The organism is Streptomyces sp. NPDC025721 (assembly GCF_055558595.1).
Window position 1 is genome coordinate 114,115 of record NZ_JBVHMF010000002.1, and the last position, 48,666, is coordinate 162,780.

45 protein-coding genes and 3 pseudogenes (1 of these 48 only partly in view) are annotated in these 48,666 nt (G+C 71.8%); 28 read left to right on the forward strand and 20 right to left on the reverse strand.

The window, feature by feature from the left end; translation table 11 throughout:
- Positions 1-82, reverse strand: partial view of an MBL fold metallo-hydrolase gene (locus ACZ4EF_RS04465; RefSeq protein WP_391047523.1) — the 5' portion only. Its footprint begins 671 nt before the window's first position; 82 of the gene's 753 nt are visible here — the first part of the coding sequence; its start codon is at positions 80-82; the stop codon falls past the left edge of the window.
- A gap of 263 nt (positions 83-345) precedes the next feature.
- Between ACZ4EF_RS04465 and hrcA the strand changes: the two genes are divergently transcribed.
- The 7 genes and pseudogenes from hrcA to ACZ4EF_RS04500 all read left to right on the forward strand — a co-directional run bounded on the left by hrcA (position 346) and on the right by ACZ4EF_RS04500 (position 9,263).
- Positions 346-1,362 carry a heat-inducible transcriptional repressor HrcA gene (gene hrcA, locus ACZ4EF_RS04470; protein ID WP_355348857.1) on the forward strand — a complete coding sequence of 339 codons (1,017 nt, stop codon included), beginning with the start codon at positions 346-348 and terminating at the stop codon, positions 1,360-1,362.
- Positions 1,363-2,496, forward strand: a complete 1,134-nt coding sequence (dnaJ, locus tag ACZ4EF_RS04475; RefSeq protein WP_355348854.1) for a molecular chaperone DnaJ — start codon at positions 1,363-1,365, stop codon at positions 2,494-2,496. It abuts the gene before it with no gap.
- A gap of 271 nt (positions 2,497-2,767) precedes the next feature.
- Complete coding sequence (locus ACZ4EF_RS04480) at positions 2,768-3,841, forward strand: nitronate monooxygenase (protein WP_391047520.1); 1,074 nt, start codon at positions 2,768-2,770, stop codon at positions 3,839-3,841.
- Positions 3,838-4,572 (forward strand): 16S rRNA (uracil(1498)-N(3))-methyltransferase, encoded by a 735-nt coding sequence (locus ACZ4EF_RS04485; RefSeq protein ID WP_391047518.1) that lies wholly within the window; start codon positions 3,838-3,840, stop codon positions 4,570-4,572. The genes ACZ4EF_RS04480 and ACZ4EF_RS04485 overlap by 4 nt, the downstream gene beginning before the upstream one ends.
- Positions 4,573-4,709: 137 nt before the next feature.
- The gene (locus ACZ4EF_RS04490) at positions 4,710-5,054 is read left to right on the forward strand and encodes a hypothetical protein (RefSeq protein ID WP_401304461.1); all 345 of its coding nucleotides are present in this window, start codon (positions 4,710-4,712) and stop codon (positions 5,052-5,054) included.
- Between the two features lie 22 nt (positions 5,055-5,076).
- The gene (locus ACZ4EF_RS04495) at positions 5,077-8,415 is read left to right on the forward strand and encodes a S41 family peptidase (RefSeq protein WP_467502743.1); all 3,339 of its coding nucleotides are present in this window, start codon (positions 5,077-5,079) and stop codon (positions 8,413-8,415) included.
- A 327-nt stretch (positions 8,416-8,742) separates the two neighbouring features.
- Positions 8,743-9,263 (forward strand): annotated as a pseudogene (locus ACZ4EF_RS04500) (NUDIX domain-containing protein).
- 247 nt (positions 9,264-9,510) lie between these two features.
- Here ACZ4EF_RS04500 and ACZ4EF_RS04505 read toward each other — a convergent pair.
- Positions 9,511-10,256, reverse strand: a pseudogene (locus ACZ4EF_RS04505) (transposase); the annotation flags it as partial.
- Between the two features lie 116 nt (positions 10,257-10,372).
- On the reverse strand, positions 10,373-11,026 hold the full coding sequence (locus ACZ4EF_RS04510; RefSeq protein WP_467502745.1) for a hypothetical protein: 654 nt from the start codon (positions 11,024-11,026) through the stop codon (positions 10,373-10,375).
- 243 nt (positions 11,027-11,269) lie between these two features.
- Between ACZ4EF_RS04510 and ACZ4EF_RS04515 the strand changes: the two genes are divergently transcribed.
- Complete coding sequence (locus ACZ4EF_RS04515; RefSeq protein WP_391160286.1) at positions 11,270-11,545, forward strand: hypothetical protein; 276 nt, start codon at positions 11,270-11,272, stop codon at positions 11,543-11,545.
- Between the two features lie 14 nt (positions 11,546-11,559).
- Here the strand turns inward: ACZ4EF_RS04515 and ACZ4EF_RS04520 are convergent.
- The 3 genes and pseudogenes from ACZ4EF_RS04520 to ACZ4EF_RS04530 form a co-directional block, all read right to left on the reverse strand.
- Positions 11,560-12,039: pseudogene (locus ACZ4EF_RS04520) on the reverse strand (NF041680 family putative transposase); the annotation flags it as partial.
- A gap of 7 nt (positions 12,040-12,046) precedes the next feature.
- Complete coding sequence (locus ACZ4EF_RS04525) at positions 12,047-12,244, reverse strand: hypothetical protein (protein ID WP_467502747.1); 198 nt, start codon at positions 12,242-12,244, stop codon at positions 12,047-12,049.
- A gap of 517 nt (positions 12,245-12,761) precedes the next feature.
- Positions 12,762-13,787 carry a hypothetical protein gene (locus ACZ4EF_RS04530; protein ID WP_467502749.1) on the reverse strand — a complete coding sequence of 342 codons (1,026 nt, stop codon included), beginning with the start codon at positions 13,785-13,787 and terminating at the stop codon, positions 12,762-12,764.
- A gap of 612 nt (positions 13,788-14,399) precedes the next feature.
- Between ACZ4EF_RS04530 and ACZ4EF_RS04535 the strand changes: the two genes are divergently transcribed.
- The 3 genes from ACZ4EF_RS04535 to ACZ4EF_RS04545 are packed head-to-tail and all read left to right on the forward strand — an operon-like array spanning position 14,400 to position 16,715.
- A complete protein-coding gene (locus tag ACZ4EF_RS04535) occupies positions 14,400-14,756 on the forward strand; it encodes a histidine triad nucleotide-binding protein (RefSeq protein ID WP_355344491.1) in 357 nt (118 codons plus the stop codon).
- 10 nt (positions 14,757-14,766) lie between these two features.
- Entirely contained in the window at positions 14,767-15,672 is a 906-nt protein-coding gene (locus tag ACZ4EF_RS04540) for a ribonuclease Z (protein WP_391160282.1), read from the forward strand.
- Between the two features lie 29 nt (positions 15,673-15,701).
- Positions 15,702-16,715, forward strand: a complete 1,014-nt coding sequence (locus ACZ4EF_RS04545; RefSeq protein WP_355344496.1) for an adenosine deaminase — start codon at positions 15,702-15,704, stop codon at positions 16,713-16,715.
- A 14-nt stretch (positions 16,716-16,729) separates the two neighbouring features.
- Here the strand turns inward: ACZ4EF_RS04545 and ACZ4EF_RS04550 are convergent, their stop codons facing one another.
- Together ACZ4EF_RS04550 and ACZ4EF_RS04555 are read right to left on the reverse strand one after the other, a co-directional pair.
- Positions 16,730-17,530: an HAD family acid phosphatase gene (locus tag ACZ4EF_RS04550; RefSeq protein WP_401304435.1), complete on the reverse strand. Its 801-nt coding sequence runs from the start codon at positions 17,528-17,530 to the stop codon at positions 16,730-16,732.
- A 221-nt stretch (positions 17,531-17,751) separates the two neighbouring features.
- Positions 17,752-19,065: a family 4 glycosyl hydrolase gene (locus ACZ4EF_RS04555; RefSeq protein ID WP_467502753.1), complete on the reverse strand. Its 1,314-nt coding sequence runs from the start codon at positions 19,063-19,065 to the stop codon at positions 17,752-17,754.
- 153 nt (positions 19,066-19,218) lie between these two features.
- On the opposite strand from ACZ4EF_RS04555, the gene ACZ4EF_RS04560 reads away from it, so the two are divergent.
- The 4 genes from ACZ4EF_RS04560 (at position 19,219) to ACZ4EF_RS04575 (ending at position 23,440) form a co-directional block, all read left to right on the forward strand.
- Entirely contained in the window at positions 19,219-20,349 is a 1,131-nt protein-coding gene (locus tag ACZ4EF_RS04560; RefSeq protein WP_401304429.1) for a carbohydrate kinase family protein, read from the forward strand.
- 227 nt (positions 20,350-20,576) lie between these two features.
- The gene (locus ACZ4EF_RS04565) at positions 20,577-21,620 is read left to right on the forward strand and encodes a PhoH family protein (protein WP_188280805.1); all 1,044 of its coding nucleotides are present in this window, start codon (positions 20,577-20,579) and stop codon (positions 21,618-21,620) included.
- A 13-nt stretch (positions 21,621-21,633) separates the two neighbouring features.
- On the forward strand, positions 21,634-22,128 hold the full coding sequence (gene ybeY, locus ACZ4EF_RS04570) for an rRNA maturation RNase YbeY (protein ID WP_355344834.1): 495 nt from the start codon (positions 21,634-21,636) through the stop codon (positions 22,126-22,128).
- A gap of 19 nt (positions 22,129-22,147) precedes the next feature.
- Complete coding sequence (locus tag ACZ4EF_RS04575) at positions 22,148-23,440, forward strand: hemolysin family protein (protein WP_391047492.1); 1,293 nt, start codon at positions 22,148-22,150, stop codon at positions 23,438-23,440.
- An 82-nt stretch (positions 23,441-23,522) separates the two neighbouring features.
- Here the strand turns inward: ACZ4EF_RS04575 and ACZ4EF_RS04580 are convergent, their stop codons facing one another.
- The gene (locus tag ACZ4EF_RS04580) at positions 23,523-24,419 is read right to left on the reverse strand and encodes a LysR family transcriptional regulator (protein WP_355344509.1); all 897 of its coding nucleotides are present in this window, start codon (positions 24,417-24,419) and stop codon (positions 23,523-23,525) included.
- 107 nt (positions 24,420-24,526) lie between these two features.
- Between ACZ4EF_RS04580 and ACZ4EF_RS04585 the strand changes: the two genes are divergently transcribed.
- On the forward strand, positions 24,527-24,880 hold the full coding sequence (locus ACZ4EF_RS04585) for a YybH family protein (RefSeq protein ID WP_402712303.1): 354 nt from the start codon (positions 24,527-24,529) through the stop codon (positions 24,878-24,880).
- An 11-nt stretch (positions 24,881-24,891) separates the two neighbouring features.
- Here the strand turns inward: ACZ4EF_RS04585 and ACZ4EF_RS04590 are convergent, their stop codons facing one another.
- Positions 24,892-26,373 carry an MFS transporter gene (locus ACZ4EF_RS04590; RefSeq protein ID WP_467502756.1) on the reverse strand — a complete coding sequence of 494 codons (1,482 nt, stop codon included), beginning with the start codon at positions 26,371-26,373 and terminating at the stop codon, positions 24,892-24,894.
- A 163-nt stretch (positions 26,374-26,536) separates the two neighbouring features.
- On the opposite strand from ACZ4EF_RS04590, the gene ACZ4EF_RS04595 reads away from it, so the two are divergent.
- Positions 26,537-27,361 carry a helix-turn-helix transcriptional regulator gene (locus ACZ4EF_RS04595; protein ID WP_391047661.1) on the forward strand — a complete coding sequence of 275 codons (825 nt, stop codon included), beginning with the start codon at positions 26,537-26,539 and terminating at the stop codon, positions 27,359-27,361.
- Positions 27,362-27,535: 174 nt separating this feature from the next.
- Here the strand turns inward: ACZ4EF_RS04595 and ACZ4EF_RS04600 are convergent, their stop codons facing one another.
- A complete protein-coding gene (locus ACZ4EF_RS04600) occupies positions 27,536-27,730 on the reverse strand; it encodes a hypothetical protein (protein ID WP_355344517.1) in 195 nt (64 codons plus the stop codon).
- Between the two features lie 139 nt (positions 27,731-27,869).
- On the opposite strand from ACZ4EF_RS04600, the gene ACZ4EF_RS04605 reads away from it, so the two are divergent.
- On the forward strand, positions 27,870-28,220 hold the full coding sequence (locus tag ACZ4EF_RS04605) for a cytidine deaminase (RefSeq protein WP_355344520.1): 351 nt from the start codon (positions 27,870-27,872) through the stop codon (positions 28,218-28,220).
- A gap of 68 nt (positions 28,221-28,288) precedes the next feature.
- On the opposite strand, the gene ACZ4EF_RS04610 is transcribed toward ACZ4EF_RS04605, so the two are convergent.
- Positions 28,289-28,627 carry a P-II family nitrogen regulator gene (locus ACZ4EF_RS04610; RefSeq protein ID WP_355344523.1) on the reverse strand — a complete coding sequence of 113 codons (339 nt, stop codon included), beginning with the start codon at positions 28,625-28,627 and terminating at the stop codon, positions 28,289-28,291.
- On the reverse strand, positions 28,624-29,949 hold the full coding sequence (locus ACZ4EF_RS04615; protein WP_391047480.1) for an ammonium transporter: 1,326 nt from the start codon (positions 29,947-29,949) through the stop codon (positions 28,624-28,626). The genes ACZ4EF_RS04610 and ACZ4EF_RS04615 overlap by 4 nt, the downstream gene beginning before the upstream one ends.
- 212 nt (positions 29,950-30,161) lie before the next feature.
- On the opposite strand from ACZ4EF_RS04615, the gene era reads away from it, so the two are divergent.
- The gene (gene era, locus ACZ4EF_RS04620) at positions 30,162-31,103 is read left to right on the forward strand and encodes a GTPase Era (RefSeq protein WP_355344525.1); all 942 of its coding nucleotides are present in this window, start codon (positions 30,162-30,164) and stop codon (positions 31,101-31,103) included.
- Positions 31,104-31,150: 47 nt separating this feature from the next.
- On the opposite strand, the gene ACZ4EF_RS04625 is transcribed toward era, so the two are convergent.
- Entirely contained in the window at positions 31,151-32,194 is a 1,044-nt protein-coding gene (locus ACZ4EF_RS04625; RefSeq protein ID WP_467502759.1) for an Lrp/AsnC family transcriptional regulator, read from the reverse strand.
- A 177-nt stretch (positions 32,195-32,371) separates the two neighbouring features.
- Between ACZ4EF_RS04625 and ACZ4EF_RS04630 the strand changes: the two genes are divergently transcribed.
- A complete protein-coding gene (locus ACZ4EF_RS04630; RefSeq protein WP_391160267.1) occupies positions 32,372-33,847 on the forward strand; it encodes an MFS transporter in 1,476 nt (491 codons plus the stop codon).
- A gap of 300 nt (positions 33,848-34,147) precedes the next feature.
- Complete coding sequence (locus ACZ4EF_RS04635) at positions 34,148-34,963, forward strand: transglycosylase SLT domain-containing protein (RefSeq protein WP_355344534.1); 816 nt, start codon at positions 34,148-34,150, stop codon at positions 34,961-34,963.
- 176 nt (positions 34,964-35,139) lie between these two features.
- Here ACZ4EF_RS04635 and ACZ4EF_RS04640 read toward each other — a convergent pair whose 3' ends face one another.
- Complete coding sequence (locus tag ACZ4EF_RS04640) at positions 35,140-35,403, reverse strand: protealysin inhibitor emfourin (protein ID WP_401853658.1); 264 nt, start codon at positions 35,401-35,403, stop codon at positions 35,140-35,142.
- An 8-nt stretch (positions 35,404-35,411) separates the two neighbouring features.
- Positions 35,412-36,530 (reverse strand): M4 family metallopeptidase, encoded by a 1,119-nt coding sequence (locus ACZ4EF_RS04645; RefSeq protein ID WP_467502762.1) that lies wholly within the window; start codon positions 36,528-36,530, stop codon positions 35,412-35,414.
- Positions 36,531-36,833: 303 nt separating this feature from the next.
- Between ACZ4EF_RS04645 and leuA the strand changes: the two genes are divergently transcribed.
- From leuA to ACZ4EF_RS04675, 6 genes are all read left to right on the forward strand, one after another.
- Complete coding sequence (gene leuA / locus ACZ4EF_RS04650; protein WP_467502764.1) at positions 36,834-38,597, forward strand: 2-isopropylmalate synthase; 1,764 nt, start codon at positions 36,834-36,836, stop codon at positions 38,595-38,597.
- 173 nt (positions 38,598-38,770) lie between these two features.
- On the forward strand, positions 38,771-39,487 hold the full coding sequence (locus ACZ4EF_RS04655; RefSeq protein WP_467502766.1) for a TerB family tellurite resistance protein: 717 nt from the start codon (positions 38,771-38,773) through the stop codon (positions 39,485-39,487).
- A 342-nt stretch (positions 39,488-39,829) separates the two neighbouring features.
- Positions 39,830-41,053, forward strand: a complete 1,224-nt coding sequence (locus ACZ4EF_RS04660) for a sensor histidine kinase (protein WP_467503056.1) — start codon at positions 39,830-39,832, stop codon at positions 41,051-41,053.
- Positions 41,050-41,742 carry a response regulator transcription factor gene (locus ACZ4EF_RS04665; RefSeq protein ID WP_355344548.1) on the forward strand — a complete coding sequence of 231 codons (693 nt, stop codon included), beginning with the start codon at positions 41,050-41,052 and terminating at the stop codon, positions 41,740-41,742. Before ACZ4EF_RS04660 ends, ACZ4EF_RS04665 begins: the two co-directional genes overlap by 4 nt.
- Before the next feature lie 70 nt (positions 41,743-41,812).
- A complete protein-coding gene (gene recO, locus ACZ4EF_RS04670) occupies positions 41,813-42,562 on the forward strand; it encodes a DNA repair protein RecO (protein ID WP_355344550.1) in 750 nt (249 codons plus the stop codon).
- 29 nt (positions 42,563-42,591) lie between these two features.
- Positions 42,592-43,422: an isoprenyl transferase gene (locus ACZ4EF_RS04675; RefSeq protein ID WP_188280782.1), complete on the forward strand. Its 831-nt coding sequence runs from the start codon at positions 42,592-42,594 to the stop codon at positions 43,420-43,422.
- A 382-nt stretch (positions 43,423-43,804) separates the two neighbouring features.
- Here ACZ4EF_RS04675 and ACZ4EF_RS04680 read toward each other — a convergent pair whose 3' ends face one another.
- The 4 genes from ACZ4EF_RS04680 to ACZ4EF_RS04695 all read right to left on the reverse strand — a co-directional run bounded on the left by ACZ4EF_RS04680 (position 43,805) and on the right by ACZ4EF_RS04695 (position 46,996).
- Positions 43,805-44,218, reverse strand: a complete 414-nt coding sequence (locus tag ACZ4EF_RS04680) for a Fur family transcriptional regulator (RefSeq protein ID WP_355344554.1) — start codon at positions 44,216-44,218, stop codon at positions 43,805-43,807.
- Between the two features lie 65 nt (positions 44,219-44,283).
- The gene (locus ACZ4EF_RS04685) at positions 44,284-45,183 is read right to left on the reverse strand and encodes a metal ABC transporter permease (protein WP_355344557.1); all 900 of its coding nucleotides are present in this window, start codon (positions 45,181-45,183) and stop codon (positions 44,284-44,286) included.
- Positions 45,183-45,992 (reverse strand): metal ABC transporter ATP-binding protein, encoded by an 810-nt coding sequence (locus tag ACZ4EF_RS04690; protein WP_391160262.1) that lies wholly within the window; start codon positions 45,990-45,992, stop codon positions 45,183-45,185. Before ACZ4EF_RS04690 ends, ACZ4EF_RS04685 begins: the two co-directional genes overlap by 1 nt.
- Positions 45,993-46,006: 14 nt before the next feature.
- A complete protein-coding gene (locus tag ACZ4EF_RS04695) occupies positions 46,007-46,996 on the reverse strand; it encodes a metal ABC transporter substrate-binding protein (RefSeq protein ID WP_355344563.1) in 990 nt (329 codons plus the stop codon).
- A 172-nt stretch (positions 46,997-47,168) separates the two neighbouring features.
- Between ACZ4EF_RS04695 and ACZ4EF_RS04700 the strand changes: the two genes are divergently transcribed.
- Positions 47,169-48,551 carry a glycine--tRNA ligase gene (locus ACZ4EF_RS04700; RefSeq protein WP_355344566.1) on the forward strand — a complete coding sequence of 461 codons (1,383 nt, stop codon included), beginning with the start codon at positions 47,169-47,171 and terminating at the stop codon, positions 48,549-48,551.
- Positions 48,552-48,666 lie beyond the last annotated feature (115 nt).

A 48,666-nucleotide genomic window follows, 5' to 3' on the forward strand; every position in this document is an offset into this window, starting at 1 on the left:
GCAGCCGCCGCCGCGCGACACCGGGAGCCAGCTGCTCCCACCCCGTGCCCTCCACCGGCTCCGCCGGTTCCGCAGATCTCACGTGACCGACGCTATCGCCGCCGCGCCCGCGCCGCCCGTCGTCCGCCGCCGTCCCCTGCCGCCCGTCGCCGACCGCCGCTCCGTCGCCTCGTACCGCCGCCCATCCCGCCACACTTCGCCCACCCGTACGGTGCCCTTGCCTCGCCCTCGCTACCTCGCCGTACACTTGCTGCGGGGCGGCTGGCACTCGAAACGCAGGAGTGCCAGGCCAGGGCGGTTTTAAGGACCGGTAGACGGACGAGGCCATACGGCTGGAGGTGCGCGATGCTGAGCGAACGCAGGCTCGAAGTGCTGCGTGCCATCGTCCAGGACTATGTCGGGACCGAGGAGCCGGTCGGCTCCAAGGCGCTCACCGAACGGCACCGGCTGGGCGTCTCGCCCGCCACCGTGCGCAACGACATGGCGGTCCTGGAGGACGAGGGATACATCGCCCAGCCGCACACCAGCGCTGGCCGCATTCCCACCGACAAGGGCTACCGGCTCTTCGTCGACAAGCTCGCGGGCGTCAAACCGCTGTCGTCGGCCGAGCGCCGCGCGATCCAGAACTTCCTGGACGGCGCGGTCGACCTCGACGACGTCGTGGGCCGTACGGTACGGCTGCTCGCGCAGCTCACCCGGCAGGTCGCCGTCGTGCAGTACCCGTCGCTGACCCGCTCGTCGGTCCGGCACGTGGAACTGCTGCCGCTGGCGCCCGCCCGCGTGATGCTCGTGCTGATCACCGACACCGGCCGCGTCGAACAGCGGCTCATCGACTGCTCCGCGCCGATCGGCGAGACCGTGCTCGGCGACCTGCGCGCCCGGCTCAACAGCCGGGTCGTCGGCCGCCGCTTCGCGGACGTGCCCCCGCTGGTCCAGGACCTGCCGGACGGCTTCGACCCGGACGACCGCCCCGCGGTCACCGCCGTGCTCGCCACGCTCCTCGAAACGCTCGTCGAGGAGACCGAGGAGCGGATCATGCTCGGCGGCGCGGCGAATCTCACCCGGTTCAACCACGACTTCCCGCTGACGATCCGGCCGGTGCTCGAAGCCCTCGAAGAGCAGATGGTGCTCCTCAAACTGCTCGGCGAGGCCAAGGATTCGGGCATGACCGTACGGATCGGTCATGAGAATTTTCACGAGGGGCTCAATTCCACTTCGGTGGTGGCGGTCGGCTACGGTTCGGGCGACGAGGCAGTCGCCAAACTCGGCGTGGTCGGACCGACCCGCATGGACTACCCCGGAACGATGGGAGCGGTACGCGCAGTGGCACGTTACGTCGGACAGATCCTGGCGGAGTCGTAAGTGGCCACGGACTACTACGCCGTTCTCGGCGTGCGCCGCGACGCAGGCCCGGACGAGATCAAGAAGGCGTTCCGCCGGCTCGCCCGTGAGCTGCACCCGGACGTCAATCCGGACCCCAAGACGCAGGAGCGGTTCAAGGAGATCAACGCCGCCTACGAGGTGCTCTCCGACCCGCAGAAGAAGCAGGTCTACGACCTCGGCGGCGATCCGCTGGCCGCCGGTGGCGGAGGCGGCGCGGGCGGCTTCGGCGCGGGCTTCGGCAACTTCAGCGACATCATGGACGCCTTCTTCGGGCAGTCGCAGCAGCGCGGGCCGCGCTCGCGCACCCGGCGCGGCCAGGACGCGATGATCCGGCTGGAGATCGAGCTGGACGAGGCCGCGTTCGGCACCACCAAGGACATCCAGGTCGACACCGCCGTGACCTGCGGCACCTGCAACGGCGAGGGGGCCGCGCCCGGCACCGCCGCGCAGACCTGCGACATGTGCCGCGGTCGCGGCGAGGTCTCCCAGGTCACCCGGTCCTTCCTCGGCCAGGTCATGACGTCCAGGCCCTGCCCGCAGTGCCAGGGCTTCGGCACCGTCGTGCCCACCCCGTGCCCCGAGTGCGCGGGCGACGGCCGGGTCCGCTCCCGCCGTACGCTCACCGTCAAGATCCCCGCGGGTGTCGACAACGGCACACGTATCCAGCTCGCGGGCGAGGGCGAGGTCGGCCCCGGCGGCGGCCCGGCCGGTGACCTCTACGTCGAGATCCGCGAGGTCCCGCACCCGGTCTTCCAGCGGCGCGGCGACGACCTGCACTGCACGGTCACCATCCCGATGACGGCCGCGTCCCTCGGCACCAAGTGCCCGCTGGAGACGCTGGACGGCCTGGAGGAGATCGACATCAGGCCCGGCACGCAGTCCGGCCAGTCCATCCCGCTCCACCAGCGCGGTGTCACGCACCTGCGCGGCGGCGGGCGCGGCGACCTCGTCGTGCACGTCGAAGTCCTCACCCCCAGCAAGCTCGACGCCGAGCAGGAGAATCTGCTGCGGCAGCTCGCCGTGCTGCGCGGCGAGGAGCGGCCCCTGGGGCAGTTCGCGCCGGGCCAGCAGGGCCTCTTCTCCCGTCTCAAGGACGCCTTCAACGGGCGCTAGCGCGCCCGCGCTCCGCACGAGGGTGCTCCCTTCGGGGGGTGAGCCGGTCTTTTCAGGGGCGCGGGGAACCGCGGACCGGCCGAATGGCTCCCGCGGGTCACCACCGGCCCCGGAGGGGCGGATCGGTATGTCCTCGGACCACCGGCCCGGCGGGGGCATGTCGCGCGGTTGCCCGCGCCCCTGAAAAACGAGGCACCGCCTCACGTGAGGCGGACGCGGGGGCCGCGCCCCGCACGGGGTACCGCACCTCGCCGGGAGGCGGCATGGCACGATGAACGTCATGTCCGCGTTGACCGATCTCTCGTCGTTCTCGGCGTATCCGATCATTCAGGCGCCGATGGCCGGAGGCGCGTCGAATCCGCAGCTCGCCGCGGCCGTGGGGGCGGCGGGCGGCCTGGGCTTCCTGGCCGCCGGGTACAAGACCTCCGAGGCGATGTACGAGGAGATCCGGCAGGTCCGGCATCTCAGCTCGCACCCGTTCGGGGTGAATCTCTTCATGCCGCAGCCCGCGACGGCCGATCCGTCCGCGGTCGCGGTGTACGCCGAGCAGCTGGCGGGGGAGTCCGCCTGGTACGGGACGCCGCTGGGCGACCCGGACAGCGGGACCGACGACGCGTACGACGCGAAGGTCGCGATCCTGCTGGAGGACCCGGTGCCGATGGTGAGCTTCACCTTCGGGTGCCCGGAGCGCTCGGTGCTCGACGCCTTCGCGAAGGCCGGTACGTACACCGTCGTGACGGTCACCTCGCCGTCCGAGGCGCTGGCCGCGCAGTGGTCGGGGGCGGACGCGGTGTGCGTCCAGGGCGTGGAGGCGGGCGGCCACCAGGGCACCCACCGCGACGACCCGCAGCTCGACGGCGCGGGTTTCGGGCTGCTGTCGCTGGTGCCGCAGGTACGCGAGGCCGTGCAGCTGCCGCTGATCGCGGCGGGCGGGCTGATGCGCGGCGGGCAGGTCGCGGCGGTGCTCGCGGCGGGCGCGGACGCGGCGCAGCTCGGCACGGCGTTCCTGGTCTGCCCGGAGTCCGGGGCGAGTCCGCTGCACAAGCGGGCCGTCACCGATCCGGTCTTCGCCCGCACCGAACTGACCCGCGCCTTCTCCGGGCGGCCCGCGCGCGGGCTGCTCAACCGCTTCATCCGCGAGCACGGGCCGTACGCGCCGCCCGGATACCCGCAGATCCACCACCTCACGTCCGGGCTGCGCAAGGCCGCCGCCGCGGCGGGCGATCCGCAGGGCATGGCCCTGTGGGCCGGTCAGGGCCATCGGCTGGCCCGTGACGTCTCCGCCGGGCGCCTGGTCGAACTCCTCGTCGAAGAACTCCACGCCGCCCGGGAGGCGCTCGCATGACGGCCCCCGTCTTCCTGGTCGAACCCGCCGCGCTGGACGGCTCCCCGTCCACCGTCACCCTCACCGGGCCTGAGGGGCGGCACGCGGTCTCCGTGCGCCGCCTCACGCCCGGCGAGGCGATCGTCCTCACGGACGGGGGCGGGCGCGGTGCCTACGGGGTGGTCGCCGCCGTCTCCGGCAAGGACGTGCTCGACGTCGAGGTACGCGAGACGCGGGTCGAACCCGAGCCCGCCGTGCGGATCACCGTCGTCCAGGCGCTGCCCAAGGGGGACCGCGGGGAGCTGGCCGTCGAGACCATGACGGAGGCCGGGGTCGACGCCGTCGTTCCCTGGGCGGCGGCCCGCTGTGTCACCCAGTGGCGCGGTGACCGGGGCGCCAAGGCCCTGGCGAAGTGGCGGTCCACCGCGCGGGAGGCCGCCAAGCAGGCGCGGCGCCTGCGATTTCCCTCCGTGGCGGACCTGATGACGACCCGTCAGGTCGCCGGGCTGTTGGCCGGCGCCGAATTCGCCGGGGTCCTCCATGAGGAGGGCTCGGCCGCGCTGGCCTCCGCCGCGCTGCCCGCGTCCGGGTCCGTCGTGCTCGTCGTCGGGCCGGAAGGCGGGGTCTCCGCCGAGGAGATCGCCACGCTCGCCGCCACTGCCTACCGCCTGGGCCCCACCGTCCTGCGCACCTCCACCGCCGGGGTGGCCGCCGCCTCCGTCCTCCTCGCCCGCACCGGCCGCTGGTCCTGACCTTCCGACCCACCCGGCCTTACGGGCGGGGCAGCCACCCGTAAGGGGAAGGTCCTGCCTTCGGGGGATTTACGGGAGGGCGGTCGCGGGCGGAGGTTGGGGGGATGGGACGAATGGGGACATGGGGAGCCGGGGGGATGGCCGTGACGGCAGCCCTCATGGCGATGACGATCAGCGGATGCGACCCGGCGGACGGGCTGGGGGCGAGCGCGGTGTCGGCGACGACCGACCAGTTGGCGACGCGGGCGCTCAAGAAGGACAACATTGACGTGAGTTGGCTGTCGTGCAGCGCGACGACGGGCAGGACCGAGGACGACGTCGACTGCCTCGGCCGGACCGACCACGACGAGAAGATCACCGTAAAGGGCACGGTGACCAAGCAGTTGGACGACAAGTGCGTCCAGGGCCACCTGACCGCGGTGGTCGGAAAGAAGACCGTCTTCGACGTACGAGGTCTCGGAAACTGCTCGGCGAAGACATGATCGCCGTCGCTAGGCTGGCGTGGTGACCGACCACGACCAGCACGTGACGCGGCAGCCGCGCCCGAGCGCGCCGCAGCCCTCCTACCTCCGACACCCGCACCCGCACGGCGACTTGCTCGCGTTCGCCGCCGAGGACGACGTGTGGGTCGCGCCGCTGGACGGCGGCCGGGCGTGGCGGGTGAGCGCGGACAACATGCCGGTCGGACGGCCCAGGGTCTCGCCCGACGGCGAGTGGGTGGCGTGGACGTCGACCAGGGACGGGGCGCCCGAGGTGCACGCCGCGCCCCTGGAGGGCGGCCAGGCCAGCCGGTTGACGTACTGGGGCAACGTACGGACGGCCGTGCGGACGTGGACGCCGGACGGCGAGCTGGTCGCGGTCACGCCGTACGGCGAGGCGTCCTCGCGGCGGACATGGGCGCGGGCGGTGCCGCTGGACGGCGGGCCCGCACGGACCCTGCCGTACGGCCCGGTCGGCGATCTCGCGTACGGCCCGGACGGCGCGGTGCTGATCCAGTCGCCGACGATGAGCAGGGAAGCCGCGCACTGGAAGCGCTACCGCGGCGGCACGGCGGGCAAGTTGTGGATCGACCGCGCGGGCGACGGCGCCTTCGAGCGGGTGCACCAGGACCTCGACGGCAACATCGAGTGCCCGATGTGGGTCGGCGACCGCATCGCGTTCCTGTCCGACCACGAGGGCGCCGGAGCGCTCTATTCGAGCCTGCCCGACGGCACCGGCCTGCGCCGCCACACCCCCGCGGACGGCATCGACGGCTTCTACGCCCGGCAGGCCGCCACCGACGGCGCCCGCGTGGCGTACATGGCCGGGGGCCGCGTCCACCTGCTGGACGACCTGACCGACGCCGACGCGGCACCGCGCGAGATCGAGGTGCGCCTCGGCGGTCAGCGCGCCGACCTGCGGCCCTACCCCGTACGCGCCGCCCGGTACCTCGGGGACGCGCGCCCCGACCACACCGGCCGGGGCAGCGCCCTGGAGATCCGCGGCACCACGCACTGGCTGACCCACCGCGGCGGCCCGGCACGGGCGTTGGCGGCAGACCCCGGCGTCCGTACCCGGCTGCCGCGGGTGTTCGGGCAGGGCGGCGCCGACGGCGAGCAGCAGGTGGTGTGGGTCACCGACGCGGACGGCGAGGACGCCCTGGAGGTCGCCCCCGCCGTCGGCCTGCCGGCCGGCGCCGCGCCGCGCAGGCTCGCCGCGGGCCGCCTGGGCCGGGTGCTGCACATGGAGGTCTCGCCGGACGGCCACCGCATCGCCGTCGCCTCGCACGACGGCCGGGTGCTGCTGGTCGAGACGCAGACCGGCGAGGTGCGCGAGGTGATCGCGGGCGACTCGGGCGACGCGTCCGGCCTCGCCTTCTCACCCGACTCGGCCTGGCTCGCCTGGTCGCAGCCGGGCCCCGGCGAACTGCGGCAGTTGAAGATCGCCGCCACCGCCGACCTGTCGGTGGCCGACGCGACCCCGCTGCGGTTCAACGACTTCGCGCCCGCCTTCACCGCCGACGGCCGCCACCTGGCGTTCCTGTCCGAGCGCGCCTTCGACCCGGTCTACGACGCGCACGTCTTCGACCTGTCCTTCCCCAACGCCTGCCGCCCGCACCTGATCACGCTGTGCGCGACGACGCCCTCGCCGTTCGGCCCGCAGCGCCACGGCCGCCCGTACGACGCCGACGAGGACGACCAGGACGGCCCGGCCAAGGAGGAGCAGGACGGCGCGGGGAAGGAGAGCGGCGGCGAGGGCAAGAAGGACGACCGGCCGCGTACGCCCGTCACCCGCGTCGACCTGGAGGGCCTGGCCGACCGGATCGTGCCCTTCCCCGTCGAGGCCGGGCACTACTCGGGGCTGCGCGCCGCCAAGGGCGGTGTGCTGTGGCTGCGCCACCCGCTGGTCGGCGCGCTCGGCGCGGCCCTGGCCACCCCCGACGCCCAGCCGCCCAACACCGTGCTGGAGCGGTACGACCTGGCGCAGCTCCGTATCGAGGAGATCGCCGACGACGCCGACGCCTTCGCGGTCACCGGCGACGGCGCCAAGGTGCTGCTCACCCACGGATCGCGGCTGCGGATCACGCCCGCCGACAGCAAGTCCGACGCGGACGACGAGTCCGGCGGCTCCGTCACCGTCGACCTGACCCGGGTCCGGGTCACCGTCCGCCCGCAGGACGAGTGGCGGCAGATGTACGACGAGACGCACCGGCTCATGCGCGACAATTTCTGGCGCGCCGACATGGGCGGCGTCGACTGGGCGGCGGCAGGCGAGCGCTACCGGCCGCTGCTCGACCGGATCGCCACCCACGACGACCTGATCGACCTGCTGTGGGAGCTGCACGGCGAGCTGGGCACCTCGCACGCCTACGTCATCCCGTCCGGCGGCCACTTCGACCCGCTGCACCGGCAGGGTCTGCTCGGCGCGGACATCTCCCGTACGGAGGACGGCGGTTGGCGGATCGACCGCGTGCTGCCCGGCGAGTCCTCCGACCCGTACGCCCGCTCCCCGCTGGCCGCGCCGGGCGTCGCCGTCCGCGCGGGCGACCTCCTGCTGGCGGTGGACGGCCACCGCGTCGACCCGGTGACGGGACCGGGACCGCTGCTGGTCGGCACCGCGGGCAAGCCGGTGGAACTGACCGTCGCCCCCGCCGCGGGCGGTCCCGCACGCCATGTCGTGGCCGTACCGCTCGCCGACGAGGAACCGCTGCGCTACCACGACTGGGTGGCCGACCGCCGCGCCCACGTCCACCGCGCGTCCGGCGGGCGGCTGGGCTATCTGCACGTGCCCGACATGGTCGGCAGCGGCTGGGCGCAGCTCCACCGCGACCTGCGCGTCGAGGTCGCCCGCGAGGGCCTGGTCGTGGACGTCCGCGAGAACCGCGGCGGCCATACGTCGCAGCTCGTCGTGGAGAAGCTGGCGCGTCGGGTCGTCGGCTGGGACCTGCCGCGCGACGCGCACCCGGTCAGCTATCCGCAGGATGCCCCGCGGGGGCCGATTGTGGCTGTCGCCAACGAGTTCTCCGGGTCCGACGGGGATATCGTCAACGCCGCGATTCGGGCTCTCGGCATCGGGCCTGTGGTCGGTACCCGCACCTGGGGCGGGGTCATCGGCATCGACAACCGGTACCACCTGGTCGACGGGACGGCTGTCACGCAGCCGAAGTACGCCTTCTGGTTGGAGGGGTACGGCTGGGGCGTCGAGAACCATGGGGTTGATCCGGATGTCGAGGTTGTTCACGCTCCGCAGGATTCGGTTGGCGGGCGGGATCCGCAGCTTGACACTGCCGTGGGCATGGCGCTTGCCGCGCTGGAGGAGTCTCCGGCCAAGAGGCCGCCGGCGCTGCCGGGTATGGGCGGTTGATCGGGTCGGCGGCGGTTGGCCCTTCGGGCCTGGTTTTGCCCGCCCGCCCACCCGTGCGGGTGTTTTCTCCGTCTGCGGGTGCCGCTTGTGCCTGGGTCGGTGCCGGTCCGGGGCACCTCCTCGAAATGCGGCTACCTGGTCTCCTGTATCCGGTGCCGTTCTTGTCACCGCATTTCTGCGGGGGCACCCCGGCCCGTCCCCTTCCGGTCCGTCGGCGTCCGCCTGTCCGGTGGGGGTTGCCGAGGAAGGGGGGTGGCCCAGGAGCGGAGGACCCGAGGTCCCCGCATGCCTCATCTGTCCGTGTCGGTCCGTATGAAGGGAGCCTCGATGTCCCAGCCTGGAGACCGCCCCCCGGCGCTGCCGCCCGCTGTCGACTCCATGACGTTGCTCGTCGCGGCCGTCATCGTCCACGACACCGTTGCCGACCGGGTCCTGCTGCTCCAGCGCGGTGAGCGGTCCAAATTCGGCCAGGGTATGTGGGACCTCCCGGTCGGCAAGAGCGACCCGGGGGAGCCGGTCACCGCCACGGCCGTGCGGGAGCTGTACGAGGAGACCGGCCTCACCGTCGACCCCGGCGATCTGGCTCTCGCTCACGTCGTGCACGGCGCGTGGAGTCCCCGGCCGGGTTCCTCACCGTGGTCTTCGCCACCCGCACCTGGCACGGCCAGCCGGAGAACCGCGAGCCCGGCAAGCACAGCCAGGTCCGCTGGACGCCCGTCGCCGCTCTTCCCACCCCCATGGTCCCGTCCACCGACCTCGCCCTCCGCTGCTACCTCGACGGCGGCCTGGCAATCTCCCTCCACGGCTGGCCCCCGACACCCCCACCCGATCCCCGTCCTCCCTCATAACCCTCCACCCCTCCCCGCCCGCACCCCTCGCCTGCCCTGGGCGGACGGCCAGTCGCGCAGGGCCCGGACCCCACCCAGAGGTACCGACGAAATGGGCCTTACCGAGTGACGAAACGCAGGCATGGGCCGGTCGTTGGTGCGGCTCGCCGGTTGCGAGGACTCTTCCCACGTCGTGGCGGGTGGCGATGGTGCTGTTCTTCGAGGCAGGAGGGCGTCCTGGTCCTGGTCGGGTCGGTTTGGGTGCACGGGGCAGCTCGCCGTCGTGGTCGAGCCAGGCCGCCCGTTTCGTGAGGCGGGGATGGAGCCGGTCCCAGGCCCGGGCGGTGGCCTTCCCGTAGAGTCGGGTCTCGGTGACGGTCACCGCGTGTCCCTGGCTCCAGGTGTCGGGCTGTCCGAAGACGAACTCACCACCATGTTTGGGCGGTCGCCCGGCTGTGACCAGTTCCTCCACGATTCGGCGGAGCTGGGCGACCGTGACGGCGCAGACGTCGGCGCCGGGTTGGAGGCGGACCGCGTCCAGAGGTGCGGTCCACGAGGTCCGGCCGCTCTCCAGGGCGACGACGATCGAGTAGGGCCAGCCTGGGATCATCCGGTGCTCGTCCTTGTCCCGTCCGTAGGTGTGGCAGAACGAACGGTCCGGCGCGGTGCCGGCGCCCGGCCGCAGCCACGGGCTCACGGCCACCGCCAAGATCAGGCGGCCGTCGGCCGCCCGCGGCAGCTCGGCCAACCGCCGTCGCAGCCGGTCCCGTCGACTGCACCGTTGTTCAGCGCGGCATAGAGGGAGCCGTGTCCGCGTCGGTGCTCGGGCGCCAGCGACAGGTCCACCAAGGTCTTGACCGGTCCGTCCGTGCACAGCAACGCGTCCGCCAGCTCGAACAGCGCGTCACCCCGCGCGGTGAGGGAGTCGTAGAAATCGCCCCGAAAACGTGACAGTCTCGCGAATGCCTGCTGGCGGGCGTCCTGGTGGAGCAAACCCGGCACTGCGGCCTCCATGTCGAACCCTGTTCCCCGTAGCTGAGTTCAGGATTGTGCGAAGACCGACCTTTCGTCCGGAGAATCCCCGTTTGGGTGGAAGCCGTCCCTCTTGAAGCGCTCAGGCACTGACGTCCTCAACCACCTCGCAGTCCCCAGTCGTCCAGGCCCGAATAGATCAGCGCGGTGCGTGCTCTGGGAAAGGAGAGGGATTCAGCCTCACCCGTGTACATCGCCACCAACGATTCGCTTCCCCGCCACCACGTGTCGGCCAGGCCCCGCACCTCTACTACCGGCTCGTAGGCGTCCAGGTCGATGCCCTCGACATCATCGCCCGTGAACTTGGTGATCTGCTTTGCCCACATGGATGCGTGGTGAGTCAGCGCGAGCGACTCCACCCAGCCCTCGACGGTCGCGTGGAGTGGCGTCCAACGGTCCGCATGGATGCCGAACTCATCATTTGGTCCGATCATGAACGAGTAGGGGACGGCGGTACGCTGCGGTCCGGCTTCGAACCACCACCCTTCGGAGGCAGAGCCTTCCGGCGAGTCCGGATCGAAGAACTTGGGGCCGCCGTCGTACTGCGATGCAGGCGGCAGGAGCAGACCGCCCCAACGTTCTTGACACGCCGCCATCCGGTCGATCGTCGCTGCTGGAATAGCTCGCTCCAGCCACCACTGCCTGTGCGCCTCGACGGATCGGAGGTCTACTTTGACGCCGTGCGAGCTGACGAACGACCGGGCGCGTGGCGTCAGGCCATTGGGCACGCTGTTGAAAAGATTAAGGTCCACCAGGGTGACGCTACCGAGCCGCGATACAGGATCCGGGCCCAGGGCCCGCCCGCCAGCAGTAGCGATGCCCACTGGCGTGACCACAACACTCTCGGGCGCACCGCAATACCGGTTCGAGCTTCCGGGACACCGACTCGATGATCCCCCGGACATTAAATGGCAAGCTCAGCTTGTTCTTTATGGTCTGAGCCGCTTTGAGAGTGCGTGACACGACTCGTTCAGCTGCTGAGTAGGGTTGTGGTCATGGCCAAGGGGATGGGGCGGCGGCCCAAGGCGGATCTGGACAGCGGCATCGAGGACGTGACGCTGTCCATCCTGGAGTGGCTTGGCGAGCAGGGAGTCGGTGCCATGATCCGGGTCGACGCGGAGCGCATGCGTGACGGTCAGCCGGCGTGGACGTTCGCTGCTTCAGGTGGGCCGCTGGGCGGTGGGATGAGGGCGGACGGGGCCTCGGTCGCCGAGTGCATGGACGTGGCACTGCTTCGATTGCGCGAGGCCGGGCTGGCTGTTCCATTCTGACGTTGTACTCCGTCTCTGAGCTGATCGCGTTCGATGATGCTTTCGGGGCGTCTGGTGGTCTTGCCCACGTCGTAGCGGGTGGTGGGGTGCCGGGTTTTCGAGCCGGGTGGCCTGCCGGGGCCCGGCTGGCTTGGTTTGGGTGCATGCGCCGGGCAAGGCAGGTTCGGGCGGAGGTTCCTGAACCCCCGGCGGACTTGGGCCGGGGTGAGTCGGCCGGGCCCGGCGGGCTTCTCCCAGGGGTGGCGTAAGTCGGCGGCGGCCTCGCGCAGGAGGCGGATCTGGGTGTGGGCGGCGATGATCAGCCAGGTCCAGCGCTCCCCGGCCTCGGGGGTTCGCAGCTTCGGACGGGTCCACCCGAGGGTCTGATTGATCAGCCTGAGGAGGTGCTCGATGTCGAACCTCCTCAGGAACGCCTGCCAGCGCACGTCGACGTCCTCGCTGTCCAGGCCGGTGGCGGACGACCAGAGCCAGAGCGGGAGTGGGTCGCCTCCGCCGGTGGGATCAGCCGGGCTCCGGCGAGGTAGTGGTCAACACGTCGACCGGCGTGTTGAAGATGATCAGTCGCGTGAGGCTTCGCGAGAAGCTGGCTGTCCGCTTCCTTGGGAGCTTCGGCGGGTGATGCGCCTGGTCATGAGCGTGATCGCGGCTCAGGTGGTCAGCGATTCCGTCGGCCCCGACGACGGTGATCTCGGGACGCATGAGCCGCAGCCGAGAGAGAGGACTTCCTTGGCCGCGTTGCGGTCGGTCATGTCGGCCGGGGTGGCCATCACGAACACGGTTCCTTTCACGCCCCCAGGTTCGGGTCACACACCGCCGCGAGCAGTAGATCGCGTTCGAACGGCGATCCACCCCCACGACCCACGTCGCCCCGCACTCCACGCACTCAGCCCGGTCGGCCCCGCTCAACTCCGCGGCCACACGTTTCCGAAACCGCTGATCCTGCCGCCACTTCCTACCGCGGCAGGCCGACGAACGGAACCTCGTCCAAGCTGGAGCCACCGACGGCAACCGTCTCCCTCAGCCCCAGCCCAGGACCCAGAGCTACCCAAAACCGAGGCTCAGACACAAGCGCTCACCTGCGCGGAACTCCATGCGTCGGAGGTCACGTCCCTGCAGGTCAACAAATCTGTCGGGTGTCCGGGACCGCGAGCTTCGCGGACATCCTGCATCGCGGCATGCCCCCACGGTGACGCACCGGCAGCACACTGCGGGCGGGCTACGTCATCAACTCGATGTGCGGATGTTCGGCATTCGCCGTGCAGACGAACAGATGCTGCCGGTAGCCGCTGCCTATCTGGACCCCGGTCGCGTTGTAGCCGCGGTGGCCCGGGTACGGTCCGGCACCGGGGTGGGGGTGCGGAGACCAGCTGTTCCCGGCGTCGTCCCCTTCCTCGAACGTGGCGACGGTCATCAGGACCTCCATACGGGTACCGCACTCGGAGCAGCGTTCCGGGTCGGGGTCGGTGGAGTCCCAGGCGGGCCAGCCGCCGACCTTCCAGCCGGGTGCGTTGGACAGCGCGCAGTCGTAGTACGTGTCCGGGTCCATGTCCTCCTCCGCCGCCTGCGGCACGTCCCACTGCCTGATCCGCTCCCGCAGTTCTTCGCTCAGCTCCAGATGGTCGGGATACTCGGTGATCTGCTCCGGTTCGAGCACGCACGGCTCCGGCAGATAGCCGTCGAACTGCACTGCGGGCGGCTCGGGGGGCGTGTCGAGGACGTCGGTGACAGCGGCTGCCGAGCGCCAGACGAGCAGGGTCCTGGGCATGATCGGATGATCGAAGGGGCACCACAGCACCTGCAGAAGGTCCTTGCCCTCCGGCGGCCGCAGATCGGGCACGTCGCGTGCGTACAGTTGCGCGACGGGCAGCATCTCTATGGGGCCGTCGTACGACTGAACCGCCAGCCACACTGGACGCGTCCGAGGGGGCCGGATCCGTTCAAGGGCTTCCCGTTCCTCGGCGTTCAGGTCCCGGCCGTACGCGCCGGCGAAGATCCGGCGTTCCTGCCGCAGCTCCGCCGGGGACCGGACCGGGTTGACGCCGTCCACCACATGCGGTTCCTCGCAGTACGGCCACGGCTCGTCGGCGGGCCACAGCAGCGGCCCGCCGATCGAGCTGTCGTGCCGCGTCGGCGCACCGGGACGGGGGTGCAGGCGGGTCGTCGTGCGGGCCAGTTGGGCCAGTTCGGGAAAGACCGCGACAACGTCGATCGGCCGTGGCGGAGTGACGGGAGTGACATTCATGGCCGCAATCTTGCCAATCTCCTCTGACAATGGCCTTCGTGGCCCGCCCCACGAAGAGCTCCGGTACGGGCGCCACCCGGGAGAAGCCCTACCACCGGTCCGCCGCCGGAAGATGGCCCGCGAACAGGTCCACGATCGCCGCGTGGCTGTCCGTCCACGCGCGTGATTCGTCGCCACGTACCACTTCCATTCGGGTGCTATGAGATACCTTGGCGCGCCGCAAACCCGGCCGGGAGCTGCATCCACAGAGCTCGGGATCCCACCCACCCCCACCGGATTGTCGGGCGCCGACGTACCCGAGCCCGCCCACCCCCCTTCCCCGGCCACCCCCACCGGACAGGCGGACGCCGACGTACCGGGAGGGGACGGGCCGGGGTGCCCCCGCAGGGGGACGAACGGGCAGGGGCAGAAGCGGGCGCAGGTGGCCGCAGGTTCGTCGCCCGAGGAGGTGCCCCGGGCCGGGACCGACGAGGCACGGGCGGCACCCGCAGACGAAGAAAGCACCCGCACGGGTGGGCGGGCGGGCGGGAAAGACAAGCCGCACAGCGCCGACCCGCAAGCGGCGGATAGCATGCACACGACCCGTATCCGTACGAAAAGGGGGCCGCCACCATGGCGGGAGAGCCGCAGGCCAACTGCCTGTTCTGCAAGATCGTGGCCGGCGAAATCCCCGCGACGATCGTGCGTGAGACCGAGACCACCGTCGCCTTCCGCGACATCAGCCCCCAGGCCCCGACCCACGTCCTGGTGATCCCCCGCGTGCACTACCCGGACGGCGCCGCCCTGGCGGCGGCCGAACCCCTGGTGGCCGCCGACGTGCTGCGCGAGGCGGGCGAGGTCGCGGCGCAGGAGAAGGTCGACACGACGGGCTACCGGATCGTCTTCAACACCGGCCCCGGCGCCGGACAGACCGTCTTCCACGCGCACGCCCACGTGCTCGGCGGGCGCGACCTCCAGCGGCTGGTCTGAGGTCCGGCCTTTGTCGGTACGCGAACTGGTCGTCCTCGGCACCGCCAGCCAGGTGCCGACCCGGCACCGCAATCACAACGGGTACGTCCTGCGCTGGGACGGCGAGGCGATCCTCTTCGATCCCGGCGAGGGCACCCAGCGGCAGATGCTGCACGCGGGCGTCGCGGCGCACGACCTCACCCGGATCTGCGTCACGCACTTCCACGGCGACCACTCGCTGGGCCTGGCGGGTGTGCTCCAGCGGATCAGCCTCGACCGCGTCCCGCACCCGGTCACCGCGCACTACCCGGCCAGTGGGCAGCGCTTCTTCGAGCGGCTGCGGTACGCCACCGCCTACCACGAGGCCGCCGACCTGCGCGAGGCGCCGGTCGCGGCCGACGGGGTGCTCGCGACGACCCCCGCCTTCACGCTGGAGGCGCGCCGGCTCTCCCACCCGGTCGAGTCGTACGGCTACCGGCTCGTCGAACCCGACGGCCGCCGGATGCTCCCCGAGCGGCTGGCCGAGCACGGTGTCGCGGGTCCCGACATCGCCCGGCTGCAACGCGACGGCGGTCTCAACGGCGTCACGCTCGACCAGGTCAGCGAGGTGCGGCGCGGCCAGCGCTTCGCCTTCGTCATGGACACCCGGCTGTGCGACGGGGTCCACGCCCTCGCCGAGGGCTGCGACCTGCTGGTCATCGAGTCGACCTTCCTGGACGAGGACGCGGGACTGGCCGCCGACTACGGCCACCTGACGGCCGGTCAGGCCGCCGCCGTCGCACGGGACGCGGGCGTACGGCACCTCGTCCTCACCCACTTCTCGCAGCGCTACGGCGATCCGGCCGTCTTCGAGCGGCAGGCGAGGACGGCCGGTTACCAGGGCGAGCTGACCGTCGCCCACGACCTGATCCGCGTCCCGGTCCCGCGCCGCCGCTGAGCCCGAACCCCCTGAAAGCGAACCCCGCCATGCCCCCCATCCCCAAGGCCGAACTGCACCTGCACATCGAGGGCACCCTGGAGCCCGAGCTGGCCTTCGAGCTCGCCGCGCGCAACCGGGTCGCGCTGCCGTACCCGACGGCCCAGGCGCTGCGGCAGGCGTACTCCTTCACCGACCTCCAGTCCTTCCTCGACCTGTACTACGCGCTGATGGCCGTCCTGCGCACCGAGGAGGACTTCGCCGAGCTGATGGGCGCGTATCTGGCGCGGGCGGCGGAGCAGGGCGTACGGCACGCGGAGGTGTTCTTCGACCCGCAGGCGCACATCGCGCGCGGGGTGCCGATCGGGACGGTCGTGGAGGGCCTGGCCGGGGCGCTGGAGCGCGAGGGGCGGCGGCACGGGATCAGCGGCGGCCTGATCATGTGCTTCCTGCGGGACGAGTCCGAGCGGTCGGCGCTGGACACCTTCGAGGCGGCGCGCCCGTACTTCGGCTCGGGCGCCGGCCCCGGCCTCATCACCGGCGTCGGCCTGGACTCGGCGGAGGTCGGGCACCCGCCCGCGAAGTTCCGCGAGGTGTACGAGCGGGCTGCGGCGGCCGGGCTGCGGCGGGTCGCGCACGCGGGGGAGGAGGGGCCGCCCGCGTACATCGGCGAGGCCCTCGACGTGCTGGGCGTGGAGCGGATCGACCACGGCATCCGCTGCCTTGAGGACCCGGCGCTGGTGGCCAGGCTGGTCCGCGAACAGGTGCCGCTGACGGTCTGCCCGCTGTCCAACGTCCGCCTGCGCTGCGTCGGTTCACTGGCCGCCCACCCGCTGCCGCGCATGCTCGCGGAGGGCCTGCGCGTCACCGTCAACTCCGACGACCCCGCCTACTTCGGCGGCTACGCGGACGACAACTTCGCGGCGGTGCGCGCCGCCCTCGCTCTCACCGAGGAGGACGAGCGCACCCTGGCCCGCAATTCGTTCCTCGCCGCCTTCCTCGACCACGACGAGCCGCGCAGGGCGGCGTGCCTGGCCGAGGTGGAGGCGTACGCGTTCGGCTGACGCCTCTTCGCGTCCTACGGCAGGAAGTACATCGGGTTCGGCAGCTTGAAGGACTTGTCCGCGTAGCCGCCGGTCAGGTCGCTGTACTGGTCGCCGAAGTTGCCGACGATGTTGTAGCCGAGCGACTCGATGTGCTTGCGGGTACCGGACTTGTACTCGATGGTCGTGCACGTCGAGCCGCACGGCAGGTACGACGGCGGGCTGGCCGCGTTCTTCAGGTAGAGGTGCGCGGCGTCGGCGGCCGGCTTGTAGCCGACGGCGGCCAGATTCCGTACGGTGTCGGCGCGTTGGGCCTCCGGGCGGCCGGTGACCCAGAAGACCGTGATGCCCTGGTCCGCCGCCCAGTTGGTCAGCTTCTCCATGCCGAAGACGGCGTCCATGTTCTTGTTCGCGATGTACGCCGAGTTGCTGGCGGGCGTGTAGGCGAAGCCCACCTCCAGCTCGTAGTTGTACGTGTTCAGGCTGGTGTCGTCGACGTCCAGCACGATGGCGGGCTTGGCCGCGTGGCCGCCGTGGCCTCCGTGGCCGACCTCGTGGGCCAGATACTGCTTGGCCTTGGCCTCGATGCCCGCGACCTGCTTGGCGTAGTTGCTGCTCGGCGACGCGAAGTGCTCGCCCGAGGCGTCCACGGTGTCGCCGTAGTACGCCTTGATCTCACTGACCACGTCGGTGAGGTTGGGGATCTGCTTGTCGCTGCGCGGCACGGAATCGTGGGCGCCGGCGACGCCGACTCCGTAGACCGTGGCGCCCAGCGACGCCGCGACCACGGCGACGGCCAAGGTGCGGGTGCGGGCGGAGAGTCGGGCTCGGGGCATGACGGTGCTCCTTCAACGCTCGGTTGGTGCCGGTGAACCTAGACCCGTCGATCCTGGCTGGTCAAGGGAGGTCTACGCGCGTGGCACCGAGTGCGGGGTCCGTCAACTCGTTTCCCTTGAGTTAACCCGCAGTTCAGAGGCCGTTGCGCCGGGCGGGCCGTTGCGCCGGGCGGCCCGGATCGGCCGGGCGGCCCGGATGGGGCCGGCCGGGCGCCCGCCCGTCAGCGTCGGCCGTCGTCGGGGAGCGCCGCCGCCAGGATTCGCGCCGCGACCGCCGGGGAGTCCACCAGCGGGTGCAGCGCGAGCGCCCGCAGCGCGGCCCGGCGCGAACCGGTGGCCGCCGCCTCGATCGCCGCCCGCTCCACGGCCTTCAGCTCCAGCATCAGCCCCGCCTGGTGCTCGTCCGGCGCCGCCACCGGCAGCGGCCTCGCCCCGAACGCCCCGACCTCGCACGGCACTTCGACCACGGCCTCCGGGTCGAGGAACGGCACCGCCCCGCCGCCCGGCACATTGAGGATCAGCGTCGTCCGCTCGTCCCGCGCGATGGCCCGCATCAGCGCGAGCGCCACCCGGTCGTAACCGCCGCCGTCCAGATCGTGCGGGTCGCGCTCCCAACCGCCGGACGCGGCACGGCTGTCCGCCATGTACGTCTCCTCGCGCTCCAGCCGGGTCCGCTCCCACAACTCCTGCGCCCGGCCCGGCTGTTCATCGGCCGCGACGAAGAACGCGCCCTGCTGCCGGTCCAGGAACTCACCGCGCGTGGCGTCCGCGGCGCGCACCGCGGCCAGCGACTCGCGCCGGAAGTAGTAGTAGTGCAGATACTCGTTGGGCAGCGAGCCCAGCGCGCCCAGCCACTCGGGGCCGAAGAGCCGGCCCTCCTCGAAGGTGCCGAGCGCCGCCGGGTCGGCCAGCAGGCCCGGCAGCAGGTCCGTACCGTCGACCGTCAACTTCCGCAGCCAGCCGAGGTGGTTGAGGCCCACGTAGTCGTAGCCGAAGCCCGGTCCGTCCGGGTCCGCGCCCGCCGCCCGCGCGGCCCGCCGCACCAGCCCCACCGGCGAGTCGCAGATCCCGATCACCCGCGGGCCCAGCACCCGGCTCATCGCCTCGGTCACCATCCCGGCCGGATTCGTGAAGTTGATGACCCACGCGTCCGGCGCCACCGCCTTGACCCGTTCCGCCACCGCCGTCGCGACCGGCAGCGTCCGCAGCCCGTACAGCACCCCGCCCGCGCCGACCGTCTCCTGGCCCAGCACGCCCTCGGCCAGCGGCGCCCGCTCGTCCGAGACGCGGCCCGCGGTGCCGCCGACGCGGATCGCCGAGAAGACGAACCGCGCTCCGCGCAGGGCGTCGTCCAGGTCCGTCGTCGCCCGCACCGGCGGGCCGCCCGGCATCGTCGCCAGCACCGCCGTGATCACCCGCAGCCGCCGCGGGTCCGTGTCGTACAGCACGACGTCACTGACCGTGGGGTCGTCGAGCAGGGCTCGGTACACGAGGGGGACGCGGAAGCCGCCGCCTCCCAGAATCGTCAGGCGCATGCGCGGTGACCTTCCGTCCTGCCTGGCTGATGTCGTCCCCCGGATCTTCCCCCGGCGGGGGCTCGCCGCGCCCACCGGCCCCGCGGTGCGGCAACCGACATCAGGTGGCGGTACGTGCAGCCCCGGGCGCGGACGCCGTGGCACAGTGACGGGATGGACGACATGCCCGTTCTCGACCCCCTCGGCACGCTCCGCGCGGCGGGCGACCCGGCGACCGACGTCTACCTGACCGGCACCGTGTTCCTGGACATCATCTTCACGGGACTGGACAGCGCGCCCGTACGCGGCACCGAGTCGTGGGCGCGGGGGATGGGTTCGAGCCCCGGCGGGATCGCGAACATGGCGACGGCGCTGGCGAGGCTCGGGCTGCGGACGACGCTGGCGGCGGCGTTCGGGGACGACGTGTACGGCGACTACTGCTGGGACAGCCTGTCGTCGGGCGAGGGCATCGACCTGAAGCCGTCGCGGCGCATCCCCGGCTGGCACTCGCCGGTGACGGTGTCGATGGCGTACGAGGGCGAGCGGACGATGGTCAGCCACGGGCACGAGGCGCCGCCCGCGCAGGAGTCGGTGCCCGCCTGCCCGCCGCCCGCGCGGGCGGCGGTGGCGTCGCTCGGGCACCACGGCAGGGCGGGCGACCAGGAGCGGGACCAGGAGTGGATCGGGGCCGCCGCCGCCTCGGGGACGAAGGTCTTCGCGGACGTCGGCTGGGACGAGACCGGCCGCTGGGACCCGGCAGACCTGGATGGGCTACGGCACTGCGCCGCGTTTCTGCCGAACGCCGAGGAGGCCATGCGGTACACCCGGACGGCCTGCCCGCGCGAGGCCGCCAGGGCCCTGGCCGAACGGGTGCCGCTCGCCGTGGTGACCCTCGGCTCCGAGGGCGCCTTCGCCGTGGACTCCGGCAGCGGAGAGACGGCCGAGGTGCCCGCCCTGATCGTGGAGGCCCTGGACCCCACGGGCGCGGGCGACGTCTTCGTCGCCGGATTCGTGACCGGCACGCTCGCCGCCTGGCCGCTGGCCGACCGGCTGGCCTTCGCGTCGCTGTGCGCGGCGCTGTCCGTGCAGGAGTTCGGCGGCTCGCTGTCCGCGCCCGGCTGGGCCGAGATCGCCGCCTGGTGGCAGCAGACGAAGGCGCGGGCGCGGGCCGCCGCGGACCCGGGCCCCTGCGACCCCGCCTCCCCGCTCGGCCGCTACGCCTTCCTCGACGCCCTGCTGCCCACCGACCCCCGGCCCTGGCCGCTGCGCCGCGCGGTCCCCACCGTCGGCTTCCGCCCCGCCTGAGCCCCGGTCCGCGAGCCGCTCCCCGCGCCCCGCGGGCCGTTCCCCGGCCCCCGCCCGGACCCTCGCCCGCGCTCCTGCCCACGCGGCTCCCCGTGCCCCTTCCGCCGCGGGCACACCGCCAAATCCCCTCGGCGGGCGCGGCGCGGCGTCGTACGCTTGGAACCCCCAGGCCCCTCCGGGCCTGCCGATCAGCAGAAAGCGGGATGAGCAGGCCCTAGCGCCGGCCCATGACTCAGACACCGACCAAGCAGCAGCCGCAGCCGCCGCAGCAGGCGCGCGCCCACTTCGTCGTACCGGCCAAGCACCCCATGGTGACCGTCCTGGGATCGGGAGACGCTCTCCTCCGCGTGATCGAGCAGGCGTTCCCGGCCGTCGACATCCACGTCCGAGGCAACGAGATCAGCGCCGTCGGCGAAGCCCCCGAGGTGGCCCTGGTCCAGCGGCTCTTCGACGAGATGATGCTGGTGCTGCGCACCGGCCAGCCGATGACCGAGGACGGGGTGGAACGCTCCATCGCCATGCTCAGGGCCAACGGCACGGCGGTCGACCCGGACGCGGAGACGCCCGCCCAAGTCCTCACGCAGAACATCCTGTCCAGCCGCGGCCGCACGATCCGCCCCAAGACGCTCAACCAGAAGCGGTACGTGGACGCGATCGACACCCACACCATCGTCTTCGGCATCGGCCCCGCGGGCACCGGCAAGACCTACCTGGCCATGGCCAAGGCCGTCCAGGCCCTCCAGTCCAAGCAGGTCAGCCGGATCATCCTCACCCGCCCCGCGGTCGAGGCCGGCGAACGCCTCGGCTTCCTGCCCGGCACCCTCTACGAGAAGATCGACCCGTACCTGCGCCCGCTCTACGACGCCCTGCACGACATGCTCGACGCCGACTCCATCCCCCGCCTGATGGCAGCGGGCACGATCGAGGTCGCCCCGCTGGCATACATGCGCGGTCGCACGCTCAATGACGCGTTCATCATCCTCGACGAGGCGCAGAACACCAGCGCCGAGCAGATGAAGATGTTCCTCACCCGGCTCGGCTTCGACTCGAAGATCGTCATCACCGGTGACGTGACGCAGGTCGACCTGCCGAACGGGACGAAGAGCGGGCTGCGGCAGATCCAGGACATCCTCACCGATATCGAGGACATCCACTTCTCCCGGCTGACGAGCACGGACGTGGTGCGCCATAAGCTGGTCGGACGCATCGTGGACGCCTACGAGCGCTACGACGACAGCATCGCCGGCGCGACCGGTGCCAACGGAAAGTAACCACTTCACCATCATGGCGATCGACGTCAACAACGAGTCCGGCTGGGAGATCGACGAGCGGGCGGTCCTGGACGCCGCCCGCTACGCCCTTCAGCGCATGCGAATCCACCCGCTCTCCGAACTGTCGGTGATCGTGGTGGACGCCGACGCCATGGAGCAGCTCCACATGCAGTGGATGGACCTGCCGGGGCCGACGGATGTCATGTCCTTCCCGATGGACGAGCTGCGTCCGGGGAAAGAGGACGAGGAGCCGTCGCAGGGGCTGCTCGGCGACATCGTGCTCTGCCCCGAGGTCGCCAAGAAGCAGGCGGAGGAGGCGCCGACGAAGCACTCCATGGACGAGGAGCTGCAACTGCTCACCGTCCACGGCGTCCTCCACCTGCTGGGCTACGACCACGAGGAAGCCGACGAGAAGGCCGAGATGTTCGGTCTGCAGAAGGCCATTCTGGACGGCTGGCGCGACGAGCAAGGGGCCGAGGGCCCGTCGCCCGCGCCCACCACCCACTGACGCCGACGGTGACTTCCGCATGATCGTCTCCGCTGTTGTCCTGGTCGTCGTCGCCTGGCTCGCCGCCTGCGCCGAGACCGCCATCGCCCGCGTGTCCCGCTTCCGCGCCGAGGACGCGCTGCGTTCCGGCCGCAAGGGCGCCGCCAATCTGCTGGCCGTGGCCTCCGACCCGACCCGTTACCTCAATGTCGCCCTGCTGCTGCGGGTCGGCTGCGAGACGGCCGCGGCCGTCCTGATCACCGTCGTGTGCGACCGGCACTTCGACAGCACCTGGGAAGTCCTCGCCGTCGCGATCGGCGTCATGGTGCTCGTGTCGTACGTGGCCGTCGGCGTCTCGCCGCGCACCATCGGCCGCCAGCACCCGATGAACACCGCGACCGCCGCCTCGTACGTCCTGCTGCCGCTGGCCCGCGTCATGGGCCCGGTGCCGGGGCTGCTGATCCTGCTGGGCAACGCGGTGACGCCCGGCAAGGGCTTCAAGCGCGGCCCGTTCGCGAGCGAGGCCGAGCTGCGCGCGATGGTGGACCTCGCGGAGTCCGAGTCGCTGATCGAGGACGAGGAGCGCCGCATGGTGCACTCGGTCTTCGAACTGGGCGACACCATCGTCCGCGAGGTGATGGTGCCGCGGCCCGAACTGGTCATGATCGAACGGTTCAAGACGATCCGTCAGGCCATGACGCTGGCGCTGCGCAGCGGCTTCTCCCGTATCCCGGTGACCGGGGAGAGCGAGGACGACGTCGTCGGCTTCGTCTACCTCAAGGACCTGGCGCGCCGGGTGCACATCAACCGGGAGTCGGAGTCCGAGCCGGTCTCGACGCTGATCAGGCCCGCGTCCTTCGTGCCCGACACCAAGAACGCCGGGGACCTGCTGCGCGAGATGCAGCAGGAGCGCAACCACGTGGCCGTGGTGATCGACGAGTACGGCGGGACCGCCGGGATCGTCACCATCGAGGACATCCTGGAGGAGATCGTCGGCGAGATCACCGACGAGTACGACCGCGAGACGCCCCCGGTCGAGGAGTTGGGCGAGGGCTCGTACCGCGTCACGGCCCGCCTGGACATCGGCGACCTCGGTGACCTGTACGGGGTGGAACTCGACGACGACGACGTCGAGACGGTGGGCGGGCTGCTCGCCAAGTCCCTCGGCCGGGTCCCGATCCCCGGTGCCACCACGGTGGTGCCGCTGCCGGAGGACGGGTCGGGCGACCGCGGTACGGCCGCGCTGCGGCTGACGGCCGAGGCGCCCGCGGGCCGCCGCAACCGTATCCACACCGTCCGGGTCGACCCGGTCGCGGAGGTCCCGGCCTCCTGAGATCCCCGGGCTCCTGAGATCCCCGGGCTCCTGAAACCCCCGGCCTCCTGAGACCCCCGGGCTCCTGAGGACGGTCGGCCGGTCAGGGGCGGGTGCGCTCGGCGAGGAAGCGGCGGGCGTGGGCGAGGAACGCCTTGGCGGCGGGGGACGCGCCCGCGTGCTCCCGCCAGGCCAGCGCCAGCCGGGAGCGGACCGCGGGCCGGGTCAGCGGCAGGACGCGCAGGCCGGGGCGTGAGGCGGCGAGACCGGCCGGCAGGAGCGCGACGCCGAGGCCGCGCTCCGCGAGGGCGGCGAGGACTTCCGGGTTGCCCGCCTCGAAGGCGATCCGGGGCGTGAAGCCCGCCGCCGCGCACGCGGTGTCGACGGCGGCCCGCAGCCCGGTGCCGGTGGGCAGGACGATCAGGGGCCGCCCGTCGAGCGCCTTGACGGGCATGGTCCGGCGCCCGGCCAGCGGGTCGCCGGGCGCGACGGCCGCCACCAGCGCGTCGTCGATGACCGTCTGCGTCCCGATGCCCTCGGGCGGTTCCCCGGCGATCCCGGCGAAGGCCAGGTCGTAGCGCCCGTCGCGCAGCCCGGCCAGCAGCCGGTCCGAGGTGTCCTCGCCGAGCGTGATCTCCACGCCCGGATACGCGTCGTGGAAACCGGCGAGCATCCCCGGCACGTCCATGTCGGCGCCCAGCGAGGTGACGGTGCCGATCGCGACCCGGCCGCGTACCAGCCCGGTCAGCTCCTGCGCCGCCAGCCGCGCCCCGGCGACGGCGTCGAGCGCGGCCCGCGCGTACGGCAGCACCGCGCGCCCGGCCTCGGTGAGCCGCACGGTACGGCCCGAGCGGTCGAACAGCGGCTGCCCCAGCTCCCGTTCGAGCTGTCTGACCTGCGCGCTGATCCCCGGCTGCGCCACGTGCAAGGCGGTCGCCGCCCGGGTGAATCCCGCCTCGTCGGCCACCGTCACGAAGTATTCGAGCTGCCGCAGTTCCATAACCGGACATGCTAGCTCGCAGAAGATCCAGATCTTGGACTTATGGACGGGGGCCGTCGAGAATGGACAGCGGGGGAACCGAGGAGCACACGAGGGAGCGCCACACCATGACCGAGAACCGCGCTTACGCCACCCACCCGGAGGACATCGCCCGGCTGTTCGTGGAGCGGGTCAACTCCGGTGACCTGGAAGGGATTCTGGAGCTCTTCGAACCGGACGCGGTGGTCGCCTTCCCGATCGACCGCCCGTCGCGGGGCACGGCGGCGCTGCGCGAGCTGTACGCGGGGCTGCTCGCCGCCAAGCCGGTCTTCGAGGTCGAGGAGCCGCTGCCCACCTTGATCAGCGGTGACCTCGCGCTGACCTCCACCCGCCCGAAGGACGGCACGGGCGGCCGGGTCCAGGTCGCCCGCCGCCAGCCGGACGGCCGCTGGCTGCGCGTCCTGGACCGCCCGGAGAGCTGAGCCCTGGCCGCTCAGACGCCGGCGGTACGGCCGCGGCCGAGCCCCACCGCGACCATGACCGCCACCGCGAGCAGCACGGCCGCGTCCACCGCCAGCGCCAGGTGGATACCGGACAGCAGGTGCGCCCGGCTGGACGCCAGCGCGGAGAGCAGCGGGATGCCGACCGTCAGACCGATCTGCTGACTGCTCGTCACTAGTCCGGTGGCCAGGCCCTGTTCGTGGTCCGGCAGCCCGGACGTCGCGGTGATCCCGTACGAGACGATCACCCACAGGTGGCCGACGCACGCCAGCGTGACCCCGGCCATCGCCAGCCACGTGCCGGAGGAGCCGGGGCCGAGCAGGACCAGCACGGCGGTCAGCGCGCCCTGCACGACCAGACCGGCCAGCAGCGTGCCGCGGGTGCCGATCCGGCCGATCACCCGCGCCGCGGTCATCCCCGTGACGGCCGCGGCCACGCCCTGGACACCGAAGACCAGGCCGGTGCGGAACGCCGACAGGCCGCGGATCTCCTGGAGGTAGAGGGTGAGCAGGAAGACCACCGTGCTCATCATCGAGAAGGTGGCGAGCCCGGCCAGATTGCCCCAGGCCACCGTGCGTCGGCGCAGCATCGGCAGCGACACCAGCGGCTCGGCGGCCCGCGACTCCACCGCCACGAAGGCGGCCAGCAGCGCGACGCCCAGCACCAGGGCGGCGATCACGTCGGCGCCGCCGAAGCCGCGCTGCGCGGCCGTGGACAGCGCGTAGATCACCGCGAGCAGCCCGCCGGTCACGGTGACCGCGCCGGGTACGTCGATCCGCGGGCGGCGCGGGTGCCGCGACTCGGTGAGCAGCGCGGGCGCGGCGGCCAGGACGAGGACCCCCGCGGCGGCCAGCAGCGCCATCGTGGACCGCCAGCCGAAGGCGTCGGTGAGCGTGCCGCCCATCACCATGCCGATGGTGAAGCCCAGCGACAGCAGCGTGCCGCTGATCCCCAACGCCCTTTCCCGCAGCGGCCCTTCGGGGAAGGTCGTGGTCAGCAGCGACATGCCGGTTGGCACCACGGCCGCCGCGCCCAGGCCCTGCACGGCCCGCGCGGCCAGGAAGGCCGCCGGGTTCCAGGCGAGGGTGGCCAGCAGTGAGGCGGCGGCGAAGACCGCGAGACCGGTCAGGAACAGCCGGCGCCGCCCGTACAGGTCGGCGATCCGGCCGAAGAGCAGCAGGAATCCGCCGGACGGAAGCGCGAAGGCGGTCACCGCCCACTGGAGATTGGCCCTGCTCATACCGAGGTCGGAGCCGAGGACGGGCAGCGACACGTTCAGGATGGAGAAGTCCAGGGAGATCATGAACTGGGCGGCGCAGAGCACGAGGAGCACCAGCTTGGCGCGGATGCCGAGGTGTGGGGGAGCCGGGGCGCGCAGGGCGCCCGTCGTGCCCGAGGCGGGGCCCGAGGCGGGGCCCGTGCCGGGGCCCGAGGCGGACGTGCTCGAAGGGGACGCGGTGGTGTCGGTTGCCATGCGACCACCTTCCGGCGATCCACGGGCCGGTGGGGAGCCGCCCTTTATGCTGGTGGCCGGACCACCAGCCAGGCCGCAGGCCGAGGGGGAGCGAGTGGAACAGACCGTGTCCGCGCCGTTGTCGTCGAAGCCGCACCGCCGCCGGGAACTGCGGGACTTCCTGATGGCCCGCAGGGCCCGGATCTCGCCCGCGCAGGCCGGACTCCCGGACGGCGGCGCCCGGCGCCGCACACCGGGGCTGCGCCGCGAGGAGGTCGCCGTGCTGGCCGGGGTCGGCGCGTCCTGGTACCAGTGGCTCGAACAGGGACGCGACATCACCGTCTCCCCGCAGGTCCTCGACGCGGTCGCGCGCGTGCTGCGCCTGACCGGTCCGGAGCGGCGCCATCTGTACGTGCTCGCCGGGCTCAATCCGCCGCTGCCGGAAGCGGTGCCCGACGCCGACTTCTGCGAGGGGCTCTACCGGCTGATCGAGTCCTGGTCGCCGTTCCCCGCGCACATCATGGACGCCTACTGGAACATCCTGGCGTTCAACGAGCCGGCCCGGCAGACCTTCGCCTTCACCGCGCGCGACACCAACTGCCTGGTCAGCTTCTTCACCGACCCCGTCTACCGGGGCCGCGCCGACCGGCACGCGACGCTGGCGGCGACCATCGTCGCCCAGTACCGTGCCGCCGCCTCGGAGTACCCGGACGACGAGGGCTTCCACCGGATCGTCTCCGAACTGGCGGCGGTCAGCACGGAGTTCGCCGAGCTGTGGGCGCTCGGCGACGTCCAGCCCAGCGGCCAGCTCATTAAGGAGCTGAGCCACCCGCTCGTGGGCGACCTCCACTTCGAGAGCACCCAACTGCGCATCCCGGCCCGCCCCGACCTCACCATCGTGATGCACAATCCGCTGCCGGACACCGACACCGCCGCCAAGCTCCAGTGGCTGGCGTCACCGGAGCAGCGGCGCGGGTCGTTCCGCTCGGTGGACGAGCGGGCGAGCTGACCGCGGGGGCCTGAGGATTTCCGGGCCCGCGGGTCCCCCGGACGGGTCCGGATCGCCGGGGTCTCGGGACCTCGGCTCTCAGGCACTCGGGCTCTCGGGACCTCGGGCACTCAGGCACTCAGGCTCTCGGGCTCTCGGGCTCTCGGGACCTCAGGCACTCAGGCTCTCGGGACCTCAGGTGCCGAAGGTGCCGATCATCGAGACCAGGTTGGCGCTGGCCGCCTGGATCGACGTGGCCAGGCTCGTGTCCGCCAGATAGAACCCGAAGGCACCGCAGACGAGAGCGTGGGTCGCCTTCATCGAGCCCTTCCGCTTCAGGAAGAAGGCCGCGACGGCGAGGACGATGACGAAGGGCAGGTGCAGAAGCATCGAATCACCTCAGACGAGGAGGACTGCACGACCCACGCTAAGGGCGGTTCGCTGTCCGCGCATCTTCGGCCACCCAGGGTGACGACACCGGGAGCCACCTCCGCGAAGGCGCGTGCGGGGCGGCGGATAAGGTCGGCGCATGAGCGATGCGACCGTGGACCCGGAAGACCGGAAACTCATCACGTTGGCCCGGTCGGTCCGTGCCCGTAACGGCGCGCCGGAAGGCGCGGCGGTACGGGACGAGATGGGCCGGACCTATGTGGCGGGCCCCGTGGCGCTGGCGTCGCTGAATCTCAGCGCGCTCCAGACGGCGGTGGCGATGGCGGTGGCGAGCGGGGCGACCTCGCTGGAGGCGGCCGTCGTGGTCACGGCGGAGACCGCCGCCGCGGACCGGGACCGCGCCGTCGTCGGGGACCTGGGCGGCCCGGCCACGCCGGTGATCCTCGCGGCCCCGGACGGCACGGTCCGAAGCACGGTCACCGCGGGCTAGGAGTCGAAGGGGCCGTTCGTGATCCGCCGGACAGGCCCTGGGGCCTGTCCGGCGCGGCGGGACGCACCCTAGAGCGCGTCGGGTCCGCGCTCCCCGGTCCTGACCCGTACGGCCGTCTCGACCGGCACCGCCCACACCTTGCCGTCACCGATCTTGCCGGTGCGGGCCGCGGCCACGAGCGTCTCGATGACGGCCTCGACGTCGGCGTCCTCGACCAGCACCTCCACCCGGGCCTTGGGGACGAGGTCGACCCGGTACTCGGCGCCGCGGTAGACCTCGGTGTGGCCGCGCTGGCGCCCGTAGCCGCTGGCCTCGGTGACGGTGAGGCCGTGCACGCCCATCTCCTGGAGTGCGGTCTTCACGTCGTCCAGTTTGAACGGCTTGATGACCGCGGTGACCAGCTTCATCCGAGGGTGCTCCTGTCCGGGACGTGAGCAGCGGCCTTGTGCGCGGGGAGCGACGTGCCGTGCGTCAGTACGCCGTGATCGTAGGCGGTCTCGGCGTGCACGGTCAGGTCGAGGCCGGTCCGTTCCTCCTCCTCGCTCGCCCGGAAGCCCATCAGCCGGTCGATCGCCCGCCCGATGCCGTACGTCACGGCGAAGGCGTACGCCCCGACCGCCGCGACCGCGACGGCCTGTCTGCCGAGCTGGCCGAGGCCGCCGCCGTACAGCAGGCCCTCGGGGCCGCCGGTCATGGTGGCGGTGGCGAGCAGGCCGATGAGCAGGGTGCCGACCACGCCGCCGACGAGGTGGACGCCGACCACGTCGAGCGAATCGTCCACGCCCCAGCGGAACTTCCAGCTCACGGCGTACGAGCAGAGCACCCCGGCGCAGAGCCCGACGACCAGCGCGCCCACCATGTCGACGCTGCCGCAGGACGGGGTGATGGCGACGAGACCGGCGACCGCGCCGGACGCGGCGCCCAGGGTGGTGGCGTGCCCGTCCCTGCGCTTCTCGACCAGCAGCCAGCCGAGCAGCCCGGCGCAGCCCGCCGCCTGGGTGTTGACGAAGGCGGCGGCGGCCAGGCCGTTGGCGCCGAGCGCGGACCCGGCGTTGAAGCCGAACCAGCCGAACCAGAGCAGGCCCGCGCCGAGCAGCACCAGCGGCAGATTGTGCGGGCGCATCGAGTCCTTGCGGAAGCCGAGCCGGGGCCCGAGCACGATCGCCAGCGCGAGCCCGGAGGAGCCCGAGCACACCTCCACGACGGTGCCGCCCGCGAAGTCCAGCGCGCCCAGTTCGCCGACGATCCACCCGCCGGTGCCGAACACCCAGTGCGCGACGGGTACGTATACGGCCAGCGTCCACACCAGGACGAACACCACCCACGCTCCGAACCGCGCGCGGTCCGCGACGGCGCCGCTGATCAGCGCGGCGGTGACGATCGCGAAGGTGAGCTGGAAGGCGGCGAAGAGCAGGGTCGGCACATGGCCGGTGACGGTCGTCGGGGTGATGCCGTGCATCCCGAGGTGGTCCAGGCCGCCGATCAGGCCGAGGCCGCCCGCGTCGGGGCCGAAGGCGAGGGTGTAACCGGCGGTCAGCCAGACCACGGTGACCAGCGCGATCGACACGAAGCTCATCATGAACATGTTGAGGACGCTCTTGCTGCGGACCATGCCGCCGTAGAAGAGCGCGAGGCCGGGGGTCATCAGCAGGACCAGCGCGGTGGCGGCCAGCAGCCAGGCGGTGTCGCCCGCGTCGACCGCGGGTTGACCGGCGGACAGGAGCAGCACGGGGAAGTCCCTTCCATGGACGGCTGGGGAAGAGCGTCACGGGCGCGTATTTCCGGTTGTGGGCATACGTGTTTCCGCCGTGTTTCGTGTTGCGCGAGGGTTTCCGGCGGATCACCGTGCCGTCACCCGCGGGCCGCCGGAGAAGGGCCCCGGCGGGTGCCGTACGGGCGGGGGCGGGCTCAGGCACCCCCGTCTTCGGGGAGAATGGGCGCATGAGCGCTCGTACCCAGCCCGCAGACACCCCGCACCGGTCCGGTTTCGCCTGTTTCGTCGGCCGCCCCAACGCCGGGAAGTCCACCCTCACGAACGCTCTGGTCGGCCAGAAGGTGGCGATCACCTCCAACCGGCCGCAGACCACCCGGCACACCGTGCGCGGCATCGTGCACCGGCCGGACGCCCAGCTCGTGCTGGTCGACACCCCGGGGCTGCACAAGCCGCGCACGCTGCTCGGCGAGCGGCTCAACGACGTGGTGCGCACCACCTGGTCGGAGGTCGACGTGATCGGCTTCTGCCTGCCCGCCGACCAGAAGCTCGGCCCCGGCGACACCTTCATCGCGCGCGAGCTGGCCGGGATCAAGAAGACGCCGAAGGTCGCCATCGTCACCAAGACCGACCTGGTCGACGGACAGACGCTGCGCGAGCAGCTGCTCGCCGTGGACAAGCTCGGCCGCGACATCGGCATCGAGTGGGCCGAGATCGTGCCGGTCTCCGCGACCGGCGGCGACCAGGTCGAGCTGCTGGCCGACCTGCTGGTGCCGCTGCTGCCGGAGGGCCCGCTGCTCTACCCCGAGGGCGACCTCACCGACGAGCCCGAGCAGGTCATGGTCGCCGAGCTGATCCGCGAGGCCGCGCTCGAAGGCGTACGCGACGAACTGCCGCACTCCATCGCGGTCGTCGTCGAGGAGATGCTGCCGCGCGAGGGCCGCCCAGAGAACCGGCCGCTGCTCGACATCCACGCCAACCTCTACATCGAGCGGCCCAGCCAGAAGGGCATCATCATCGGCCCCAAGGGCGCCCGCCTGAAGGAGGTCGGCATGAAGTCCCGCACCCAGATCGAGGCCCTGCTGGGCACCCCGGTCTTCCTCGACCTCCATGTGAAGGTCGCCAAGGACTGGCAGCGCGACCCGAAGCAGCTCCGCAAGCTCGGCTTCTGACCCGCGGCCGGCTCGCGGTTCGCCGACCGTAGGCCGCCCGCGGCGGGTCAGGTGCGGTCGGCGTCCGCCAGGCGGGTCCTGGCGCTGGGGGCGGGCAGGGGGCTCGCGCCCTTGATCGTGCGGTGCAGGGGCGAGGTCTCGGTGCGCCGGATGCCGGGCAGTTCGGCGACGGGCCCGGTCAGATAGCGGTAGAGCGCGCTGGCGTCCTGGCAGTTCACGGAGGCGTAGACGTTGGCCGTGCCGGTGGTCGCCGCCGCGAAGGCGATCTCGTGGTGGGCGGCGAGCGCCGCCCCCACCTCGGCCAGACGGGCGGGCTCGACCTCCAGCCACAGCCCCGTCCGCAGCGCGGGCTGGAGCGCGCGCCGGTCGAAGTCCAGGTCGTAGTAGAGGACCCCGGCCGCCCGCAGCTCCGACATGCGCCGCCGTACCGTCGTCTGCGACCAGCCGGTGACCTCGGCCAGTTCGGCGGCGGGCGTCCGGCCGTCCACCGCGAGCGCGTCGAGCAGCGGCTGGTCGTCGGGGGCCAGCGGATACGGCGCCGTGCTCTCCGGGGCCGGGGCCTGCGCGTCCGCCACGACCAGCGCCCGCGCCTCGTCCGGGCTCAGCCAGCCCGCCTTGGTCACCGGGCTCAGATCCTGCCCGAAGAAGACGTGCAGCATCGCCTGCGCGGTCACCTGCACCACGCGCGGTGTGCGCGGCAGCTTCTGGAGCAGCAGCGAGTCGTCCCCCTGGGGGAGCGCGGCCTGCACCAGGCAGAAGATCTCGGTGCCGCCCGAGATGAGGCTGACCCAGCGGGTGTCGGTACGCCGGGCCAGCGCCTCGCTGACCGAGGCCGCCGCGTCCGGGGTGCACCGCACCCGTACGAACCACGGCGTCACACCGATCCGGTGCGGGTCGGTCAGGCCCACCACCCGCAGCAGTCCGCTGGAGCGGAGGCGGCCGTAGCGGCGGGCCACGGTCTGGTCGGAGACGCCGAGCACGTCGCCGATCCGGCGGAACGGCGCCCGGCCGTCGATCTGGAGGGCGTGCACGACCCGGTGGTCCAGCTCGTCGAGTCCCTCCAGCATGTCCCATGTCGTGTCGGATTCCATCGGGCAAAGCTAGAGGATGTCGGATTCCGCCGCCAAGGTGTCGCTGACTGTGGCGCGGACCGGGCGTCACGGATCGTGGGAACCGCTGCACCCCACGATCCGCACGATCCGCCGGACTCGCGGACCCCATGAGGTCCGCCAGGCCCGCGAGGTCCGCTCCCGAACGGAGTTCCACCCATGCGCAAATGGCTGCCCCTCGTGGCGATCTGCCTGGGCGCCTTCATCCTGCTGGTCGACGTCACCATCGTGAACGTCGCCCTGCCGAGCATGGCGTCCGACCTCGACGCGTCCTTCACCTCCTTGCAGTGGGTGATGGACATCTACGCGCTCGCCCTCGCCGCCCTGCTGATGGTGGCGGGCTCGCTCGCCGACCTCTTCGGACACCGGCGGATCTACGCGGCCGGGCTCGTCGTCTTCGCCCTCGCCTCGCTGGCGGCGGCCCTGTCGCCGAACACCGCCGCGCTGATCACCGCGCGGGCCGTGCAGGGCGTGGGCGGCGCCGCGATGTTCGCCACCTCGGCCGCGCTGGTGTCCGCGACCTACCACGGCCGCGACCGCGGCACCGCCTTCGGCGTCTGGGGCGCGGTCAACGGCGCCGCCGCCGCTGCCGGGCCCATCCTCGGCGGCCTGCTGACCCAGGGCTTCGGCTGGCAGGCGATCTTCCTGGTCAACCTGCCGATCGCGGTCGTCGCCGTCGCGCTCACCCTGAAGGTGCTGCCCGCCGGGCGGCGCGGCGCCGGACGCCTGGACCTGCCGGGCGCCGCCGCCTTCACCCTCGCGGCGGCCTCGCTCACGTACGCGCTGATCCGCGGCGGCGAGCACGGCTGGACCGAGTCGCTGACCCTGACCGCCTTCGCGGTCGCCGCCCTGGCCGTCGTCGGCTTCGTCGTCGCCGAGGCCAGGTCCGCGCACCCCATGCTCGACCTGGCGCTGCTGCGCCGCGCCAGCTTCTCCGGCCTGCTCGGCGGCGCCCTGCTCTACCAGGCGGCGGCCTTCAGCGGCCTGGTCTACCTCTCGCTGTGGCTCCAGAACGTCCTCGGCCTCAGCCCGATCCGCGGCGGTTTGGCCCTGATGCCGCTGGCCGGGGCGTCCTTCCTGGCAGCCGCCGTCGCGGGCCGGCACATGCACCGCGTCGCGCCCCGGCTGCCGATCGCCGGCGGTCTCGTCCTGATCGCGGCGGGCTGCGCGGTGCTGTGGCTGTCCGTGCACGCCTCGTCCGGGCAGTCCGCCCTCTTCGCGGGCCTGGCGGTCGTCGGTGTGGGCGCGGGGCTGGCCACCCCGGTCCTGGTCTCGGCCGCCGTGGAGGCCGTGCCCCCGCAGCGCGCGGGCATGGCGGGCGCCGCCGTCAACACCTTCCGCCAGCTCGGAATGACGCTCGGCATCGCGGTATTCGGCGCCGTCTTCACCTCGCGGCTGCGCGACACGACCGCGGGCGGCGGCTCACTGCGGGCCGGATACGCCTCGGGCCTGGACCGCATTTCCCTTTACGCGGCGGTCGCCGCGCTGGCCGGAGCCGTGCTCGTCCTGGCCACGCTCCGCCCCGCCGCTGCCGCCTCTGCTCCCGCTCCGGCCGCTGACGGTGACGCCTCGGCCGAGGCTGAGGGAAAGCCCCAGGTCAGCGCGGTGGAGGAGGTCGCCACCGGCCTGAAATGACGGCTGGCGACCGCTTCATCCGATTCACCCCCTTTTGAGTGACCGGCGCCACATATGACGGACACACAAAGTGCCCCCTCTTTCACGCATCGCGACAGAGGGGGCACCCCCTTGTGATCCCCTCGATAGGACGCAGGTCACATACGAAGCCGCTTAGTACACCGCGCCTCCCGTATTGACGGGAAAACGCCTCCTCCCGACCCCGTCTACGAATGCAATCCGTAGACGGGGTCTTTGACCTCTGAATTGCCCGCCTCTAACAATTCACTGGTCCGCTACGGAGGAAGAGGTAATTCCCGAATGCAGCTCCCCACGATCCCGAAGAAGCTCCCTACGTTCACCGCGTTCAACCGGATGCCGAAGAAGCACAAGATCACGGCCGCCGGCGCTGTCGCCGCTGCCGCGGTCGTGCTGACCGTGACCGGTCTGGAAGCGACCGCAGGTGCCGGTTCGGCGACCGCGGCGAGCAACCCGGCCGGGTTCTCGGTCTCCACCGGTACGCAGGTCAAGGACCTGAACGCGCAGACCGGCCTCGCGTCGCAGAAGTCCATCAGGGACGCCGCGCAGAAGAAGACCGACCAGGCCAACGCGGCGAAGAAGGCCGAGGCCGCCAAGCAGGCCGACGCCGCGAAGAAGAAGGCGGACGCCGAGGCCGCCAAGAAGAAGGCCGCGGCCGACGCCGCCGACCGCGCGAAGCAGAAGTCCGCCGCGAACCGCTCGACCAAGCGCGCTCCCGTCGCCGCGCCGAAGAAGGCCGCCGCCGCCACGCCCGTGAAGGCCGCCGCCAAGTCCTACTCGAACAACCTCGACGGCTGGATCAAGCAGTCGCTGGACATCCTGCACTCCAAGGGAATTCCCGCCAGCTACAACGGGATTCACAAGAACATCATCCGTGAGTCCAGCGGTAACCCGAAGGCCATCAACAACTGGGACATCAATGCCCGGAACGGCATTCCCTCCAAGGGCCTGCTCCAGGTGATCGACCCGACCTTCAAGACCTACCACGTGTCCGGTACTTCGTGGGACATCTACGACCCAGTCGCCAACATCACCGCCGCCTGCAACTACGCGGCCGACCGCTACGGCTCGATGGACAACGTGAATTCCGCGTACTGATCGCGCACTTCACCACCCACCGCACCCCGGAAGGGCGGCGAGGCCCCACGGCCCCGCCGCCCTTCCGGCGTCAGCGGCGCCCGCCGGTCCGGCCGGCCAGGTGTCCCGGCGCCCCGACGCCCGTGAGAAGCAGCGGGTCGGTCACCGGGATTTCCAGGTCTTCGGACGGGGGCGGCCTACGCGCCCTCGCCCAGGACCGCCTCGATCAATTCGCGTTGGGCGGGGGTCAGGTGGGGGTCGGCGCAGTGGGCGGTGCGGCCGTCGGCGGTGATGGCGTAGGTGAAGCCGTCGGGGACCGGGGGGCCCGAGGGCGGGGGAGCGGCCAGGACGGCCTCGGCCAGGGAGGTGAGGCGGGCCGCGTCGGGGCGGCCCGCCGTGTCGAGGGCGGCGTGGCGGGGGATGCCCGCGAAGCCGCCGGAGCGGACCACCTCGATACGCATGGGCTGTGTCACGCCTCCTGCGGCTGGCCGGGCTGCTGGCGGGGGACCTCGGCCGCGGGGGCGGCGGCCGGAGCGACGCCCACCTGGGACCAGGACGAGAGCACCGCCTGGTGCTGCTCGCCTTCACCGTAGCGGGCCTTGGCCGCCGCGGCGGTGGCCGCGGCGAAGTCCGCGAACTGGGCGTGCGGCGACAGCGAGCCGCCGGTGAGGGTGTCGTACCAGATCTGTCCGGCCTGCTCCCAGGCGTTGCCGCCCAGCTCGGCCGCCAGGAGGTAGAAGGCGTGGTTGGGGATGCCCGAGTTGATGTGCACGCCGCCGTTGTCGCGCGAGGTGGTGACGTAGCCGTCCATCGTGCCGGGCTGCGGGTCCTTGCCGAGCCGCGGGTCGTCGTAGGCGGTGCCGGGCTCCTTCATCGAGCGCAGCGCGTGGCCGTCGACGCCCGGTGCCAGCAGCCCGGCGCCGATCAGCCAGTCGGCCTGCTCCGTGCTCTGCCCGAGCGTGAACTGCTTGATGAGGCTGCCGAAGACATCGGAGACGGACTCGTTGAGCGCGCCGGACTGCCCGAAATAGTCCAGGTTGGCGCTGTACTGGGTGACGCCGTGCGTCAACTCGTGGCCGATCACGTCCAGCGGAAGGGTGAAGTCCAGGAAGATCTCGCCGTCGCCGTCCCCGAAGACCATCTGCTGGCCGTTCCAGAAGGCGTTGTTGTAGCCCTGGAGGTAGTGGACGCTGGCCACCAGCGGCAGGCCCGCGTCGTCGATCGAGTGACGCCCGTACGCCTTCAGATACGTCTCGAAGGTCGCGCCGAGCGCGTCGTACGCCCGGTTGACGCTCGCGTCCTTGGACGGCTTGGCGCCCTCGGCGCGCACCTTGCGCCCCGGCAGCGTGTCCTGGTGCTTGGCGTCGTGAACGGTCCGTCGCGGCTGGTCGGAGGCGGCGGCCCCGGTGACGGCGGTGGCGCCGATCACCGTGGTCAGGCGGCGCCTGGTGCGTTGCAGCGCGTCCTGCTCCAGGGTGCGGCGGGCGGGTCCCGAGACCCCGGAGTCCTCGGAACGGGACAGCTTGTCGAGCACGTGCGGCGGCACGATCGTGCAGAAGACGGCGTTGGGCGCATGCGTGGCAGTCATGGCGGCAATGTGGCACGCGTCACAGTCGCTGTCACGGGTTGCGACGATGATTGACGAAAAGGAGCGAAGGATCATGGTTTGAGTGGACAGAACCGTGCATCTTGCATGCTGAGAGGATCTTCGTACCGGCTACGTGATTCCGTCCGCCTCGGTTATGGTCGTCCCATCATGCGTTTCGGGCTGCTTCTCCTTAGCTGCCGCGGCGAGGGCCTGTAGTCGTAGGCCGACCCCCTCCCCGCGGAGTTCAGGCGTGCCATCGCCGTCGGCCGACACTCAGCCGGACCCCCGAGGAGCCAGAGCCCCATGACAACCCCCAATCGCGTCGGCCGTCCCACGCCCATCACCACGGCCACCGCGCGCCAGCGCCCCAGCGTGATGCCGGTCCACAAGTACGGCCACTACGAGGCCGTGGACATCGCCGACCGCACCTGGCCGAACGCCCGCATCACCCAGGCGCCCCGCTGGCTCTCCACGGACCTGCGCGACGGGAACCAGGCGCTGATCGACCCCATGTCGCCCGCCCGCAAGCGCGAGATGTTCGACCTGCTGGTCCGCATGGGCTACAAGGAGATCGAGATCGGCTTCCCGTCCTCGGGCCAGACCGACTTCGACTTCGTACGCTCCCTGATCGAGGGCGACGCGATCCCCGAGGACGTGACGGTCTCCGTCCTGACCCAGGCGCGCGAGGAACTGATCGAGCGCACCGTCGAGGCCCTGCGCGGCGTACCCCGCGCCACCGTGCACCTGTACAACGCGACCGCGCCGGTCTTCCGCCGCGTCGTCTTCCGCGGCAGCCGTGACCAGGTCAAGGCGATCGCGGTGGACGGCACCCGGCTGGTGATGGAGTACGCCGAGAAGATCCTGGGCGACGACACCGTCTTCGGCTACCAGTACAGCCCGGAGATCTTCACCGACACCGAGCTGGACTTCGCCCTGGAGGTCTGCGAGGGCGTGATGGACGTCTGGCAGCCCGAGCCGGGCCGCGAGATCATCCTCAACCTGCCCGCCACCGTGGAGCGTTCCACCCCCTCCACGCACGCCGACCGCTTCGAGTGGATGTCGCGGAACCTGTCCCGCCGCGAGTACGTGTGCCTGTCCGCGCACCCGCACAATGACCGCGGTACGGCCGTGGCCGCCGCCGAACTGGCGCTCATGGCCGGCGCGGACCGGGTCGAGGGCTGCCTGTTCGGGCAGGGCGAGCGCACCGGCAACGTCGACCTGGTGACGCTGGGCATGAACCTGTTCAGCCAGGGCGTCGACCCGCAGATCGACTTCTCGCAGATCGACGAGATCCGTCGCACCGCCGAGTACTGCAACCAGATGGAGGTCCACCCGCGCCACCCCTACGCGGGCGACCTGGTCTACACCTCCTTCTCCGGCTCCCACCAGGACGCCATCAAGAAGGGCTTCGAGGCGATGGAGGCCACCGCCGCCGCCGAGGGCAAGACCGTCGACGACATCGAGTGGGCGGTGCCGTACCTGCCGATCGACCCCAAGGACGTCGGCCGCTCGTACGAGGCCGTCATCCGCGTCAACTCGCAGTCCGGCAAGGGCGGCGTCGCGTACGTGCTGAAGAACGGCCACAAGCTGGACCTGCCGCGGCGGATGCAGATCGAGTTCTCCCGGATCATCCAGGCCAAGACCGACAGCGAGGGCGGCGAGGTCACCCCCGCGCAGATCTGGTCGGTCTTCCAGGACGAGTACCTGCCCACCAGTGACAACCCGTGGGGCCGGGTCGCCCTGCGCTCCGCCCAGACGTCCACCTCCAGCGACGGCACCGACGCCCTCACCGTCGAGGCCGTGGTCGACGGCGTCGAGACCACCCTGAGCGGTACGGGCAACGGCCCGATCTCGGCCTTCGTCGACGCGCTGGCCGGGGTGGGCATCGACGCCCGCGTCCTGGACTACTCCGAGCACACCATGAGCGAGGGCGCCTCCGCGCGGGCCGCCTCGTACATCGAGTGCGCGATCGACGGAAAGGTGCTGTGGGGGATCGGCGTCGACCCCAACACCACCCGCGCGTCGTTGCAGGCGCTGGTCTCGGCCGTCAACCGGGCCGCGCGCTGACGGGATTGACCCGGTTCACCCGGTCCGTCCGAGGGGCGAAAACCCCCGGGCGGACCGGTTCGAGCACCCTCGCAAGGCAATTGCCCCTTACGCGGTACTGACTGCGACCGCCGACTGTGGCTAACATCACGGCAGTGCGGCAGCGTTGCCGAACGGCCGGAGGGTGCAGCGTGATGAAGCTGAGGCTGTGTATCTGGGGTGTGCGAACGGCGTGGCACACCGAGGACGACGGTGAGTTCTTCTGCCCTGATTGCGGCGGCGACCGTGCCTACCACCGCAGAACCGGCACCCGCAGACTGACCGTGCTCAATGTGCCGGTCCTGCGCCGGGGCCCCGCGGGCACCGTCATCGAGTGCACCGCCTGCCACCGGCAGTACGCCTCCGACGTCCTGCTGCGGCCCACCACCACCCGCTTCTCCGCGATGCTGCGGGACGCCGTGCACACCATCGCGCTCGCCGTCCTCACCGCGGGCGGCGCCACCGGCCGCCCGGCCCGCGAGGCCGCCGTCGGCGCCGTGCGCTCCGCCGGGTTCTCCGACTGCACCGAGGACCAGTTGCTCGGGCTGCTCGCCGCCATCGTCGCCGACGAGGGCCGGTACAGCGCCTCGGGCTCGGGGGGTGCCCCACTCGGGCCCGACTCCTTCGCCGACGAGGTCGACGGGTGCGGGAGCTGGCTGTCCATCGAGCTCCACGAGGCGCTGGAGCCGCTGGCCGACCACCTCGAGCCGCTCGGGCGCGAGCGGGTTCTCCTCCAGGGCGCGCACATCGCCCTCGCCGACGGGCCCTACCTCCCTGCGGAACGCGAAGTCCTCGAAGCCGTCGGCCGCTGTCTCTCCCTGCCCCTCACCGACATCGACCGCCTCCTCGCCGGAGCCGCCGCGGCCCTCTGACCTGCGGTCCGCCCGCGCGTGGGCGCCCTGGCGCGCAGGGCCTGTTCTCAAGGTGCCCCCCAGCGCCCCTGACGGGGCACAGGCCCTGCGCGAAGAGGGGCGTACTCCTGGGGGAGTAGCCCCCGGATCGGTCCTGGGCGGGACGAGGAAGGCGAGCCCGGCGGAGGAAGCTGACGGTAGGAGAAGACCTCGGCTTTCGGAGGAGCCCATGAACGTCACCACACGTCCGTGGGCGGTACCGCGGCTCAGGGCCGTACCGCTGGCCCGTCTGCGCCCCGCCGCGACCCCGTGACCTGGCTCGGCGCACCCCGCGTCCGGGAGGATGGGTCCGTGGCGCTCACCATGGACCTTCTGCGCGCCCCGCGCATCCCGGCGGCGCCGGGACCGCGGGTCGCCCCCGCCGACGTGGCGTTCGCCGCGCTCGTGTTCGCCGTGGAGGCGTTCCTGGCGTGCTGTCTGCCGGAGGAGCCGGCCAGCGGGCGGCCGGACCTGGCGGGCTGGGCGCTGCTGGTGGGCAGCGCGCTGGTGCTGGTGTGGCGGCGGCGTTCGCCGCTGGTGTGCATGCTCGGGATGCTGGCGTTCGTGGCGCCGTACCACTACCTGGAGAACATCCAGGTGGCGCCGATCCCGTCGAGCATGGTGGCGCTGTACGCGCTGGCGGTCGCGGGGCCGCCCCTGCGTACGTTCCTGCTGCTGCCGACGGTGATCGCGCTGATGGCGGCCATCATGTCGACGATCAGCGCGCCGCACGCGGGCACCGACATGCTCAAGAGCGCCGGCTGGATCGTGGCGGTCGCGGTGGCGGGCGAGGTGGTGCGGATGCACCGCAACTACGTGGCCGCGATCGTCGGGCGGGCCGAGCGCGCCGAGCGCACCCGCGAGGAGGAGGCGGCCCGCCGGGTCGCGGAGGAGCGGCTGCGGATCGCCCGCGACCTGCACGACCTGCTCGCGCACAGCATCACCCTGATCGGCGTCCAGACGTCGGTGGCCGCGCACATCCTGGTCGCCGACCCCGACCGGCTCGACCGTACGGCGGTGGCCGCCGCGCTCGACACGATCGCCGACACCTGCCGGGAGGCCCGCGCCGAGCTGCGGACCACGCTGCGGGTGCTGCGCGCGGACGGCGACGGCCCGCTGCCCGACCTCGCGGGGATACCGGCGCTCGCCAAGGCCGCCGAGGCGGCGGGGGCCCGGGTGGACCTGGGCGACGCCGGGGGCGTCGCGCCGGTGCCGCCCGCGGTGGGCGCCGCGGCCTTCCGGATCGTCCAGGAGTCGCTCACCAACGCGGTACGGCACGCGGGGGTGCCGAGCCCGCTGATCACCGTACGGGTGGACCGCCGGGAGACGGCCCTGCACCTGCTGATCGAGGACGACGGCTCCTGCGGCGGCCCCGCGCCCGCGAACCGCGCCGAGGGGCGTGCCGAGGGCTTCGGCATCGCCGGGATGCGCGAGCGCGCCCGCAGCGTCGGCGGCACCCTCACCGCGGGGCCGCGCCAGGACCGTACGGGCTTCGCGGTCAGCGCCGTGCTGCCGCTCACCGTCGATCACCAGGGAGACCACAGATGACCTCGCCGCCGCCGATCCGCGTGCTGCTCGCCGACGACCAGACGCTGGTGCGGGCCGCGTTCGCGATGCTGGTGGAGTCCGCCCGCGACATGGAGGTGGTCGGGCAGGCGGCGAACGGCTTGGAGGCGGTCGAGCAGGCCCGCAGCGCCCGCGCCGACGTCATCGTGATGGACATCCGCATGCCGGAGCTCGATGGCATCGAGGCCACCCGGCGGATCGCCGCCGACGACGACCTGGCGGGTGTGCGCATCCTCGTACTGACCACCTACGACGACGACCAGCACGTGGTGTCGGCGCTGCGCGCGGGCGCGTCCGGCTTCCTGGTCAAGGACACCAGGCCCGCGGAGCTGCTGGACGCGATCCGTACCGTGGCGGCCGGGGACTCGCTGCTGTCACCCGGCCCCACCGCGCGGCTGATCGCCCGGGTGCTGCGGCTGCCGGACCGGCCGCTGGTCAGCGCCCCGGCCCCGGCCGGGCTCGGCGGGCTGTCCGAGCGCGAGCGCGAAGTCCTCACGCTGGTCGCGCGCGGCCTGAACAACGCGGAGACCGGTGAGGCGCTGGGCCTGAGCCCGCTCACCGCCAAGACGCACGTGAGCCGGATCATGGGCAAGCTCGGCGCCCGCGACCGCGCCCAACTCGTCATCACCGCCTACGAGTCCGGCCTGGTCGCGCCCGGCGCCGACCGCTGAGCCGGGGCCCGGCGGCGGCCGGTCGGCCGTCCGTCGCCGTACCGCTCCCGCCGTACGCGAGAATGGGCCCATGAGTCTGTTCCGCGACGACGGCATCGTGCTGCGCACCCAGAAGCTGGGTGAGGCGGACCGGATCATCACGCTGCTCACCCGGCGGCACGGACGGGTACGGGCGGTGGCCCGCGGTGTGCGCAGGACGAAGTCGAAGTTCGGCGCGCGCCTGGAGCCGTTCAGCCACGTCGACGTGCAGTTCTTCGTCCGCGGCGGGGAACTGGTCGGCCGCGGTCTGCCGCTGTGCACACAGGGCGAGACGATCGCGCCGTACGGCGGTTCGATCGTCACCGACTACGACCGCTACACCGCGGGCACCGCGATGCTGGAGACCGCGGAGCGCTTCACCGACCACGAGGGCGAGCCCGCCGTGCAGCAGTATCTGCTGCTGGTCGGCGCGCTGCGGACGCTCGCGGCGGGCGACCACGAGCCCCGGCTGGTGCTCGACGCCTTCCTGCTGCGGTCGCTGGCCGTCAACGGATACGCGCCCAGCTTCGACGACTGCGCCAAATGCGGTATGACCGGTCCCAACCGGTTCTTTTCGGTCGGGGCGGGAGGAGTCGTCTGCGGCGACTGCCGGGTGCCGGGAAGCGTCGTACCCTCACGGGAGTCACTGGAACTGCTCGGCGCGCTGCTGGGCGGCGACTGGGAGACCGCGGACGCCTGCGAGCCGCGCCACTGCCGTGAGGGCAGCGGGCTGGTGGCGGCCTACCTCCAGTGGCACCTGGAGCGCGGACTGCGCTCCCTGCGGTTCGTCGAGAAGACCTGAGCCGAGAAGGCATGAGGAGAAGTACCACCATGGCACGTCACGGGATTCTGGCCCGTTCCCGAAGCTCGTACCGGACACCCGACCCGCACCCGTCGGGGGCGCGTCCGCCGAAGCTCCAGAGCGAGCTGGTGCCCAAGCACGTGGCCGTCGTCATGGACGGCAACGGCCGCTGGGCCAAGGAGCGCGGCCTGCCGCGCACCGAGGGCCACCGGGTCGGCGAGGGCGTCGTCCTGGACGTGCTGAAGGGCTGCCTGGAGATCGGCGTCAAGAACCTCTCGCTGTACGCCTTCTCGACCGAGAACTGGAAGCGCTCGCCCGAGGAGGTGCGCTTCCTGATGAACTTCAACCGGGACGTGATCCGGCGGCGCCGCGACGAGATGGACGAACTCGGCATCCGTATCCGGTGGGTCGGGCGCATGCCCAAGATGTGGAAGTCCGTCGTGCAGGAGCTCCAGGTCGCCCAGGAGCAGACCGTCGACAATGACGCGATGACGCTGTATTTCTGCGTCAACTACGGGGGGCGCGCCGAGATCGCCGATGCGGCGCAGGCCATCGCCCGTGATGTCGCCGACGGGCGGCTCGACCCGTCCAAGGTCAACGAGAAGACCTTCGCCAAGTATCTCTACTACGCCGACATGCCCGACGTGGATCTCTTCCTGCGTCCCAGTGGTGAGCAGCGCACCTCCAACTATCTGCTCTGGCAGAGCAGTTACGCCGAGATGGTCTTCCAGGACGTGCTGTGGCCCGATTTCGACCGGCGCGATCTGTGGCGGGCCTGCGTGGAATACGCCTCGCGCGACCGTCGCTTCGGCGGGGCCATCCCCAACGAGGCCCAGCTCGCCGGCGACCAACGCGCCTAGCCCCTCCCGGGCGGGGTGACCCGATCCTTCCCGGGGCCGCCCCCGGACGGTTCCTCCGCCCTGGACGGCGGCCCGATCTTCCCGGCCGCGCGGTGCCCTTGCGCAGGGCCTGCTTTTTTGGGGGCGCGGGGAACTGCGCGACCAGCCACGGCGGGGCGCGCCGTGGAAAACCGGCCCCAGCGGGGCAGTTGCTGTGTGCTTTCGGGCTGAAAGCCCGGTGGTGGCTGAGCGCGCAGTTCCCCGCGCCCCTGAAGACACGTGGCCGGCGCCCCGGTGGAAGAGCCGTCCGGGGGCCGCGCCCGGGAAAGACCGGCCTACCGCCCCGGTGGAAGAGCCGTCCGGGCGGGGTCGGGGAAGGGCGGGGGAGGCCCTTGGGGGTGGGCTAGGGCTGGGGGTGCTCGACGCAGTCGGAGCAGGTGCCGAAGATCTCCATGGTGTGGGCGACATCGGCGAAGCCGTGCTCGGCGGCGACGGCGTCGGCCCACTTCTCGACGGCGGGCCCCTCGACCTCGACGGCCTTGCCGCAGACGCGGCAGACGAGGTGGTGGTGGTGGCCGCCGCCGGAGCAGCGGCGGTAGACGGACTCGCCCTCACCGGTCCGGAGGACATCGATCTCGCCCGCGTCGGCCAGCGACTGAAGGGTCCGGTAGACCGTGGTGAGCCCGACGGAGTCGCCGCGGTGCTTCAGGATGTCGTGCAGATCCTGCGCGCTGCGGAATTCGTCGACCTCCGAGAGAGCGGCCGACACGGCGGCCCGTTGCCGGGTGGAGCGGCCACGTACGGGATGGGTGGTCACCGGTGCCTCCTTCTGGGTCGCTTCGTGCACCTGTCCGGACGGCCCATTGTGCCAGGCCGTTCCGTTCAGGCGGGTACCTCGTCGGCGGCGCCGCGGGCGGCGGGCACCTCCACCTCCAGGGTGCACCGTTCCCGCTCCGCCGCGGCCCGCCTGGCGCGTTTCCTGGCCAGCGGAGTGGCGAGCGCGGTGAGCACGATGAAGAGCCCGATGGTGATCAGGACGATCGTCGCACCGGACGGCACGTCCACGTAGTACGAGGTGACGGTGCCGGACAGTGTCACGGTGACGCCGATGGCCACCGCGCTGACGAAGGTGACCAGGAAGCTGCGGGTGACCTGCTGCGCCGCCGCGACGGGGATCACCATCAGCGCGCTGACCAGCAGCAGCCCGACCACGCGCATCGCGACCGTGACGGTGAGCGCGGCCGTGACCGCGACCAGCAGATTCAGCAGCCGCACCGGCAGCCCGGTGACCCGCGCGAACTCCTCGTCCTGCGACACCGCGAAGAGCTGCCGCCGCAGGCCCACGGTCACCAGCATGACGAAGCCCGCCAGCAGGCACATCGTGGTGATGTCGGACGGCGAGACGGTGGTGATCGAACCGAACAGGTACGTCTCCAGGTTGGCGTTGGAGCCGTTCGGCGCGAGGCTGGTCAGCATCACACCGCCCGCCATGCCGCCGTAGAAGAGCATGGCCAGCGCGATGTCGCCGCGCGTCTTGCCGTACCAGCGGATCAGTTCCATCGCGACGGCGCCCGCCACCGAGACGGCGGTGGCCATCCAGACCGGGTTGGACTGGAGGAGGAAGCCGAGGCCGACGCCGGTCAGCGCGACATGGCCGATACCGTCGCCCATCAGGGCCTGCCGTCGCTGCACGAGGTAGATCCCGATGGCCGGCGCGGTGAGGCCGACCAGCGCGGCGGCGATCAGGGCCCGTTGCATGAAGGCGTAGTCGAGGAATTCCATCAGCTCAGCAGTCCCGTCCTGACCGGCGCGGCCGAGGCGTCCGCGTGCGGGTGTACGTGGTCGTGGCCCGGCAGGGCGTGCTGTCCCAGTGCCCGCGGCGGCGCGCCCTCGTACGTCACGCAGCCGTCGCGCAGCACGACCGCGCGGTCGATCAGCGGTTCCAGCGGCCCCAGTTCGTGCAGGACCAGCAGGACGGTGGTGCCCGCCGCGACCTGGGCGCGCAGGGTCGCCGCGAGGATGCGCTGGCTGTCGAGGTCCACGCCCGCCATCGGCTCGTCCATGATGAGCAGGTCCGGCTCCCCGGCCAGCGCGCGGGCGATCAGCACCCGCTGGTGCTGGCCGCCGGAGAGCGCGTCCACGGAGTCGCCCGCGCGGTCGGTGAGGTCGACGACGGCGATGGCCCGGTCCACGGCCGCCCGGTCGGCGCGGCGCATCGGCCGCAGCCGGGTACGGGCCAGCCGCCCGGCCGAGACCACCTCGCGTACGGTCGCGGGCACGCCGCCGGCCGCCGTGGTGCGCTGCGGCACGTACCCGATCCGCGCCCACTGCCGGAAGCGGCGCAGCGGCGTACCGAACAGCTCCAGCGAGCCGCCGGTCAGCGGCACCTGGCCGATGACCGCGCGCACCGCCGTGGACTTGCCCGAGCCGTTGGCGCCGAGGAGCGCCACGACCTCGCCGCGCCCGACGGTCAGGTCGATGCCGCGCAGTACGGGGCGAGCGCCGAGGGTGGCGGTGGCGCCGCTGAGCGCGATGACCGGGTCCGTGACCGCGCCGGTGTCCCCGGCCGCTTCGACGGCTTGCTGGTCCATGGCGGTGACCTCCGTCACTTCGCGCCGAGCGCCGCGCGCAGGGCCGTCAGATTGCTCCGCTGCACCTGGAAGTAGTCGGTGCCCTTGGACTTGTCGGTGATGCCCTCGATCGGGTCGAGGACGTCGGTGCGCAGCCTCAGGTCGCCCGCGAGGGTCTTCGCGGTGGCGTCGCTGACCAGCGTCTCGAAGAAGACGGTCGACACGTGCTTGCTCTTCACCAGGTCGTGCAGCGCCTTGACCCGCGCCGCGCTGGGCTCGCTCTCCGGGTCGATGCCGTTGATGGCCTCCTCGACCAGCCCGTACCGCTCGGCGAGGTAGCCGAAGGCGGCGTGCGTGGTGACGAAGGTGTCGGAGGCGCGGTTCTTCAGGCCGTCGCGGAATGCGGTGTCCAGGGCGGTGAGCCGGGCGACCAGCGCGTCGGTGTTCTTGCCGTACGCCGCCGCGTTCGCCGGGTCGGCCTGCTCCAGCGCCTTGCCGACGCCCTTGGCGACCTCGGCGTACTTCACCGGGTCCAGCCAGATGTGCGGGTCGGCGCCCGCGCCTTCCTCGCTGCCGCCGCCGGTGCCGTTGTCGCCGGTCGTGTGGTGCGTGCCGTCCACCTCGGTGCCGTGGGACTCCAGCGGGGTCAGCGACGCGGCGTCGACCTTGTGCTTGACGCCGGAGAGCTTCACGGCGTCGTCCACGGCGGGCTGGAGGCCCTTGAGGTAGACGATCACATCGGACTGGCCGAGCCTGCCGGTCTCCTTCGGCGTCAGCTCCAGGTCGTGCGGCTCCACGCCCGGCTTGGTGAGGTCGGTCACCGCGACATGGTCGGCGCCGATCTGCGCCGCCAGGTACTCCAGCGGGTAGAAAGCGGCCGTGACCTTGAGTTTTCCGCCGCTCTTGGAGTCACCCGAGGTGTTCTCGGAGGCGTCGGCGCCGGAGCAGGCCGACAGTGCCAGCAGGCCGAGCACGGCCGCGGCGGCGACGGAGACGGCGGATATCGGGCGGCGATGGATGTTCATGACTGTCATTTTCATCTGATGTGGAAACGATTGTCAATATCCGTAGGGCGGGGTCCGCGATCCGCTCCCGGCCGGGTTCCTGGAGCCGGGTTCCGGAACGGATTTGATAAGGGGACCGCACCCGCCGGTAATCTGAGGCAACTGACCGCTTCGTCGTACTGAAGAGAGCACCGTGGCCGCCGACAAGATCGACACCATCGTCAGCCTGAGCAAGCGCCGTGGCTTCGTTTTCCCGAGCAGTGAGATCTACGGCGGCTCCAAGGCCGCCTGGGACTACGGGCCGCTGGGCGTCGAGCTGAAGGAGAACATCAAGCGCCAGTGGTGGCGCGCCATGGTGACCTCCCGTGAGGACGTGGTGGGAATCGACTCGTCGGTGATCCTCGCCCCCGAGGTCTGGGTGGCCTCCGGCCACGTCGCCACGTTCTCCGACCCGCTCACCGAGTGCACCTCCTGTCACAAGCGCTACCGCGCGGACCACCTGGAGGAGGCGTACGAGGCCAAGCACGGCAAGCCCCCGGCCAACGGCCTCGCCGACATCAACTGCCCGCACTGCGGCACCAAGGGCGCCTTCACCGAGCCCAAGCAGTTCTCCGGCATGCTCCAGACCCACCTCGGCCCGACCCAGGACGCGGGCTCGGTGGCGTACCTGCGGCCCGAGACCGCGCAGGGCATCTTCACCAACTTCGCCCAGGTGCAGACCACTTCGCGCAAGAAGCCGCCGTTCGGCATCGCCCAGATGGGCAAGTCGTTCCGCAACGAGATCACGCCGGGCAACTTCATCTTCCGCACCCGCGAGTTCGAGCAGATGGAGATGGAGTTCTTCGTCAAGCCCGGCGAGGACGAGAAGTGGCACGAGTACTGGATGCAGGAGCGCTGGAACTGGTACACGGGCCTGGGCATCCGGGAGGAGAACATCCGGTGGTTCGACCACCCCAAGGAGAAGCTCTCCCACTACTCCAAGCGCACCGCCGACATCGAGTACCGCTTCAACTTCGGCGGCCAGGAGTTCAGTGAGCTGGAGGGCGTCGCCAACCGCACCGACTACGACCTCTCCTCGCACTCCAAGGCGTCCGGCCAGGACCTCTCCTACTTCGACCAGGAGGCGGGCGAGCGCTGGTTCCCGTACGTCATCGAGCCCGCGGCCGGTGTCAACCGCGCGATGCTGGCCTTCATGCTCGACGCGTACAACGAGGACGAGGCGCCCAACGCCAAGGGCGTCATGGAGAAGCGCACCGTGATGCGGCTCGACCCGCGCCTCGCGCCGGTCAAGGTCGCCGTCCTGCCGCTCTCCCGCAACCCCGAGCTTTCCCCGAAGGCCAAGGGCCTGGCCACCGCCCTGCGCGCCAACTGGAACATCGAGTTCGACGACGCGGGCGCCATCGGCCGCCGCTACCGCCGCCAGGACGAGATCGGCACGCCGTTCTGCGTGACCGTCGACTTCGACACGCTCGAGGACAACGCGGTGACGGTCCGCGAGCGCGACACGATGAAGCAGGAGCGCGTGTCGCTCGACCAGGTGGAGACCTACCTGGGCAGCCGACTGCTGGGCTGCTGACGCCGTTGCACACGGGCGGGGGGGGGGGGGGGGGGGGGGGGGGGGGGGGGGGGGGGGGCGTCGTTTTTCCCTTTTTTGGTGTCGGGGTTGGGGGTGTAGAAAACAGACGACCACC

Coding starts and splice junctions, on each gene's coding strand:
- hrcA (WP_355348857.1), top strand. CDS start 346: ATGCTGAGCGAACGCAGGCTCGAAGTGCTGCGTGCCATCGTCCAGGAC.
- ACZ4EF_RS04590 (WP_467502756.1), bottom strand. CDS start 26,373: ATGGCAACCGACACCACCGCGTCCCCTTCGAGCACGTCCGCCTCGGGC.
- ACZ4EF_RS04645 (WP_467502762.1), bottom strand. CDS start 36,530: ATGACTGCCACGCATGCGCCCAACGCCGTCTTCTGCACGATCGTGCCG.
- ACZ4EF_RS04655 (WP_467502766.1), top strand. CDS start 38,771: ATGAAGCTGAGGCTGTGTATCTGGGGTGTGCGAACGGCGTGGCACACC.
- recO (WP_355344550.1), top strand. CDS start 41,813: ATGAGTCTGTTCCGCGACGACGGCATCGTGCTGCGCACCCAGAAGCTG.
- ACZ4EF_RS04565 (WP_188280805.1), top strand. CDS start 20,577: ATGACTCAGACACCGACCAAGCAGCAGCCGCAGCCGCCGCAGCAGGCG.
- ACZ4EF_RS04545 (WP_355344496.1), top strand. CDS start 15,702: ATGCCCCCCATCCCCAAGGCCGAACTGCACCTGCACATCGAGGGCACC.
- ACZ4EF_RS04490 (WP_401304461.1), top strand. CDS start 4,710: ATGGCCGTGACGGCAGCCCTCATGGCGATGACGATCAGCGGATGCGAC.
- ACZ4EF_RS04530 (WP_467502749.1), bottom strand. CDS start 13,787: ATGAATGTCACTCCCGTCACTCCGCCACGGCCGATCGACGTTGTCGCG.
- ACZ4EF_RS04640 (WP_401853658.1), bottom strand. CDS start 35,403: ATGCGTATCGAGGTGGTCCGCTCCGGCGGCTTCGCGGGCATCCCCCGC.
- ACZ4EF_RS04575 (WP_391047492.1), top strand. CDS start 22,148: ATGATCGTCTCCGCTGTTGTCCTGGTCGTCGTCGCCTGGCTCGCCGCC.
- ACZ4EF_RS04600 (WP_355344517.1), bottom strand. CDS start 27,730: ATGCTTCTGCACCTGCCCTTCGTCATCGTCCTCGCCGTCGCGGCCTTC.
- ACZ4EF_RS04685 (WP_355344557.1), bottom strand. CDS start 45,183: ATGGAATTCCTCGACTACGCCTTCATGCAACGGGCCCTGATCGCCGCC.
- ACZ4EF_RS04550 (WP_401304435.1), bottom strand. CDS start 17,530: ATGCCCCGAGCCCGACTCTCCGCCCGCACCCGCACCTTGGCCGTCGCC.
- ACZ4EF_RS04525 (WP_467502747.1), bottom strand. CDS start 12,244: ATGCGTCCCGAGATCACCGTCGTCGGGGCCGACGGAATCGCTGACCAC.
- ACZ4EF_RS04665 (WP_355344548.1), top strand. CDS start 41,050: ATGACCTCGCCGCCGCCGATCCGCGTGCTGCTCGCCGACGACCAGACG.
- ACZ4EF_RS04595 (WP_391047661.1), top strand. CDS start 26,537: ATGGCCCGCAGGGCCCGGATCTCGCCCGCGCAGGCCGGACTCCCGGAC.
- ACZ4EF_RS04625 (WP_467502759.1), bottom strand. CDS start 32,194: ATGGAATCCGACACGACATGGGACATGCTGGAGGGACTCGACGAGCTG.
- ACZ4EF_RS04690 (WP_391160262.1), bottom strand. CDS start 45,992: ATGGACCAGCAAGCCGTCGAAGCGGCCGGGGACACCGGCGCGGTCACG.
- ACZ4EF_RS04480 (WP_391047520.1), top strand. CDS start 2,768: ATGAACGTCATGTCCGCGTTGACCGATCTCTCGTCGTTCTCGGCGTAT.
- ACZ4EF_RS04555 (WP_467502753.1), bottom strand. CDS start 19,065: ATGCGCCTGACGATTCTGGGAGGCGGCGGCTTCCGCGTCCCCCTCGTG.
- ybeY (WP_355344834.1), top strand. CDS start 21,634: ATGGCGATCGACGTCAACAACGAGTCCGGCTGGGAGATCGACGAGCGG.
- ACZ4EF_RS04585 (WP_402712303.1), top strand. CDS start 24,527: ATGACCGAGAACCGCGCTTACGCCACCCACCCGGAGGACATCGCCCGG.
- leuA (WP_467502764.1), top strand. CDS start 36,834: ATGACAACCCCCAATCGCGTCGGCCGTCCCACGCCCATCACCACGGCC.
- ACZ4EF_RS04635 (WP_355344534.1), top strand. CDS start 34,148: ATGCAGCTCCCCACGATCCCGAAGAAGCTCCCTACGTTCACCGCGTTC.
- ACZ4EF_RS04535 (WP_355344491.1), top strand. CDS start 14,400: ATGGCGGGAGAGCCGCAGGCCAACTGCCTGTTCTGCAAGATCGTGGCC.
- ACZ4EF_RS04560 (WP_401304429.1), top strand. CDS start 19,219: ATGGACGACATGCCCGTTCTCGACCCCCTCGGCACGCTCCGCGCGGCG.
- ACZ4EF_RS04660 (WP_467503056.1), top strand. CDS start 39,830: ATGGACCTTCTGCGCGCCCCGCGCATCCCGGCGGCGCCGGGACCGCGG.
- ACZ4EF_RS04675 (WP_188280782.1), top strand. CDS start 42,592: ATGGCACGTCACGGGATTCTGGCCCGTTCCCGAAGCTCGTACCGGACA.
- ACZ4EF_RS04580 (WP_355344509.1), bottom strand. CDS start 24,419: ATGGAACTGCGGCAGCTCGAATACTTCGTGACGGTGGCCGACGAGGCG.
- era (WP_355344525.1), top strand. CDS start 30,162: ATGAGCGCTCGTACCCAGCCCGCAGACACCCCGCACCGGTCCGGTTTC.
- ACZ4EF_RS04630 (WP_391160267.1), top strand. CDS start 32,372: ATGCGCAAATGGCTGCCCCTCGTGGCGATCTGCCTGGGCGCCTTCATC.
- ACZ4EF_RS04695 (WP_355344563.1), bottom strand. CDS start 46,996: ATGAACATCCATCGCCGCCCGATATCCGCCGTCTCCGTCGCCGCCGCG.
- ACZ4EF_RS04605 (WP_355344520.1), top strand. CDS start 27,870: ATGAGCGATGCGACCGTGGACCCGGAAGACCGGAAACTCATCACGTTG.
- ACZ4EF_RS04610 (WP_355344523.1), bottom strand. CDS start 28,627: ATGAAGCTGGTCACCGCGGTCATCAAGCCGTTCAAACTGGACGACGTG.
- ACZ4EF_RS04485 (WP_391047518.1), top strand. CDS start 3,838: ATGACGGCCCCCGTCTTCCTGGTCGAACCCGCCGCGCTGGACGGCTCC.
- ACZ4EF_RS04515 (WP_391160286.1), top strand. CDS start 11,270: ATGGCCAAGGGGATGGGGCGGCGGCCCAAGGCGGATCTGGACAGCGGC.